General features: G+C 32.1%; 39 protein-coding genes and 1 pseudogene (1 of these 40 running past the window's edge). 21 read left to right on the top strand and 19 right to left on the bottom strand.

Features of this window, described 5'->3' with window-relative positions; translation table 11 throughout:
• The 5 genes and pseudogenes from HM985_RS17305 to HM985_RS12435 form a co-directional block, all read right to left on the bottom strand.
• Positions 1-106: pseudogene (locus tag HM985_RS17305) on the bottom strand (N-acetylmuramic acid 6-phosphate etherase); the annotation flags it as partial.
• A 97-nt stretch (positions 107-203) separates the two neighbouring features.
• The gene (locus tag HM985_RS12450; RefSeq protein WP_179376570.1) at positions 204-911 is read right to left on the bottom strand and encodes a DUF4369 domain-containing protein; all 708 of its coding nucleotides are present in this window, start codon (positions 909-911) and stop codon (positions 204-206) included.
• 55 nt (positions 912-966) lie between these two features.
• Positions 967-2,277, bottom strand: coding sequence for a DUF819 family protein (locus tag HM985_RS12445; RefSeq protein WP_179376569.1), 1,311 nt, complete (start codon positions 2,275-2,277; stop codon positions 967-969).
• A gap of 408 nt (positions 2,278-2,685) precedes the next feature.
• Complete coding sequence (locus tag HM985_RS12440; RefSeq protein ID WP_179376568.1) at positions 2,686-3,612, bottom strand: alpha/beta hydrolase family protein; 927 nt, start codon at positions 3,610-3,612, stop codon at positions 2,686-2,688.
• Between the two features lie 407 nt (positions 3,613-4,019).
• On the bottom strand, positions 4,020-4,622 hold the full coding sequence (locus HM985_RS12435) for an alpha-ketoglutarate-dependent dioxygenase AlkB family protein (RefSeq protein ID WP_179376567.1): 603 nt from the start codon (positions 4,620-4,622) through the stop codon (positions 4,020-4,022).
• Between the two features lie 32 nt (positions 4,623-4,654).
• Here HM985_RS12435 and HM985_RS12430 point away from each other — a divergent pair, with 32 nt between their 5' ends.
• The gene (locus HM985_RS12430; protein ID WP_179376566.1) at positions 4,655-5,335 is read left to right on the top strand and encodes a M15 family metallopeptidase; all 681 of its coding nucleotides are present in this window, start codon (positions 4,655-4,657) and stop codon (positions 5,333-5,335) included.
• Position 5,336: 1 nt separating this feature from the next.
• Here the strand turns inward: HM985_RS12430 and HM985_RS12425 are convergent, their stop codons facing one another.
• Genes HM985_RS12425 through HM985_RS12410 form a run of 4 tightly spaced genes read right to left on the bottom strand, consistent with a single transcriptional unit; the run spans position 5,337 to position 9,207 of the window.
• Positions 5,337-6,512 carry an MFS transporter gene (locus tag HM985_RS12425; protein ID WP_179376565.1) on the bottom strand — a complete coding sequence of 392 codons (1,176 nt, stop codon included), beginning with the start codon at positions 6,510-6,512 and terminating at the stop codon, positions 5,337-5,339.
• A gap of 7 nt (positions 6,513-6,519) precedes the next feature.
• Positions 6,520-6,876, bottom strand: coding sequence for a DoxX family protein (locus tag HM985_RS12420; RefSeq protein ID WP_179376564.1), 357 nt, complete (start codon positions 6,874-6,876; stop codon positions 6,520-6,522).
• Positions 6,869-7,846 (bottom strand): hypothetical protein, encoded by a 978-nt coding sequence (locus tag HM985_RS12415; RefSeq protein ID WP_179376563.1) that lies wholly within the window; start codon positions 7,844-7,846, stop codon positions 6,869-6,871. Before HM985_RS12415 ends, HM985_RS12420 begins: the two co-directional genes overlap by 8 nt.
• A gap of 44 nt (positions 7,847-7,890) precedes the next feature.
• Complete coding sequence (locus tag HM985_RS12410; RefSeq protein ID WP_179376562.1) at positions 7,891-9,207, bottom strand: hypothetical protein; 1,317 nt, start codon at positions 9,205-9,207, stop codon at positions 7,891-7,893.
• 129 nt (positions 9,208-9,336) lie between these two features.
• On the opposite strand from HM985_RS12410, the gene HM985_RS12405 reads away from it, so the two are divergent.
• From HM985_RS12405 to HM985_RS12390, 4 genes are read left to right on the top strand one after another with little or no spacing between them, the layout of a single operon-like run.
• Complete coding sequence (locus HM985_RS12405; RefSeq protein WP_179376561.1) at positions 9,337-9,882, top strand: RNA polymerase sigma factor; 546 nt, start codon at positions 9,337-9,339, stop codon at positions 9,880-9,882.
• Complete coding sequence (locus tag HM985_RS12400) at positions 9,866-10,387, top strand: hypothetical protein (protein WP_179376560.1); 522 nt, start codon at positions 9,866-9,868, stop codon at positions 10,385-10,387. The genes HM985_RS12405 and HM985_RS12400 overlap by 17 nt, the downstream gene beginning before the upstream one ends.
• Positions 10,371-11,546: a hypothetical protein gene (locus HM985_RS12395; RefSeq protein WP_179376559.1), complete on the top strand. Its 1,176-nt coding sequence runs from the start codon at positions 10,371-10,373 to the stop codon at positions 11,544-11,546. Before HM985_RS12400 ends, HM985_RS12395 begins: the two co-directional genes overlap by 17 nt.
• Before the next feature lie 3 nt (positions 11,547-11,549).
• A complete protein-coding gene (locus tag HM985_RS12390; RefSeq protein WP_179376558.1) occupies positions 11,550-12,188 on the top strand; it encodes a hypothetical protein in 639 nt (212 codons plus the stop codon).
• 268 nt (positions 12,189-12,456) lie between these two features.
• On the opposite strand, the gene HM985_RS12385 is transcribed toward HM985_RS12390, so the two are convergent.
• The 3 genes from HM985_RS12385 to HM985_RS12375 all read right to left on the bottom strand — a co-directional run bounded on the left by HM985_RS12385 (position 12,457) and on the right by HM985_RS12375 (position 18,480).
• Positions 12,457-13,692, bottom strand: a complete 1,236-nt coding sequence (locus HM985_RS12385) for a DEAD/DEAH box helicase (protein WP_179376557.1) — start codon at positions 13,690-13,692, stop codon at positions 12,457-12,459.
• 193 nt (positions 13,693-13,885) lie between these two features.
• On the bottom strand, positions 13,886-14,842 hold the full coding sequence (gene rlmF / locus HM985_RS12380) for a 23S rRNA (adenine(1618)-N(6))-methyltransferase RlmF (protein WP_179376556.1): 957 nt from the start codon (positions 14,840-14,842) through the stop codon (positions 13,886-13,888).
• A gap of 185 nt (positions 14,843-15,027) precedes the next feature.
• Complete coding sequence (locus HM985_RS12375) at positions 15,028-18,480, bottom strand: pyruvate carboxylase (protein ID WP_179376555.1); 3,453 nt, start codon at positions 18,478-18,480, stop codon at positions 15,028-15,030.
• Positions 18,481-18,761: 281 nt separating this feature from the next.
• Here HM985_RS12375 and HM985_RS12370 point away from each other — a divergent pair, with 281 nt between their 5' ends.
• Complete coding sequence (locus HM985_RS12370) at positions 18,762-21,680, top strand: beta strand repeat-containing protein (RefSeq protein ID WP_179376554.1); 2,919 nt, start codon at positions 18,762-18,764, stop codon at positions 21,678-21,680.
• A gap of 62 nt (positions 21,681-21,742) precedes the next feature.
• Here the strand turns inward: HM985_RS12370 and HM985_RS12365 are convergent, their stop codons facing one another.
• From HM985_RS12365 to htpG, 4 genes are all read right to left on the bottom strand, one after another.
• Positions 21,743-22,288 carry a hypothetical protein gene (locus HM985_RS12365; RefSeq protein ID WP_179376553.1) on the bottom strand — a complete coding sequence of 182 codons (546 nt, stop codon included), beginning with the start codon at positions 22,286-22,288 and terminating at the stop codon, positions 21,743-21,745.
• Between the two features lie 46 nt (positions 22,289-22,334).
• Positions 22,335-23,336, bottom strand: a complete 1,002-nt coding sequence (locus tag HM985_RS12360; protein ID WP_179376552.1) for a transglutaminase domain-containing protein — start codon at positions 23,334-23,336, stop codon at positions 22,335-22,337.
• Positions 23,337-23,347: 11 nt separating this feature from the next.
• Positions 23,348-24,025: a carboxypeptidase-like regulatory domain-containing protein gene (locus HM985_RS12355; RefSeq protein WP_246285006.1), complete on the bottom strand. Its 678-nt coding sequence runs from the start codon at positions 24,023-24,025 to the stop codon at positions 23,348-23,350.
• A gap of 210 nt (positions 24,026-24,235) precedes the next feature.
• Positions 24,236-26,149, bottom strand: a complete 1,914-nt coding sequence (htpG, locus tag HM985_RS12350; protein WP_179376551.1) for a molecular chaperone HtpG — start codon at positions 26,147-26,149, stop codon at positions 24,236-24,238.
• A 235-nt stretch (positions 26,150-26,384) separates the two neighbouring features.
• On the opposite strand from htpG, the gene HM985_RS12345 reads away from it, so the two are divergent.
• The 4 genes from HM985_RS12345 to HM985_RS12330 all read left to right on the top strand — a co-directional run bounded on the left by HM985_RS12345 (position 26,385) and on the right by HM985_RS12330 (position 30,870).
• Positions 26,385-27,395: a 3-oxoacyl-ACP synthase III family protein gene (locus tag HM985_RS12345; RefSeq protein WP_179376550.1), complete on the top strand. Its 1,011-nt coding sequence runs from the start codon at positions 26,385-26,387 to the stop codon at positions 27,393-27,395.
• Between the two features lie 242 nt (positions 27,396-27,637).
• Entirely contained in the window at positions 27,638-28,891 is a 1,254-nt protein-coding gene (locus HM985_RS12340) for an NRAMP family divalent metal transporter (protein ID WP_179376549.1), read from the top strand.
• A 25-nt stretch (positions 28,892-28,916) separates the two neighbouring features.
• Complete coding sequence (locus tag HM985_RS12335) at positions 28,917-30,011, top strand: type I phosphomannose isomerase catalytic subunit (RefSeq protein WP_179376548.1); 1,095 nt, start codon at positions 28,917-28,919, stop codon at positions 30,009-30,011.
• Positions 30,012-30,057: 46 nt separating this feature from the next.
• Complete coding sequence (locus HM985_RS12330; protein ID WP_179376547.1) at positions 30,058-30,870, top strand: SDR family oxidoreductase; 813 nt, start codon at positions 30,058-30,060, stop codon at positions 30,868-30,870.
• A 474-nt stretch (positions 30,871-31,344) separates the two neighbouring features.
• Here the strand turns inward: HM985_RS12330 and HM985_RS12325 are convergent, their stop codons facing one another.
• Positions 31,345-33,789 (bottom strand): TonB-dependent receptor domain-containing protein, encoded by a 2,445-nt coding sequence (locus HM985_RS12325; protein WP_179376546.1) that lies wholly within the window; start codon positions 33,787-33,789, stop codon positions 31,345-31,347.
• A 107-nt stretch (positions 33,790-33,896) separates the two neighbouring features.
• Between HM985_RS12325 and HM985_RS12320 the strand changes: the two genes are divergently transcribed.
• The gene (locus HM985_RS12320; protein WP_179376545.1) at positions 33,897-34,259 is read left to right on the top strand and encodes a CoA-binding protein; all 363 of its coding nucleotides are present in this window, start codon (positions 33,897-33,899) and stop codon (positions 34,257-34,259) included.
• Here the strand turns inward: HM985_RS12320 and HM985_RS12315 are convergent.
• Positions 34,256-35,701 carry a sodium:solute symporter gene (locus HM985_RS12315; protein WP_179376544.1) on the bottom strand — a complete coding sequence of 482 codons (1,446 nt, stop codon included), beginning with the start codon at positions 35,699-35,701 and terminating at the stop codon, positions 34,256-34,258. The two genes, HM985_RS12320 and HM985_RS12315, sit on opposite strands and share 4 nt — an antisense overlap.
• A gap of 171 nt (positions 35,702-35,872) precedes the next feature.
• Here HM985_RS12315 and recR point away from each other — a divergent pair, with 171 nt between their 5' ends.
• The 8 genes from recR to HM985_RS12275 all read left to right on the top strand — a co-directional run bounded on the left by recR (position 35,873) and on the right by HM985_RS12275 (position 43,560).
• Complete coding sequence (gene recR, locus HM985_RS12310) at positions 35,873-36,490, top strand: recombination mediator RecR (RefSeq protein WP_179376543.1); 618 nt, start codon at positions 35,873-35,875, stop codon at positions 36,488-36,490.
• Positions 36,491-36,497: 7 nt separating this feature from the next.
• Positions 36,498-37,598: a glycosyltransferase family 2 protein gene (locus tag HM985_RS12305; RefSeq protein WP_179376542.1), complete on the top strand. Its 1,101-nt coding sequence runs from the start codon at positions 36,498-36,500 to the stop codon at positions 37,596-37,598.
• Positions 37,599-37,688: 90 nt separating this feature from the next.
• On the top strand, positions 37,689-39,038 hold the full coding sequence (locus tag HM985_RS12300; protein WP_179376541.1) for a dihydrolipoamide acetyltransferase family protein: 1,350 nt from the start codon (positions 37,689-37,691) through the stop codon (positions 39,036-39,038).
• 133 nt (positions 39,039-39,171) lie between these two features.
• Positions 39,172-39,579 (top strand): DUF134 domain-containing protein, encoded by a 408-nt coding sequence (locus HM985_RS12295; RefSeq protein WP_179376540.1) that lies wholly within the window; start codon positions 39,172-39,174, stop codon positions 39,577-39,579.
• Positions 39,580-39,653: 74 nt separating this feature from the next.
• Positions 39,654-40,025, top strand: a complete 372-nt coding sequence (locus HM985_RS12290; RefSeq protein ID WP_179376539.1) for a NifB/NifX family molybdenum-iron cluster-binding protein — start codon at positions 39,654-39,656, stop codon at positions 40,023-40,025.
• A gap of 77 nt (positions 40,026-40,102) precedes the next feature.
• Positions 40,103-40,738: a GTP cyclohydrolase II gene (gene ribA / locus HM985_RS12285; protein WP_179376538.1), complete on the top strand. Its 636-nt coding sequence runs from the start codon at positions 40,103-40,105 to the stop codon at positions 40,736-40,738.
• A complete protein-coding gene (locus HM985_RS12280) occupies positions 40,728-41,171 on the top strand; it encodes an acyl-CoA thioesterase (RefSeq protein ID WP_179376537.1) in 444 nt (147 codons plus the stop codon). Before ribA ends, HM985_RS12280 begins: the two co-directional genes overlap by 11 nt.
• Positions 41,172-41,490: 319 nt before the next feature.
• On the top strand, positions 41,491-43,560 hold the full coding sequence (locus HM985_RS12275) for a hypothetical protein (RefSeq protein WP_179376536.1): 2,070 nt from the start codon (positions 41,491-41,493) through the stop codon (positions 43,558-43,560).
• Between the two features lie 89 nt (positions 43,561-43,649).
• Here the strand turns inward: HM985_RS12275 and HM985_RS12270 are convergent, their stop codons facing one another.
• Complete coding sequence (locus HM985_RS12270) at positions 43,650-45,878, bottom strand: tetratricopeptide repeat-containing hybrid sensor histidine kinase/response regulator (protein WP_179376535.1); 2,229 nt, start codon at positions 45,876-45,878, stop codon at positions 43,650-43,652.
• Between the two features lie 290 nt (positions 45,879-46,168).
• Between HM985_RS12270 and HM985_RS12265 the strand changes: the two genes are divergently transcribed.
• Positions 46,169-46,945: a 3'-5' exonuclease gene (locus HM985_RS12265; protein ID WP_179376534.1), complete on the top strand. Its 777-nt coding sequence runs from the start codon at positions 46,169-46,171 to the stop codon at positions 46,943-46,945.
• An 86-nt stretch (positions 46,946-47,031) separates the two neighbouring features.
• A protein-coding gene (locus HM985_RS12260) for a fumarylacetoacetate hydrolase family protein (protein ID WP_179376533.1) crosses the window boundary here: on the top strand, positions 47,032-47,183 show its beginning. The gene runs 460 nt beyond the window's last position; only the first 152 of its 612 coding nucleotides appear in the window; the start codon lies at positions 47,032-47,034; its stop codon lies off the right edge, out of view.

The following is a 47,183-nucleotide window of genomic DNA, read 5'->3' as shown; positions in this document are numbered from 1 at the left end:
CCTTTCCTAATTGAATCATTACTGTTGTAGTAATCATATTAAGAACTAATTTTTGAGCCGTACCAGCTTTCATTCTTAAGAATTCTGGGCCTATTATAACTTCGATAATTGTTTTTTCTATTGCATAAGATAGTTTAAAAAAAAACCAATCATTAATTTATGATTGGTTTTGTAAGGTGAATGTTAGGATAACAAGAATCTGATTAATCTGACGATTTTCTTTTCAGAATGGCATCATTTAGTTTTTTACCGTATAATGAATTTTTAATGTCAGGATCTAAATTGTTATAAATTGAATCAATATAGATGGGGTTAGCATTTCTAGTTTCGTATAATCCTAGATAAGGGGCTATTTCGTTATCCTTGTTATTCATTGCGAATTGTATCGTATAAGCATATTTTCGTTTTATGAGCTTATCAGAAATAAGATTTAAAGAATCTAACGCTATGCTATCATTTTCTTTTTGTGCTAGAAAACGAGCCTCAATAATATCTAAATTGCGGGAATTATACTTCGTCATAACATTCAAATATTCTTCTAAGAGATCTTGTTGTTTTGATCCTTTAATTTCTGAATCATAATTAAAAGTCTTTAATGATGTTGATATTTCTGTAATACCTTCATCTGCAAAGAATGGAATATAATGTTCTTCTTTATCATTTTTAAAAAGTTTTAAATATAATAAAGTAGGTTCTTCAAGATCTGTTTGTAACGTAAACTCTGATTGGCCGTTTATTACAAGAGAATCTAAATTGATAATAGTTGAATCTCCATCTTTTTGAAGATAAACAATTCCTTTTTTCAATCCTTTTATATTTGCTTTAAGGGTAAAGTTAGAATTGTTGTTCTGGTTACAAGATGTCGCTATTGCTAGCACAATAATTAAGGATAAAATATTTTTTAATTTCATGATTTGTTAACGTAAAAAATTGGTTGGTAAATATCTAATAATAGTTTTAAATTAGCTAACTAATAGCTGCTATTTCCATTAAAATGGTACATCCTATGGCAGCGATTGTTCCTACAGCATAACCAAATACAGCTAATAAAACACCTACTGTTGCTAATGACGGGTGAAAAGCAGATGCTACAATAGGGGCAGAAGCTGCACCACCAACGTTAGCTTGGCTACCTACTGCTAAAAAGAAGTAAGGAGCTTTTATTAACTTAGCAACAACTATTAATAATATGGCATGAATAGTCATCCAAATGACGCCTATAGCAATTAAACCTAGATTATCAAAAATCATCGTTAAATCCATTTTCATTCCAATACTAGCAACTAGTATATATATGAAAACACTACCAAATTTACTAGCGCCCGCTCCCTCATAGTTTTTGGCTTTTGTATTTGATAATATAATGGCTATAATTGTAGCTATACTAATCATCCAGAAGAATTTAGAACCTAAAAAGGTGAATATATTGCGTGTTGTAGGGGATTCTATACTTGCAACTATGCTTTCAAAGAATGGAGCTAAGTAGTTAGCACTAAAATGCGCTATACTTACTGTCCCGAATGCAATGGCACAAATCACCATTATATCGGTTAGTGAGGGGTTTCGTTTTACTTTTTCAGAAAAAGTAGACATTTTTTGCTTTAATGCTTCGATCGAAGAAGTATCAGCATTCAACCACTTATTAATTCTATTTCGCTTACCAATTCCAATTAATATGATAGCCATCCAAATATTGGCAACAACAATATCTACAAATACCATTCCTCCATATTTAGCTTGATTATAACCAAAGATTTCTAACATTGCGGTTTGATTAGCACCTCCACCTATCCAGCTTCCGGCTAAGGTTGAGAGTCCTCTCCAAACGGCATTTGGACCTACACCCCCTACAGTTTCAGGTGAAACGCTAGCAATTAATATAATAGCTATTGGTCCTCCAATTATAATACCGATAGTTCCTGTAAAGAACATAACTAATGCTTTCCAACCTAAGTTGAAAACAGCTTTTAAATCAATACTCAAAGTCATTAGCACCAGTGCTGCTGGCAATAAATAGCGACTTGAGACATAATATAAGCTTGAACTGTGTTCTGTTATTACACCTGTTTCAGAAAGTGTAGTCCATTCTGGTGATATTAAACCTGTAGTTGTTAATAAAGCAGGTAGCATGTAAGCCATGAATAAACCTGGAACTATTTTATAAAACTTGGGCCAAAATCCTGTTTTTATAGATTCTGTGATAAACACAAAACCTAAGGCCAGCATTAATAGTCCAAACACAATAGTATCATCAGTAAAAATAGGCGTGTTATCCATAAAAAAATAGTTTGATTAGAGGACGCAAAATACAAAAATTAAAACCTAAAAAAGTGACCGTTTATGATCACTTTATTATTAAAATGATAACGGTAGTATTGACAATTAAAAAGAAGGTGAATAAGAAAAACAAGAGTGATTATAAATAAATATTCTGCGTCTTTAATAAATTTTAAATTTAATTAATGTTTTGAAAATAGACTTTGGCACGTCGTTTGCTTAATATTATGTGTAATACATAATAGTATAGTTACCATAGTATAAGGATACTATAGTAATTTAAGTATTACATTGGTTGGTTAGTTAGAAAAAGCATCTCGTGGTTGGGATGCTTTTCATTTTAATTAATTTAGTATAAGTAAAACAGCATAATAATGATGCTTTTATATGTTTTGGATAATAGAACTATTAGTGTAACATAAAATTAGTAATACTTTTAATCAGTAGTGGAGAAATAGTTCTGAAGGATTCATTATATGATTTTGAATTTTCTAAATCATCACCTTCTATTTCAAATAAAACATGATTCATGTTTTCTATAATTATCAGTTCGGCATTAGCATTAGATTCTTTTAAAAGTTGAGCTTCAGCTTCAGATACCTGAAGATCTTTTGTTCCATTAATGATCAAAATTGGCATTTTTAAGTTTTTAATAATCTCAATAGGATAGTAAGACATCCAATTCATCATAAAAGGTTGTAGGTCAGCATTAAATATTGAAGCTAAAGCTATAGGGAAGTCCGTAGTTGTCTGGCCTGCTTTTAAACTGGTAACAACGCGCTTAGTGTCTTCACTAAACATTGGTGCTGTTTTATCAATCTGTTCAATTAAAACATCGCCAATATTATTTCCTGCGCCTGCTAATGAAATAAATCCATCAGCTTTGTCTTTAGCAGATACCATGCCGACTAGGCTTCCTTGACTATGACCAATGATATAAATGTTTTTATAATCATTACTTTTTTTAAAATAATCTAAAACATCTGAAGCATCGGCAATGAAGTCGTCAAACATCATATTCTTATCAACGTTCTTTTGACGAATTTGCTTTACAACACGCTTATCGTATCTAAAAGTGGCAATACCATTATCTGTAAGTCCTTCAGCTAGTTTTTTTATAGAGTTATTTTTTAAAAAGTTTTGATTACCATTTCTATTTGTCGGACCAGAACCTGCAATAATAATAGCTAATGATGGTTTTTTAGTCTCAATTGGCATCAACAATGTACCATCTATCCATTGAGATATTGATAATTCTTTTTCTGTATATGTTTTTTCTTGACTAAAGCTAGTGAAGGTCACTAAACTTAGAATAATAATAAAATAAGGTTTCATATAAGATGATTTTAATTGCCTATAAATTTACTCCATATAAGTTAAAATATAAGTTTTCATAGCTGTTTTATATGAATTATAATAGATTCAACAAAATATAAAGTGTAATTTAAGAGTGTTTTTGGTCGATTAAAAACACAGCTTTATCGATAAATGTTAAAATTAAGTGTATTTAATCGATTAAATATGGTTTTAAGCGTGGTATTTGAAAATGAATTTTATATTTGAACCGTACTAAAATCTAGTTTTAGTTCAATGGATTAATTAATTAATATTTGCCTTGTGTTGCGTCGAATTAGAGACCCTGAATCTACCAGCAGAAAATAAAGCAAATAAACGAAAACCGAGATTGAGGGATCTCGGTTTTTTGTTTTTAATAGGTTTTAACCTATTGTTCTAATTTAGATTTAGCTTATTAGCGTCCTAAAGGTAACATTAATTCTCTCGTCAATTTTCTTTTTAGTTTTGGCAATTTGATGTTTCCAATGTTCTTGCATTTCTCCCTTCATAATTAATACACTTCCATGTTTCAAAATAAGTTTATAACGTTGGTCTTTTAAATTGTTGTGTTTAAAATGAAATGTGCGTGGTTGTCCAAAACTTACTGATGCAATTATGGGGTGTAAACCTAATTCTTTTTCGTTATCAGAATGCCATCCATTACTGTCGTTACCATCTCTATACAAATTTATTAAAGCGGTATTAAAATTATTATCAGAAATGTATTCAATCTTATTTTTTATAGTTAGAAGTGTTTCTGTAAATTGGTTTGGATGCATTGTAATATTAGAGTAGCTATATGGAAGGTTAGTTTCACTAAAAAGAGCAGTTAATCTTGGTTGCTTATATGTTTTACCGAATATTGTAATATCATCATGTTGCCATTCCGTTTCTTGTCTAATATTTTTAAGAAACGTATTAGATTCTTTTTTAGAGAAATAGTTAGGAATATAGATTAATTCTGCATTTGGGAGTTTAAAATGTTGTTTCTCTTCGGGAAATAGATCCATAGTTTTATTTTTGACTAAATTAATACTTCATTATGAATTATAAAACGCTCTTATATATAGGAAGTTTATGCCTTCTTTCATTTGGTCTTCAAGAAAAGCAAACTTTACCAGAAGGATTTGTGTACGTAAAGTCGGTAATTACTGATTTGGATGTGGAATTACGTTATTTTACGACCAATAATTTTGTTGGAGATACAATTGAAGGGTATAAAACGAATCGGTTAATTTTAACTAAAGCAACGGCTGATAAATTAAAGTTAGTACAAGATGATTTACAAGAACAAAATCTTTGTCTTAAAGTTTATGATGGTTATCGCCCACAACGTGCTGTAAATAATTTTATCCGTTGGGCTCATGATTTAAATGATACCATTAAAAAATCTCAATTTTATCCTGAAGTTAAAAAACGAAATTTATTTAATGCTGGTTACATTGCTTCTAGATCTGGGCACAGTAGAGGCAGTACCATAGATTTAACTATTATTGATGGGCAAACAGGAGAACCTTTAGATATGGGAAGTCCATTTGATTATTTTGGAAAAGAATCTTGGATCGCTCACGAACCTTTAACGGATTTACAAAAACAAAACCGTCAATTATTACAAACTGTAATGTTGAAACATAATTTTAGAAACTACTCTAAAGAATGGTGGCATTTTACGTTACGTTGGGAACCTTTTCCTAAAACTTATTTTGATTTTGAGATTAAATAATTTAAGTTTTCTTTAAATGAAGTAGCCCTATAATGGGGCCTATTGCTAAAATAATAAAAGCATATGGCGCAATAGTGTCATCCGTTATTAAATAGTTTAACAATTGAATGCTTACAATGGTTAAACTATAGCCTATAGAATTTACAATAGTTAATGCTGTTCCTATAGATTGTACTTCACAATTTTGTGCAACCATAGTAGAAAATAAAGGTGAATCTGCAATTACCGCCATTCCCCAAATTATAAGAAAAATAATAAATAGCGGTGTAGCGCTAACTAAAAAGAAAATAGGCGACAAAAAGCAGCATACTCCAGAAATAGTTAAGGCCCAAATAGCTGTTTTTTTAACACCGAATCTGTTAGATATAAAACCACCTAAAACACAAGATATACTTCCTGAGGCTATGATGATAAATGAAAATAAAGGAATATTTAAGGTTACACTATGAAATTCTTGATGCATCATTAATAATATAGGTACAAACGTCCAGAAGGCATACAGTTCCCACATATGCCCAAAATAGCCGAATGCAGCTGAACGAAAATTCGATTTTTTAAAAACATCTAAAATTTTAGAAACATCAAACTTATCAGCCAGTTTTTGATAAGGTCCATTAGGAACGAAAATTAAAACAAGAAATCCTCCAATCAATGCTAAGATTGATGTGGTAAAAATTACAGCCTCCCATTTAATATTAAATCCGAAAGATTGAATCAAATAGGGGAAAGCAGTCCCTAATACTAAGGCCGCAATTAAAAAACTAAGAGATTTACCTAATCCTTTTTCAAAATGATCTGCTGCAATTTTCATTCCTACAGGATAAATTCCTGCTAAACTAAACCCAGTTAAAAATCTAAAAAAAAGTAATGTAGATATTGTATTGTTAGAATAGAGTATTCCTAAATTAAAAATAGCTCCAAAAACTGCACAAATGAAAAATACTTTTGATGGTGAAAAGCGATCGCTTAGTGTAAGAATCGCAAAAGTGAAAGTTCCTATTATAAAACCAAATTGGACAGATGAACTAATATACCCGAGTGATTCCGTACTTAAATTAAAAAATAAAACTAAATCATCAATAATAGAATTCCCGGCAAACCAAAGAGAAGTACAACAAAATTGAGAAAAAATAATTATGGGTAAAATCCATTTACTAGAATTTGTTTTAGTTTTCAAAATAAGATTAGTTTAAATAAATCCAAGCCCAATACATCAATCCAAATTGTAGTGGTATGCGTAAAATTAAAACCCATTTAGGGACCCCTGCAGCTGCTTTTTCACTAGAAAGCATATAGAAATGTACCAATAGAAATACGGCTAACATGGCTATAATACCATAAATTGAAAGATTTTTAAGCATTGGTATACACAAGCCAATTCCTAAAATAATTTCTGCCAAACCACTTAAGTAAACCAAAGCTTGGTGATTAGGTAAGTAATTTGGCATAATACGCATGTAGGTTTTTGGCTTTATAAAATGCATTATTCCTGCAATAAAATACAGAACAGCCATGATGTATAGTCCTATAGGTTCATTCATCTTTATACGTTTTATAGGTTAAACCAATGCCATAGTTAAATAGATTTTTATCTAATAAACTAGACGTAAATTGATTTCCTTTATCAAATTTCACCCAATTATTTCCGCTAATAAACACGCGTTTTACAAAAGTGTTCTTTGTTTCAATTTTATCTGTAAAGGGTAGCAATGGTCTAAAGTTGGTTGGTATTTTTATAACACCTTCAGATTTAGAAATGATTTCTTTATATTTTTTATTGGGAAGTAATTTGCCATCCTTATTTGTGTAGCCTAAAACTTGTAATGACACAAAAAAACCATTTTCAGGAATAAGTATATCATAATCATCAACATTTAATACATGAAAATCTCCATCTTTTTCCGTTGCTCTAAATACAGTCGTTTCGTAAGTTAAAACCTTACCAGGTTTTCCATTATCATTATCGTAAAATTTCACTTTAAATAAAGTAGAGAACTTTTTCTTTTCACTATTAGATTTATGTCGCTTATTCCAATCTTTAGATTCTAATGCTATAGGGAATAATACTTCTGAAAGTTTTTGATCTTTAGAAGTCGTTTTTGGAAAAAACACAGCAATCTCAGACTCTATCGTTGGTAACCAACATTTATAATAATCGTCGTCTAAATAAGGTTTTAATTTTTCTTCTTTAAATTTTCGATTTATTTTATTGTCAATCATAACGGCATCTAGTTGATGCGCTTGTGGCTGCATTAATAATAGAGAAGGTAAATCTTTGGTTGCTATATTTAAATCTTTAAACCCAAGTGCGGATATAAAAAGAGAGTCGATATCTGGATATAATTTTTGTGTAAAAATAAATTTCCCCTGATCATCGGCAAAAAGACCATTACCATTGCCAAAAGAAATGGTGGCGTAACTGACAGGGTAAGATGTGATATTGTCTTTAATAGTTGTTTGTGAAAATGTAATTTGACTAATAAACAAGAAAATAAATAAAATTTTATGCATGGTTAAGTGTATAGATTTTAAAGATACATTATTTAGACTGTATGCTAATTTGGATAATACCAAAATGGTATAGAAGCTTCAATTTTAGATATGGTATCCGATTCTTTTAGTTCTCTTCGTTTTACATAAAGCATGTGTTTACCTTCTTCTATGTTTTTAATACCTATATAAGTTTCAAACCCGTTTTGTTTTTTTATAGTTCTACCGAGTAAAAATTCGGTTTTATATAATGTGGAATCAATTTCAACAGAATAAAGTGAATTGAATGTAGCTAAATAGTCGTTTTTTAATGCATTAGTATTGGAGTCATAATTGATTGTGCTGATTTCTGATGTAATACCTCTAGCATCTTCATCAACTTTTAAACTTGGGTTGAAGAGGTAAATTTCATCCTCTATATATTTATCAAAAGCTATAAATACTTTGACGTACGGATCGCTTATAACTTTACTATTGATAGCAATGTTTTTTATAAAATCAGATTCCTCAACTAACATATCTTCGTAATTTAAAGAATTAGAAATATTATTACTCGAGTCCTCAATAAAATTAAAATAGTTAGATTGATTGTAATATAAAGAAGTCATCCATATCAATAAAATATAAATAGGAACTAAAAAGAGACTCAGGCGTTTTCCAAATTTATTGTCTAAAAAATTATAAATTAATGGTCGGTATAAAAAGGAAAGTGTGATAATGCTAAAAACCCAGTAAAAAGGAAAATAGACTTTGCTAAGCCATTTTTTCTTTTTTAAATAACCGAGAGTAATAAAGTCGATAAAAGTTAGTAGCATACCAATAACTACAAATGCTAAAAGGATAATGCCAACGTACGTAGAAAAATCACGAAAGGTATGACCATTTAAAAATACAGAAACTATTGTAGCAATTGACCCAATGATTAGAACAAGAGCGAGTAAATAAAAGATGAGTAAAAACGTGATTGCGAAAATGATGCTACAGTAGTCTTCTAATCTTGCAATATACCTATCAAAAGAGCCTACTTTTATTTTTAGATAGTTGCTAAATCGTTTGGTGTAATTTAAGGTGTCGTATTCAATGTCGCCAGAAACATACCGTAATCCTAAGGCACCAATCCATAAGCCTCGTAAAAGTACGTGGAGAAGTAAGTTGAAAATTAATATGGAACATGCAGAAAGTGCAAGAATTAAAATCAGCGTAAAAAACAGATTATTATCGTTTTGAGACTGGTGATAGGCCATTTTTAGTTCTAAAGCAGGATAGGCTGAGAATAATCCAAAAATAGCAAAACCAGAAATCAGCAATTCTAATTGCCAGCTTTCTTCTTGTAATCGATCTAATAATTTTTTAAACGCAGGTTTCTTGTAATCGTCGCTCATCTTTATATTGGGTAGATTGAAATTCAGGTTAAAATTAGGCATATTCAATTAAAATCAATCTTTTTTATCCTATTTTGAAACTCTTTCCAAATTCCATCGTTTTTAATTATAGAATAGCTAACCAACCCAATGCACAAAGACACTCAACTTATTAAGCTTTGTAAAAAAAGAAATGAAGTTGCACAAATGCAAGTTTATGATACCTATGCGCAAGCGATGTTTACCATTGCTTGTCGTTATCTCAATGATGAAGAAGATGCAAAGGATGCCATGCAAGAAGGGTTTTTAAAAGCCTTTACAAATATTGAAAAATATCAGGCAGAAGCTACGTTTGGTGTTTGGTTAAAACGAATTATCATCAATCAATGTTTAGATGTTTTAAAGAAAAATAAGTTAGAGTTTAGTGCTGTAGAGGTTACCGAATTACAGATTATAAACGAAGACGATTGGCATTTTGATAGCAGTATTACGAAGGAAGAAATTCTGTTAGCCGTTAACGAACTTAATGAAAAACATAAAATAGTCGTGAAGCTCTATTTGTTGGAAGGCTACGATCACGAAGAAATTTCAGACATATTAGAAATCCCTGTAAAAACATCTCGAACACATCTAAGACGTGGGAAATTAAAATTACAAGACCTTTTAAAACAAAAGTATAATGAAGCAAGATATTAGAAGCCTATTTAACGAGGAAGACGATTTAAAAACGCTTCCGGAAAACCATAGAACAGAATTTAGAGAAAGACTCAAAAAGCAATCCGAACCAAAACGAAGTCCTTATGCATGGTTAAGTGCAACAGCCATTTTAATTATTGCAGTAACGATTGGCTTTAATGTGATGCAAAAGGAAGCAAAACCAGAATTAAATAAAGAATCACCAATTATAGCGCAAGTAGAAGCTGTTGAAGCAGCTTATCTTAAAGATATTGAAACCGAATGGCAAAGTTTTATAGCTATCGCAGATGACGCCGTTTTGGTAGAACGCTTCAGAAAAAAACTGAAAGATTTAGATACCGATTACAAAGCTATTTCTGTTCAGTTTAAAGACGATGCTAATAACATTTTAGTTATTGAAGCACTCGTTGAAAATCTTCAAACGCGACTTCAAATTTTAAAAGACATACAAAATCACATTAAAATATTAAATCAAACAAACGAACATAATGAAAAAACCATTTAAAATTTTAATACTGTTGCTCATCACATCGGTATTAAGTCATGCTCAAAGTCATCGGATACTTAAAGAAAGTATTGCAGTAGATAAAAATACATCAATTGTGTTAAATTTTGAAAATATTTATGTCGCTCTAGAAGAATCTACAGATGGAAAAATTCACTTTGATTATGTCATGGAATTTGAAGGACATTCAAAAAAAGATATTCAGGAAAGACTTAAAGATGTTACGGCTGAGGTTTCAAATTTTGAGAATCACATCACACTTACAGCAAAAAGTAAAAGTCAAATGTCATTTGAATCGTATGAGTTTAAAAAAGAATATGGAATTACCTATAATGACGATTTTCTAAGTGAAAAGAAAGATTCTATAATCCGGAAATCAAAAGATTCTTTATTGAAAATTATTAGATATAACAACAGAGTAGCTAGGACCAATAATGGCTTGAAATATATCAATGAAAGATTTAAGAAAATTGATAAAGATGGAGGTTTAACTAATTTTAGAAAGGGAACGATGGACGTAATGCGCAGTGTTTTCGTAATCAAAATCCCGCCTTATGTGAAGTTAAATATCAACGGAAAAAATTCTGGCATACATTTTAGAAATAATACACAAAATGAAATTTCTTTAAAATTAAAATCAGGTACACTAAAGACAAAAGTCCTAATTAACACCTTTAATAATATAAGGATTGATGATGCCAATTTTGAAGCTGATGCCATTTCAGGTGGTGAGTACAAATTTAAAAATGTGAAAGACGGTAAAATAGGAAGTGTTCAAAATACTAAAATTACATCAGAATTCTCAAAGCTTGAAATAGGAGAAATTCAAAAGCATGTGACTATAACGGATTTTAATAGTGAGTATTATTTTTATAATTGGGCTAAAGATTTTAAGCGTTTTAATCTGTATTCAGAATATTCTAAGATACATTTCTTTTATCCCAAATTAGATTACAGTTTTAAAGTGATAGGGAATAACACTAAGAATTTTATTGACAAGTATACCATAGAGATGCAGCCTACCAAGAAAGGGGAGAAGTTTAATATGATGGAACGAAAATCACAAGGGAATGGTGAGTTTTCAGGTGAAATTTTCTTCGATATTATTCATGGTATTATCTATTCTTACGACGATTCATTCAAAAAAACAGACAATTAATTTATGAAGAGAATTCTAATTATGGCTGCTGCATTAAATTGTTTCAGCGGATTACTAGCACAACAAAAAGAAGCTGATTCTAAAACGGATTCAGATTTAAAAATGACAACTGAATATGCATCAGATATTGAAGAGGTAAGCGATCTTTTAAGTTTTGAAGGTATTGATTATATGAAATTGAAATTTTCAGGAGAAGACCTTATAGGAAAAAGTTACAAATTTACGGTAAAGGAAATTTGGGATGGTAAAATTGTATCTGACACCAATGTTATGGATAGCAGAAGTATTGGTGTTAAACAATTTGAAACGTTAAGTGATACGGTTTTAAAAATGAAAGTGATTTCTAAACATACAGATGACAATCAACTAAAAATGACCTTTAAATTCCCAAGATTTAGTGTCACTAAAAACTATGATGCTATGGATTATGAAAACTATAGTCTAAGAAATTTAGTAGATGAAAGCAATTTAGAAATAAGCTATAACAAGTCGTTTTATCTGTTAGCTTATATTTTACCTTACGAAAGAGAAGATGGTTTATTGTCTTGGTGTGATGTTGGAACTGCAGGCGCTGAAATTGAAAAATGGGGAAAGCAATTCGGGATTAAACATTATTTACTTTTCGAAATGAAGTTTGAGTAGTTCATTCTTTAAAGAAATAAAAAAGCACTTAAATTCACTAAGTGCTTTTGTCTATAATCTAATATCTAACGTCTAAAATCTCTCTTGCCAATGTTGGTGTTTTCACCAACGGTGATCTATTGCAAATTCAAATCCACAAGTTATTGGTGAAAAACACCAACAACGGCTCAGTTTGAGTAGTTCATTCTTTAAAGAAATAAAAAAGCACTTAAATTCACTAAGTGCTTTTGTCTATAATCTATTATCTAACGTCTAAAATCTCTAAAGATTAATACCAACGTTTCTTCTTCTTCTTAGAAGCTTCACTCTTACGACCTTTCTTATACTTACTGCCTTGTCTTTTATGCACAATAGGTTCCGCTTTCGGATCTAACGGATAAGGGTGTTCCGTTTCTACCGGAATCTGAACATTAATAGCTTGTTGTATCTTTTTTACATAATTTTTCTCATCGGCAGAACATAGGGAATAAGCGTTACCTGTGTGTCCGGCTCTACCAGTTCTACCAATTCTGTGAACATACGTTTCAGGAATACCTGGCATGTCAAAATTAAGAACGTTATCGAGTTCGTTAATATCAATACCACGTGCGGCAACATCTGTAGCAATTAGTATTTTAACGTAACCGTTTTTAAATTTATTTAAAGCGGTTTGTCTTTCGCTTTGAGGTTTATCACCATGAATACTATTTACAGAGAACCCATTTTTTAATAAGGTTTCTTCAAGCTTATCCACACCATTTCTAGTACGTCTAAAAATAAGAACGTTACCTTCAATAGTATTGCGCATTAAATGTAAACACAGTTCAATTTTATTTTGCTTAGGGACATAATACAACAGCTGACTTACATCTTTAGCGACAGATTTTGTTGGTGTCACATCGATACGTTCAGGATCTTTAAGCAACGTATTGGCTAAGTCTTCAATTTTATAAGGAATCGTTGCCGAGAATAATAAGGTTTGCTTTTCTTGAGGACAAAGACGTTCTATCTTTTTTACGTCATCAATAAAGCCCATGGCCAACATTAAATCGGCTTCATCCAAAACAAAGGTTTCAATGAAATCGAGATTAATATAATCTTGTTTGTGCAAATCGAGTAAACGACCAGGAGTGGCGACTAAAATATCAACACCTTTTTTTAATACATCTATTTGAGGTTCTATTGATGAACCACCAAAAACGACTAAAGACGTTAGATTAGTAAACTCAGCATAGGTTTTAAAATTCTTTTGAATTTGTATCGCTAATTCTCGTGTAGGACTTATTATCAACGCTCTTATTTTTTTACCTTTTTTAGGCGCATCTTGTTTATCGTACAATTTTTGCAAAATAGGTAAAGCAAAAGCAGCTGTTTTTCCTGTACCTGTTTGTGCAGATACAATAACATCTTTACCTTCCAAAATTGGTGGAATAGAACGTTGTTGTACCAAAGTAGGTTCTACATAACCAGAAGCTGCAACAGCTTTTTGAATGGGTTTTATAAGATGTAAGTCTTTAAATGACATAGGTATTGTGTTTGTTGTAAAGTTAGAATATTTGTTAATTCAAACTTTGATATAAAAATATTAAAATTACAAACCACGTCAGTTCGAGTGATTTGTGAAGTATGAGCAAATAGTATCGAGAACTATAAGGATTCAATTGCTTCTCGATACATTCCGATAAAAAAATCAGAACACTCGAAGTGACGAAATCGTTCTACCAACGTTCTTTTATCCAGTCGTTTTGTTCTTCTTCTGTTAAAAAAGTCCAAGCTATAAATCTACTGATTTTATGGCCTTGTCCCATTTCAATAGTTTTTACAACTGTCGCATTTACTTTTTCTAGAACTTTATAAGTTGGTTTTAGAGTGACTTCTTTCGAAATTAAACTAGTAAACCAAAAACATTGTTTGCCAAAATGCTTACTCTCATAAATCATGTCTTTTACAAAACGAGCTTCACCACCTTTGGTCCATAATTCGTTATGCTGTCCGCCAAAATTTAAAAGTGCTTTATTAGGGCGTTTCCCTTTGAGGTTCCTTTGTTTTTTTAAGCTTGCTTTTTGAGCATCTTCTGCTGAAGCATGAAATGGTGGATTACAAATAGAGAAATCTACTTTTTCTTCAGGTTTTAAAATGTCATAAAAAAAGTTGTTCGCTTTTTCTTGACGTCTAATTTCTAGAGTAGATCTTAAGTCATAATTTTTCTGCTCAATTTCTTTCGCAGATATAATAGCGGCTTCATCGGTATCACTTCCTATAAATGACCATCCATATTCATGATGACCAATAATAGGGTAAATACAATTGGCACCAACACCAATATCGATACCTTTAATATGATTTCCTTTAGGAATAACACTGCCTTCACCCTTTAAAAGGTCAGCAATATTATGAATGTAATCTGCTCTTCCTGGAATTGGTGGGCATAAATAGTGCTCAGGAATATCCCAGTAGTCTAATCCGTAATGGTGAATTAGTAAAGCCTTATTCAATGCTTTTACAGCAGCAGGATTAAAAAAATCGATAGAATCGTCACCGTATTTATTAGGTGCAACATAAGGACTTAATTTTGGTGAACTTTTTATAAGGGCATCAAAATTATAGCGTGATCTATGTTGATTTCTTGGGTGAAGTTCTGATTTTACTTCCGGATGCTGTTTTTTCTTTTCCAATTCTTAATAATTTAATAGGGACAAAGGTAATGGAAAACAAATTGGGTTATTAAGACCTAAGCCTAAATAACCCAATAAATTAAATAAATAATGATATTGTGATTAATCTACAGTTTTAAACCGTAGAACCTCATCACTATTTGTGCTTCACATTTTATGAGAAGCTAAGAGATTATAAGCTTTTATTATTCCATTGTTACGACCAAATCATCTTGTTTTACCATTTTTCCTTCAGATAAACTTACCGATTTAATTGTTCCAGATTTCTGGGCCGTTACTGTAGTTTCCATTTTCATGGCTTCAATAATAAACAAAGGATCATTTTCTTTTACAACAGAACCTTTCTTTACTAAAACCTTATATAACGAACCTTGCAGTGGTGCACCAATTTGATTGAAATCATTTGGGTCAATTTTAGTATTTTCTACTTTTGTAATGTTTAAAGTTGTATCAAATATTTCCACAAATCGATTTTCGCCATTCACTTTAAAGAAAACAGTTCGCATACCTTCACTATTAGGAATACTTACCGAAAGTAATTTTACAATAATGGTTTTTCCAGGTTCTAATGTAATGTTAGTTTCCTCTTGAAGTTTCATTCCAAAGAAGAAATCTTTAGTTGGTATGAGGGCTACATTGCCATAACGTTTGTAATTTTCGTGTGTTGTTTCAAAAACTTTTGGATACAGCATATATGATAAGAAATCTTCCATTTCAATAGGTCTTGTAAAACCTTGTTGGAATTTCTTTTTAAACGCAGCATATTCTTGAGTAAAATCTATAGGTTTTAAATGTGCATTTGGTCGTTCTGTATACGCGTCTCTATTTTTAAGGATAATTTTCTGAAGCTTTTTAGGAAAGCCTCCTGTTGGTTGACCTAAGTCTCCTTTAAAGAAATTAATAACAGACTCAGGAAATGAAATGCCTTCACCACGTTCCATAACATCTTCAGGTGTTAAATTATTGGTCACCATAAAAATCGCCATATCACCAACGACTTTAGAACTTGGGGTTACTTTGATGAGGTTACCAAACATCATATTAACTTGTGCGTACATTTTTTTTACCTCATCAAAGCGTTCTCCTAAACCTAAGGCAGTGGCTTGTGGGCGTAAGTTGGAATATTGACCTCCAGGAATTTCATGCTGATAAACCTCAGCGGTTCCTGCCTTTAATCCAGATTCAAAAGGATAATACATTTCACGTGTATCTTCCCAGTAGTTAGAAAACTGATTTAATGTTGGCATGTCAAAATCGTTGGCACGTTTTTGGCCTTTCATCATTTCTACAACCGCATTAAAATTAGGCTGAGACGTTAAACCAGATAATCCACCAAGTGCAACATCTACCACATCTACACCTGCTTCAATAGCTTTTAAATATGTGGCTGTTTGCAGAGAAGAAGTATCATGGGTATGCAATTGAATAGGAATGTTCACCGTATCCTTAAGCGCAGCAATCAATTCGGTAGCAGCGTAAGGTTTTAATAAGCCAGCCATATCTTTTATTGCTAACATATGAGCACCAGCATTTTCTAAATCTTTAGCCAGTTGTGTATAATATTTTAGATTGTATTTGGTTTGTTTTGGGTCTAAAATATCGCCAGTATAGCTAATGGCAGCTTGGGCAATTCCTCCAGTTTTTGTTCGGACATAATTAATGCTAGGCTCCATAGCTTCAACCCAATTGAGCGAGTCAAATATTCTAAAAACATCAACACCATTTTCCCAAGATTTTTCAACAAATTTTTCAATTAAATTGTCTGGATATGCTTTATAACCTACCGCATTAGACCCACGCAATAACATTTGAAACAAAATATTGGGTACTGCTTTACGCAATTCTCTTAAACGTGTCCATGGACTCTCGTGTAAAAAACGCATAGAAACATCAAAAGTAGCGCCTCCCCAAACTTCCATACTAAAGGTGTTTGGGTGGTTTTTAGCAAAACTTTCTGCTACTTTAAGCATATCGTAACTTCGCATACGTGTTGCTAAAAGTGATTGATGCGCATCACGCATGGTGGTATCCGTGTAGTGTATTTTAGAATCTTCTTTTAACCATTGGCAAAAGGCTTCTGGACCTAAATCTGTCAATAAATCTTTAGTCCCTTTAGGAAATGCATCCGCACGTTTAAATTTAGGAACTTTAGCAGTTCTGAAGACTTTAGTTTTGTCAATGTTTTTTACATCCGAATTACCATTAACAATGACTTCTGCAAGAAAGTTTACGGCTTTTGTAGTTCGATCTTGAGGTAGCTTAATTTCGAACAATTCAGGAGTATTCTGAATAAAGTTTACGGTCACTTTTCCTTCTTTAAAGGTGTCATGCTGAATAACATTTTGAAGGAAATGAATGTTGGTTTTTACACCTCTAATTCTAAATTCTTTTAAAGCACGAACCATTTTTCTAACCGCGCCATCAAGTGTTCTCCCTTGTGCAGAAACTTTTACTAACATAGAATCGAAAAAAGGACTCACTTTATAACCTTGATAAATACTACCCGCATCTAAACGGATTCCCATACCAGAAGCACTTCTGTAAGTGGTAATATTACCATAATCTGGTGTGAAATTATTTTCTGGATCTTCTGTTGTTAATCTACATTGTAGAGCAAAACCATTGGTTTTTATAGAGTCTTGCTCGTATATTTTTATTTGTTGATCTGATAGTTTATAACCCCCAGCAATAAATATTTGAGTTTTTACTAAGTCAATGCCTGTGACCATTTCGGTAACGGTATGCTCTACTTGAATTCGTGGATTGACTTCAATAAAATAAACATTTTCTTGTTCGTCTATTAAAAATTCTACAGTACCAATATTATTGTAATTAACTTCTGAAGTAATGGCAACGGCATACTTATACAAAGCGTCCTTTACGTTTTGAGAGATGTTAAATGAAGGCGCAATTTCTACCACTTTTTGATGGCGTCTTTGTACGGAACAATCACGTTCAAATAAATGACGAATATTGCCATGTCTATCTGCTACAATTTGTACTTCAATATGTTTAGGGTTTTCAACATATTTTTCTAAAAACATGGTGTCATCACCAAAAGCATTCAAAGCTTCATTTCTGGCAGAATCAAAGTTTTGCTCTAAATCTTTATCTGTTCTCACAACGCGCATCCCTCGACCTCCACCACCAGAAGCAGCTTTTAGCATTAAAGGATAACCTATGGAATTAGCTTCCGAAATTGCAATTTTTAAAGAGGTTAAGCTGTTTTTATTACTTTCTATAATAGGAACATTACATTTTACAGCAATTTTCTTAGCTGTGATTTTATCTCCCAAGGCATCCATAACTTCAGGGTCTGGACCTATAAAAATAATACCATTTTCCGCACAGCGTCTTGCAAATTCTGAATTTTCAGATAAGAAACCATAACCTGGGTGAATAGCATCAACCTTTTTTTCTTTAGCCAAAGCAACTAATTCTTCAATATCTAAATAAGGCTTTAAAGGATCATTATCTTCTCCAATTTGATACGATTCATCCGCTTTATTTCGGTGTTGCGAATAACGATCTTCATAAGTGTAAACTGCAACAGTAGCAATGTTTAATTCAGTACATGCTCTAAGCACACGTATTGCAATTTCACTTCGATTAGCAACTAATATTTTTTTTATTTTCATGATTAAATATCTGTTTGAATAGTGATTTTGTGATGCTTTAAAGTTAAGGAATTTATTAGGCAACTAATTATTAAATACAGATGATCTCAATTGAAAGTCATGGTTTTAACTTTTTATTAATACTTCACTTGTATGAATAGATTTTGAGTCTTTTTTTGAAATTACATATTGTTAACGAAATGTTAAATATCATGTTTTTTAAAACTCCCATTTGAGGTTTCTCGTAGGTGTTTGTATACCACCAAAAGGTGGTGCATTTAACTATTTAAAAACTAATCAACATGAAAAACAAAATTACTCTTGTTGTTGCTGTAGCAATGACATTCTTTACTTCAACAAATGCATTTGCGCAGTTAGTGACTAGCGGCGCAGATGACGGAACAGACGGAACATTGCGAAATGAAATCGCAGATACACCCAGCGGAGGTGTTATAACTTTTGATGCATCAGTGTTATCAGTGAGTTTAAATAGTGAACTATTAATTGATAAGGACTTAATAATTACTGGAACTCCTTCATCTATGGTAACTATAGATGCAAATAGCAACGGTAGAGTATTTAATATTACTGCAGGTGTGGTAGAATTAAATGATTTAATGTTAATTAATGGTATTGAAGTTGATGGTGGAGCTATTTATATAACAAACTCTAGTGTAACGATTAATAATTCAGCTATAATAGGAAATACAGCAAATGGAGCTTCAGGTTCTGGAGGAGGAATTTTTAATGCAATTGGTGGTGTTTTAGTCGTTAATAATTCTGAAATTTCAAATAATAGAGCAAATAGAGCAGGTGGTGGAATTGAAGATAATTCGGGTGAGGGATTAGCAATTACATTATTAAATGTTAACTTAAATAATAACAACGCAGGTGTGTCTCCTGCTATAGCAGCTCCAGGAAATGGTGGTGCATTACATATTACTGGTGCAGGAAGTACTTCTATAACTGGAGGAACCGTTACTGGAAATACAGCCGCAAAAGAAGGTGGTGGCTTATGGAATGGTAGTGGAGTTTTAGATGTGATTGATGTAACGATAATAGAAAACTCAGCTGTAGGTGATGCTACAGGTGGGGGAGGTATTTATAATAATGGTAACGGATCTATAAATATTTCAGCAGGAACAATATTATCAGGCAATATCGCTTCAGGAGCAACACCAGGTGGTCGTGGTGGTGCTATTTTTAATAATACAGATGGGGTTTTAAATCTAGCAAATGGATTGGCAATAACAGGAAACTACGCAAGTAGAGCAGGTGGTGCGATTGAAGATAGTTCTAATGGAACATTGATTTTATCGGGTGTAACACTTACAGGAAATGCTGCAGGTGTAGATATTGGTTTAGGGAATACAATTACGCCAAACCCAGGGAATGGTGGTGCTGTTCATTTATCAGGAACAACAAATGCAACGGTTTCTAGTTTTACAACAGTATCAAATAATTATGCGGCTAAAGAAGGTGGTGGCTTATGGAATAACCTAGGGACTATGGATGTAAGCTTTACCTTTTTAGATGCTAATATCGCTTCAGGTAATGATGCAGATGATGGTGGTGGAGCTATTTTTAATAACGGAGGAACTTTAGTTGTTGGTAATGCAGCAGCGATAACAAATAACATTGCAAATGGAACTTCTGGTTCTGGTGGTGGGATTTTAAGTACGGATGGTGCTGTTACAATTACAGATGCTGTTTTAGCTTTTAATCAATCTAACCGTGCAGGTGGAGCTATTGAAATTATTAACGGGGCTATAGATTTTTCAGGAAATTATAATGTTAGTGGTAATAATACAGGTGTTGCACCAGCAGTGGCTAGTCCAGGTAATGGTGGAGGACTTCACATTAGTGGTGCAGGAACTGCAACAATTATAGGTGGAACAATGAATGATAATATGGCTGCTAGAGAAGGTGGTGCATTATGGAATAGTACAGCTACAATGATTGTAGATGGTGTAACTATTACTGGAAATAGGGCTTTAGGTGATGGAGCAGATGATGGTGGTGCTGGAATCTTCAATAATGGCGGAACTTTAAATGTGATTAACGGAACTTTAATTTCAAATAATATAGCTTCAGGTGCTTCTGCATCTGGTGGTGGATTATTAAGTACAGCTGGGAATATAACAATTATGGATTCAACATTTGATAGTAATGCAGCAAATAGAGCAGGTGGTGCTATTGAACTGATTGATGGGAACTTGATGTTTTTAAATTCAACAATGTCTAATAATAATGTCGATGGATTAGCAGGAACTGCAGCGCCAGGAAATGGTGGTGGATTTCATGTTACAGGAATGTCTGGAACGGTTGTTATTTCTACAAGTACAATTACAGGAAATGCTGCTGCTAATGAAGGAGGTGGGCTATGGAATCAAGGAGGAACTACAATGTCAGTTTCTATGTCTACAATAGATAATAATACAGCTGCTGAAGGTGGTGGAATTTATAACAACACAGGATCAATGACGTCTGTAATGACGAGTACAATTTCAGGAAATACAGCTTCAGTTTCTGGTGGTGGATTAACAAATAATGGTGCAAGTTTAGATCTCAATGCGGTTACGGTTGCCATGAATTCAACTGATGGAATTGGTGGTGGTATCGATGCGGTTAACACGGTTTCTTTAAAGAATACAATTGTGGCTTTAAATACGGCAGTAACAGGAATGGATGTTTCTGGAATGTTTACCTCAAATGATTATAACTTAATAGGCTCTGATGATTTAGCTGTTTTTACAACGCAAATGAATGATTTAGAGGAAGTAGATCCATTATTGGGAGCTTTACAAGATAATGGTGGTGTGACATTAACACATCAATTATTAAGTAATTCTCCTGCTTTTGATGCGGGAGATGCAACAGATGTATTTGTAGATCAAATTGGTCAAGTTGTATTTGGCGGTTCTAGAGATATGGGATCTTTAGAAGCGCAATTGTCCTTATCAATTGATGATTTCAATGCAGCATCAGTTTTAAATATTTACCCAAATCCTTCAAAAGGTCAGTTTAATATTGTGATAGATAATGCAGTTTCTGGTGCTATAAATGCTCAAATTGTATCCTTATCTGGACGTTTAGTAAAAGACGTTCAATTAGGAAATGGAATCAATTCTATGGACATTAGAGGGATGTCTACTGGAGTTTATATCGTTAATGTATTTACAGAACAAGGAAGAGTATCACATAAGTTGATTTTGGATTAATAGTAATTACTTAATAATTAAAAAGACCATCGGAAGATGGTCTTTTTTTGTTTTTACTATTTTTATTTGAGAGCGAACCAAAACGGTAATACTTTTGTTTTAAGTTTTTGGAACGCTTCAGGTAAATCAGTTAAAGGTTCCGCGGTAAACGTGAAGGGTTGATCAGCTTCAAAATTCCAGTACGGTTCTTCTAATATACCATCCGTAGATTTTGTATGTGATTTTGGGAAGTTCGTCATAGAGAACTTTCCGTCATTATTCATATCGATACCAAAGACTTTTAAATCTTTTAAGGTTGAATACGTTAGACTCAGTTTTAAATGAAGCGATTTATGATCATCAGACTTATAGAATTCCTTCTCTTTTACGGAGAAGTTTTTAAGTTCAGAGCTCCATGACTGATTAGGGTGTACAAACTTTGACAGTTCATTTTGAATATTTAAACTATCACTTTCTGTTTTAATAAAAGTAACTAAGTTTTCTTGGCGGATTACAATCGTTTTTTCTTGAGGGTTTACGGTAACTGTTGTCTTTTCTGAAAGGATGTTACTTTGATGAACACCGAAAAAAGTACCTACTACAAAGAATAGTATTTTAATTTCTTCCATGGGCTAATTTAAATAAAACAATAAGATTACTGTTTGTTTCCAAAATTTAAATCACTTCGATAGTGTAGGTGGCAACAATATCATTCTTTATTTTTAGGTGAACGTCGTAGGAACCTTTATGTTTAAAATTGTATTTAAATGTTACAATTCCATTTTTGCTTATAACATCATAAATTTTATAAGGTATCTTTTTTGTTTTTATTATGCGAACTAATGAAATAGTATTCGTAGAAATGTCTTTTAATGATTTAAACTGAAAGGTGATGTCTTTATTCTTTGTAATTGTTGTATTCAATTTCTTAGGACCAATAGGAATTATTTTGTGCTCAAATGTTTCTCCATAAACTATGGGTTCAGCTACAAACTTCGTAGTTTTTAAAGTGTCATTAAGAAACCATTTTTTTTGAAGTGGAAAATGGTTTTTTGCAAATAAAACTGGATCAGTTAGAAAATAACCATCATTATAATCCGAAATAAAATAGCTTTTGTTAATCATATAACCACTAGACCAAGTGGCATCACATACATACCACTTGTTGTTTAATTTTACGGCATTCCAAGAATGGTTTAAGTTTTCCAGTTTTTCGACGTTAGTTTCAAAAGATCTGCCGTAGCCATCTACAATTATACATTCTATATCTGCAATAAAACATAATTCCTTAATAAGATACGCATAACCCGTACACATCGTTTTTTTCTGATTTAGTAGTTTTTTGAAGGCTATTTTCTTGTAGTAATTATTCCATTCTACATAACCTAAACTATCACTTTTAAATTTTTTCCGCGCTCTACTGACTTTATTATGCTGATTAGAATCTCCTTTAATATTGGTGCAAACCCAATTATAAATAGCTCTAAATTTTTCAACATCTGTGGTGAGATTGGTTGTTAATTTATGCGCTAAAAGAGATAGGTTTTCTATGCTATGACCTTCATATAATTTGGCTGTATTATCTGCTTTTGTAAAATCTATGTTTTTAAAATCTGATACTTGAGCGTTAGAACTATTAATGAGCACAGCTAAAAAGATGACGAACCAATTTTTCATAATATAAAATATTAGTCTCTTTTAGATTTGTAAATATCTTTGACAGCTATTTTACCCAAAATCATACAAGAATCAACTTTCATATCAATATTGAGTTCAATTTTTGAAGCTGAATTTTTATTTTCTATGACCACTTTTTGTGATTCAAAGCCAAGATAGCTAATGACTAAAACATCTCCTATTTTTAGTTTTTCAAGAAAGGTGAAATTTCCGTCAAAATCAGTAGCAATGCCAACTGTCGAACCTTGTAAAACCACATTTGCACCAGGAAGTGGTAAATCTCCCTCTGTTACATTACCTTTTATAATGATATTTTTTTCGAATTTATTGGCTTTAAGTTCAGATGTGTTTTGTTTTGGTTCAATCGTGTTCGTTGTGTCTTGTGCATGTGCGGTAAAGCTAGCGAGGAATGTTACACAAGCTAATCCTATGCCTCTTAAGAAACTTAATCGCTTATTATTTTTCGGTTTTTTATTGTATACGGTTAACTGATTTTTATTAAAATGACCACACGTATTTTGAGAGGACTTGTTTTTAAAGAAAACGATAATTTCTTCTGCATTCATTTGCGTAAAGTCTATGACTTCTTTTTCGCATGAGTTGCAAAAACCACCTTTCTCAGTTGGTGAAAATTGGTTAAAGTTTTCTGAACATGGTGTTTTAATGTCTAAGTTAAATTGATTCTTCATAATATAAAGTTTTAATGTTAGTGTACATCAAACTTAGGTATCAATTAAAAAACAGAAAACGAAGGTTTAGCTAACGCTTCTTTTCGATGAGTAAAATAGAGTTTTCAGTTAGTTTGTGGAAAATAAAAAACCACTTTGAATTAACAAAGTGGTTTCAAATAGAGGAGATTGCCACGTCCTGCGTCTTCGCAATGACGTTTCAAATATTACTTACTTCAATAATTCGTAGCTACGCTTAATAAAGTTCGTTAACTCTTCACCTTTTAAAAGGCCTTGAGATAAACGTGCTAAATCTAAACTTTGTGTAATTAAACGTTCTTTATTCTCTTTAGTTTCAGTTTCTAAAATTTCACTAACTAATGGAGAATTTGTATTAACGATAAGGTTATACATTTCTGGCATATTACCAAACATCTGCATTCCACCACCGCCACCAGTCTGCTGCATTTCTTTCATACGACGCATAAATTCTGGTTGTGTAATAATAAATGGAGAAGCATCACTATCCATAGCTTCTAATTGTACAGCAAACTTTTCAGAAGGTACAACTTCTTTTAAAAGTGTATCTAATTCTGTTTGTTGCTCTTCAGATAATTTAGAAATAGTAGTTTCATCTTTCTTGATTAAATTATCAATATGATCACCATCTACACGTGCAAAAGAAATATTTTCTTTAGTAGATTCTAATTTCTGAATTAAGTGAGGTACAATAGGTGAATCTAACATTAACACTTCATAACCTTTAGCTTTTGCAGCTTCAATATAACTGTGCTGTTGGTCTTTGTTAGAAGCATAAAGCAATACTAGCTTACCGTCTTTATCTGTTTGAGTTGCTTTTGTTTTGTTAAAAAGCTCTTCATAGGTATAATATTTACCATCAACGGTTGGGTACAATGCAAAGGCATCTGCTTTTTCGAAGAATTTATCTTCAGAAAGCATTCCGTATTCAATAACAAGTTTAATATCATCCCATTTAGCTTCAAAATCCTCACGGTTAGAGTTAAATAATGATTTCAACTTATCAGCGACTTTACGAGTGATGTAAGATGAAATTTTCTTCACAGCACCATCAGCTTGTAAATAAGAACGCGATACGTTTAATGGAATATCTGGAGAATCAATAACACCACGTAACATGGTTAAGAATTCAGGTACAATCCCTTCAACATTATCCGTTACATAAACTTGGTTTTGGTATAATTGAATCTTATCCTTCTGCATGTTCATGTCATTACCCATCTTAGGGAAATACAAGATACCTGTTAAGTTAAAAGGATAATCTACATTTAAATGGATATGAAATAGAGGCTCTTCAAATTGCATTGGGTACAATTCTCTGTAGAATCCTTTGTAATCTTCAGCTTCTAATTCAGTTGGTTGTTTTGTCCAAGCCGGATTAGGGTTGTTAATAATATTATCTACAGTAATCTGTTTGTGTGGTTCTGTAGTTTCTTTACCTTCTGCATCTGTAGTTGTTGCTGGTGTAAATTCTGGATCGTTTACTTCCTTTGTTCCAAATTTAATTGGAATAGGCATAAACTTATTATACTTATTCAATAACTCACTAATTCTATTGTCTTCTAAAAATTCAGTAGAGTCTTCAGCAATGTGAAGAATAATTTCTGTTCCTCTATCTGCTTTATCAGAAGGCTCTAGCGTAAATTCTGGAGACCCATCACATGTCCAATGTGCTGCATCTGCACCAGTATGTGATTTTGTGATGATTTCAACTTTTTCTGCTACCATAAAAGCAGAGTAAAAACCAAGACCAAAGTGTCCAATAATTCCTGAATCTTTAGCAGAATCTTTGTACTTATCTAAGAACTCTTCAGCACCAGAAAAAGCGACCTGGTTAATGTATTTTTCAACTTCTTCAGCAGACATCCCTAAACCTTGATCAATGATGTGAAGTTTTTTACCTTCCTTATCAATCTTTACTTCAATGATTGGATTTCCGTAATCAGATTTAGATTCACCTATGCTTGTAAGGTGTTTTAATTTTAGTGTGGCATCTGTACCATTACTAATAAGCTCACGTAAAAAGATTTCGTGATCACTGTATAAGAACTTTTTAATTAACGGAAAGATATTCTCTACCGATACATTAATACTTCCTTTTGTCATGATATATAGTTTTTTGTATTATTAATTTGAATAATAACTTACAGTCAAATAAAATACCAAGAAAATATTTGTGACAAGATGACATACAGAATAATATTGAAACAGCATGAAGTTCCTTTTAGTTAAAAAAACAGATTAAGCTATGCGTGCATAGCTAATGTAAGCACAACTAAATCTTTTCTAGCTTTGAAAATGTTAGCTTTGTTTTTATAAAAAATATCAAATTTAAAATTCCATGTATAATTCAAAAATAATAGGCTTAGGTAAATATGTCCCAGATAACGTTGTAACTAATGATGACTTATCTAAGATGATGGATACTAACGACGAGTGGATACAAGAACGAACAGGTATAAAAGAACGTCGTTGGGTAGAAAAGGGCAGTGGTGATACTACGGCAACTATGGGGGTAAAAGCAGCCAAGGTTGCTATTGAACGTGCAGGTATAGATAAAGATGATATTGATTTTATCATTTTCGCAACGTTAAGTCCAGATATGTATTTTCCTGGTCCAGGTGTGCAAGTGCAACATGCTTTAGGTATTAAAACAGTTGGTGCTCTCGATGTTCGTAATCAATGTTCTGGTTTTGTTTATGCCATGTCTGTAGCCGATAACTTTATTAAGACAGGAATGTATAAAAACATTTTAGTGATTGGTAGCGAGTTACATTCATTTGGTTTAGATAAAACAACACGTGGAAGAGGTGTTTCAGTAATTTTTGGAGATGGAGCAGGTGCTGCTATATTAACAAGAGAAGAAGATAACTCTAAAGGAATTTTATCAACACATTTACACTCAGAAGGAGAGCATGCCGAAGAGTTAGTTTTAGTAGCGCCAGGAATGGGGAAACGTTGGGTAAGCGATATCATTGCAGATAATGATCCTAATGACGAAAGTTATTTCCCACACATGAATGGGCAATTTGTATTTAAAAATGCAGTAATTCGTTTTAGTGAAGTGATTATGGAAGGTTTAATGAAAAATAATTTAGAAGTCGATGATATTGATATGCTAATTCCGCACCAAGCTAATTTGCGTATCGCACAATTTATACAACGTAAGTTTAAATTAAGTGATGATAAAATATTTAATAATATTCAGAAATACGGAAATACAACTGCAGCTTCAATTCCGATTGCTTTAACAGAAGCATGGGAAGAAGATAAAATAAAAGCAGGTGACACCGTTGTGTTGGCAGCCTTTGGTAGTGGATTTACTTGGGGAAGTGTGATTATCAAGTGGTAACAGACAACTTTCGCTATACCTATATTTCATAAATATAATTTTTTGATGAACCTGATTTGTGCCAACAGATCAGGTTCTTTAATTTTAATAGTACATATTAAATTGCTTTTATATTCTTATTTCATATATTAACACCTTAAACCTAACAAAGACAAGGGAGAATAACTCTACTTTTTCAATTATATATTGAAACTTCTCCCATGACTTTTAACTTATAAACTAATATAACAAACAACAAAATTATGAGTACAAGTAGTCCTACTTATGCCGTTAAATTCAAAAAGAAAATTCAAGATTTTGGCCCCGCCTTTTTTATTATTGGCTATGTCGTCGGAACCGGAAGTGTGACCTCAATGGTGGTTTCTGGTGCTAAATTTGGATTAAGCTTGTCTTGGGCTCTTCTGTTATCCTGTTTTTTTACTTATTTTTTATTGATTTCAATTAGCAAACTGACCATCGTTACAGGTAATACGCTTATGTTATTGTTCAAAAAAACATTTGGTAAGCCTATTACACTATTTATTATAACCGCTTTAGCAGTATCCATTATTTCTTCGGTTATTGGAGTTATGGGAGTTGTTGCTGAGGTTTGTATGGAATGGATTTCGGTAAAAACATCAATCTCCTTTTTAAACAAGCCTGTAATTGCAACTTTTTTTATTGCTTTATTAATTGCTCTTTTCTGGACAGGAAAGCATGAGAATTTTATAAAAGCCATGAGTCTTATGGTTGGCTTTATGGCGCTCGCTTTTATTTTTACCAGTTTTATGGTTTTAAAGGAGTCAGGAAAATCAATCATTGAGTTTTTTCCAGATTTACCAACAGGTGATAATACAGGTTTAATCATAGCAGGAATTGTTGGGACTACAATGGCAGGGGTTTGTTTGGCATCTCGTAGTATTTTAGTACATGAAGAAAAATGGGGCTTAAACGATTTAAAAAAAGAAAATAAAGATGCAATGTCTGCAATGGTCATGACTTTTTTAATAAGTCTAGCCATTATGATTAGTGCAACAGGAACACTCTATTTTAAAGGAACACCCGTAAATGATGCTACAGATTTAATGTCCGCTTTGGGGCCATGGGCGGGCGATTTTGCTTTAACATTATTTACATTAGGTATTGTTGGTGCGGGCTTATCATCAATTTTCCCGAACCTACTTTTATTTCCTTGGTTAATTGCAGATTATACAGATACACCACGAAATATGAAAAGATCACTATTTAAAGTTATAGTGGTTTTAGTAGCATTATCTGGATTAATAGTACCTTTTTTAGGGGGGAAACCTGTATGGATCTTAATCGCTTCCCAAGCATTTAGTCCTTTTGTAATGCCATTAATAACACTGTTTTTAATAATTTTACTGAATAAATCAGACTTAATGAAATCACATAAACCTTCACTTTGGATGAATATAGCTTTAGTAGCAACATTCATTTTTAATTGTTTCATGTTATATGTTGCGATTTTAGGATTTATAGATTTTGTACAATAATACTTTAAGCGATAATACAATAACCATGAGTGAGGACTTACAGAAATATGCACACATACCTTTAAAACAAAAATCTAATAGAGTTTGGAGAACTTATGAGGGAGGAGCTTTAATTGATCGATGGAAAAAAATGACACCAGAAGTAGATGGACAAATGCCTGAACAATGGATAATGTCTACAATAACAGCGCGCGGAAATGGCAGACCTGAAGACGAAGGGCTTTCTCTGATAGAAACTGAAGATGGTGTTTTTCCTTTAAAGGATTTAATTAATTCTGATTTAGATTTATATTTAGGTAAAGATCTTGCTGAAAAATTCGGAACTACAGGTGTGCTCATTAAAATGTTAGACTCTATGGAGCGTTTAACAGTTCAAGTACACCCAGATAAAAACTATGCAAAAACTGTTTTTAATTCAGAATTTGGTAAAACAGAATCTTGGTATGTTTTAAACACAAGAGAAATTGATGGTGAAAAACCTGTGGTTTATATGGGGTTTAAAAAACACGTCACTAAAGAGATCTGGAAAACGCATTTTGAGAATCAAAACATTGAAGGAATGTTAGATTGTTTACATAAAATCGAGGTAAAACCAGGTGATGCTTTTATGATTTACGGTGGTGTACCACATGCTATTGGTGCAGGCTGTTTTTTAATGGAAGTACAAGAACCTACGGATTATACGATGCGTGTTGAAAAAACAACGCCTGCAGGTTTAAAAATAGGTCCAGAATTAATTCATCAAGGTGTAGGCGAAGAAAAAATGTTAGAATGTTTCCATTATGATACTTTTACTATTGACGAAGCTTTAAATGAATGGAAAATAACTCCTGAAGTTTTAGAGGAGTCAGCTGAACATACATTCAAAACACTATTCAATAAAAAGCATACTAATTGTTTTGGGTTAAGCGAACTGCTTTTAGATGGAGAACATACCATTAAAGGAAATGGATGTTTCTACGTTGCGGTAATTTATTCAGGCGATGGCGTCATAGATTGCAACGGAAAACAATACGATTATAAACAAGGGGATGAAATCTTTATATCAGCAGCGATTTTAGAAATTACTTTTAGATCTCATGAGGCATCTAAAATTTTACTTTGCTATCCTCCGAGTTAGAAAAGATTAATGATTAAGAAAAAGAAAAACGAATTAAAAATTAGAAATGAATTTATTTAATTTAGAAGATAAAACAATTCTTATAACAGGAGCTTGCGGAGTTCTTGGAGGTGGAATTGCTAAATATTTATTAGAAAACAATGCAACGGTTATTTTACTGCATTATAAAACGGAGGCACTTAATAATACAGTCGCTGATTTTAAAAAAATTAGTGACAAAGTAGAAGGCTATGTTTGTAATGTTGTTGAAGAAAAATCACTTCAAGATGCTGCTAGTAAAATCATGGCAAAATACGGTAAGATAGATGCTTTAATAAATGCTGCGGGTGGAAATAAGCCTGGTGCTACTGTGGCCCCCGGACAATCTGTGTTTGATGTAGATATCGAACAATTTAAACAAGTTATAGATCTAAACTTATTTGGTAGTATCATTCCTTCATTGGTGTTTGGTAAAGAAATGGCTAAAAATAAGAAAGGAACAATTATTAACTTGTCTTCTATGGCTGCAGATAGAGTAATCACACGTGTTATGGGGTATTCTGCCTCAAAAGCAGCGATTGATAATTTTACCAAATGGATGTCTGTTGAGTTGGCTCAAAAATATGGAGAAGGCATGCGTGTTAATGCTGTAGCACCTGGTTTTTTTATAGGAAATCAGAACAGAGCATTATTAACAAACGAAGACGGAAGTTATACGGATAGAGGAAATACAATTATTAGAAATACACCAATGGGACGTTTTGGAGATGCAGATGAACTTAATGGAGCGATCCATTATTTATGTTCGGAAGCTTCAAAATTTGTAACAGGAATTGTGGTTCCTATTGATGGTGGATTTAGTGCCTATAGCGGAGTTTAATTTTTTGATGCTTTAAGATTGCTTTTTTAAGATGTTACAGGTGTAAGGTCATATAACAATAATAGTAGAGCAAGAAAATAAGAATTAAAAAAAAAGCGTTTGATGTATATTTTAAAGAAGAGAAGCTAAAGCCTATATTATTGCGGTAAAAGGAGATATCACTTCAGATGTTTTAAATACCATGGATTACGTTGTTTTTGCAATGAATTAGATGAAAGTCAATTAGATTAAATTGATTTTAAAACATAAAAAAAGCCCAAACAAATTTTGTTTGGGCTTTTTCGCTATTAACCAACCTTAACTAAAACTATTATAAAAATTAATTTATAATATATTACTTAAAAACTATACTACTATAGACGTCAGGACTCCTATATTATTACATGACTTTGGGTATTTAACTCGCATTTAACAAATAACCAAAGCTGTAGATTTGGGGTATTTATGCGTTATATTAATTTTAAGTTTTACTGTTTAAAACATACCTCCACCTTCTTGAACATCACTATCGCGTTGTTTACGAGATTTTGCACTGTAATTTCCTCCTCCAAAACGGTAAGATAAGCGCGCTGATATTTGTTGACTTTCCCAATTAAATTGTCCGTGTTGTGTATATGGACGCTCGCTATCAAACTCTGCAAACATGGTATCAAAAATGTCATTATAGCTCAAGCTAAAATTAGCTCTGTCTTCCATAAATGTATAGCGCATTCCTAGGTTGACCATAAGCATGTCGTTCATTTCAAATTGAATATTCTGATTTTTTCCTCTATACATTCCAAAGGCTGAAAAACTTAAACTTTTACTGACTTTAAAGTTGTTAAATACTCTTGCACTCCAAGCTAAATTGTCAACTTCAACGGTATTTAAAAGTATATTCTGATTGTCATCAAAAGATTCTGCTAAACTTTTTTGAGATTGAGAATACAAATCAAAACTCGCATTAATACTCCACCATTTTGTTGGACGGTAGCTTGAAGACAATTCGACACCATAAGCTGTTGTGTTGTCAAAATTTAAGTTAGTCATAATTAAACGGTTAACGTCGGTACGATCAATTAAAATAGCTTGTTGAATTTCGTCTTCTATAATTCTGTAAAAAATGCCACCAGTAATACTTCCTTTTTCAAGCTGTCTTGTATAATTTACTTCCATCGAGTTTGTAAATTGAGGACGTAATTCTTGATTTCCAAATTGAGAAATTAAAGGTGTGTTCCATTCAGGTAAAGGATTTACTTGTCCAATTCCAGGTCTGTCAATTCGTCGACTATAACTTAGTTGGTATGAATTTTTTTCTGAAGGTGTATAAGTAAAAAATGCTGAAGGATATAATTCAAAATAATTATTTTCAAAAGGAATCGTTAATGCTTCGTTAGACGCTAAGTCTTTTTTAAACGCATCAGAATCGACATTGACGGTTTCTGCTCTTAAGCCCAATTGGTAACTCCACTTTTCTTTTTTTGTGCCATAAGTAGCATAAGCTGAATAAATATCTCTCACGTAATCAAAACGAGTCGTTGTTGGTATGTAGTCTCCGTTCTGGTTCGTTTCTCTTGCATCTGATTGGTAGAACAAACTTGTATCAAACAAACGTGCTTGTAAGCCAAATTCTAATTTTGTGGATTCAGATAGAGGATTCGTGTAATCTAAATTAAGTGTTGTATTTGTTCTGTCGGTATCTGTTTGTTCAAGAAAGTTAGGACGTTGAGAACTGTAAAAGGTATTTCCTGTATCTGTTAGACCACTGTAAGTATTGTAATCTGCTTCAAACTCTATGCTATGTCCTTCTTCATTAAAATCATGTTTATAATTGACATTATATTGCTGCGAATCATTCTCGTTATCACCACGTGTATATTGAGATTCGTCTAAACTAGGATTTGTTAAATAGGCAATACTAGAATAAACATTGCTCCACCCGTTAAAAAGGTTTTGATTGGTAAACACCGAAATTGTATTCTTATCATTGAGGTAGTAATCAACACCAACTTTAAATAAATGCGATTTATTATTGTTTAAAATATCAAAGTTTTGCTCAATCGCTTGGTCAATACGATCAATCTGTCCATAATTAACATTCTTTGTCACGCTATTGCTGTAAGAACCATAAAAATTCAGCTTACCATTTCTGTAATTTGCATCAATAGAACTATTAAATTTAGGTTCAATATCATAAGCTAAACCAAAGTTAATATTACCATTAAAACCAATTTTAGTGTTTTTATGAAGTATAATATTGATAATACCACTCATGCCTTCAGGGTTATATTTGGCTGAAGGGTTTGTAATTAATTCAATACTTTTTATTGAAGAAGAAGGAATTTGTTTTAATAATTGATCGGCAGGAATATTAGATAGTTTCCCATCGACCATAACCCTGACATTTTCGTTACCACGTAAGCTTAAAGTGCCTGTTTGTTGATCTACGCTTACTGAAGGTAGATTGTTCATGATTTCGCTTGCCGTTGCGCCAGCGGTTTGTAAATCTTTGCCAATGGTGATCACTTTTCTATCTACTTTTTGTTGAATAGTAGAAACATCAGCAACAATAGTAACTTCGTCTAAACCCATAGATTCTTCTTCAAGTTTAATATCACCTAACTCGAGTTTGTAATTTCCTTTTCCGATTGTAACCGTGCGGTCTATGGTTTTAAAACCAACAAATTGGATGGATACAATAATTTTTCCTTCTGGAATGTTTTCTATTTTAAAAGTACCATCGTCACTGGTAATACCGCCTGTAATTATTTTTTTCGCCATATCTTTAATAACGATATTGACATAAGGTAAAGGTTGATTGAGGTCTGCATCAATAACACGTCCTGAAACAGAACCGTTTTTAATATCAGAATTAGAGTTGGGTTGTGCACTTATAATAGTTGATGATGCTATTACAAGCATTAATAAGAAATGCTTCATTTTGATTGATTTATTTTTTTTGATTGAATAGGTTGTTTGTGAAATAGAAGACGACTATATTTATGTTATGTTACCCTAAATTTTTCTCTTAACATTTTTTTAACACTATGAATAAAACAACATTAGTTATCGGAGCGTCATTAAAACAAGAGCGCTATTCTAACATTGCAATCAAGAGGTTGCGAAGTTATAATCATGAAGTCAAGGCTTTTGGCTTAAGAAAAGGAAATATTGAAGACGTATCAATAGATACAGAATTAATGCCTTATAAAGGTATTGATACTGTTACCTTATATTTAAATCCGCAACGTCAAAAACCATATTACGATTACATAATAGGACTTAACCCTAAACGTGTCATATTTAATCCTGGAACAGAAAACTCAGAGTTTTACAATGTTTTAGAACAGAATAATATTGAGTTTGAAGAAGCTTGCACCTTAGTTTTATTGGGTACAGGGCAATATTAGGCTTTCTTCTTTATAAGAAGTAAACCTAAAAACATAAATAGTCCGTTGTAAATTAGTATTTCAAATCCGATTTCGTGACCGTTAAATAATGCTTTAGAATAAAGGTTTAATAGGTAAGAAATTAGAGGTGCTATAATAGCAACAATCCAGACCAACTTATCTTTAATTTCAATTTTGGTGATTAAACCAAAAGCAAATAAGCCTAATAACGGTCCGTAAGTGTAGCCTGCCGCTTTAAAGAGTTCCCAGATAACTGAGACATCTTTAAAGATAAAATCGAATAACAAAATAACCAAAACAAGCACAGCACTAAAACCGATATGGACACGTTTTCTAAGGCCTTTTCTTTTGGTTTCTGGTTTGTTTTCAATGTCTAAAATATCAAAACAAAAAGAGGTAGTTAAGGAGGTTAAAGCAGAATCTGCACTAGAATAAGCTGCAGCAATCAAACCAAGTAAAAAGAACGCTGAGGTTACAATACCTATTTCTGGAAGCATAGCAATAGTAGGAAATAAATCATCCTTAGATGCCGTGATACCATGGATTGCTGCATATTGTGTTAGCATTAAACCAAGAACTAAGAAAAGGATATTTACAAAAATGAGGACAACACTAAAAGTGACCATGTTTTTTTGAGCATCTTTTAAATTACGACAAGTTAAGTTCTTCTGCATCATATCTTGGTCTAAACCAGTCATGGTAATAGTAATGAAAATTCCAGATAAAAAGCTCTTCCAAAAGTATTGAGGACCATTGCCGTCTTCAAAAAAGAAAACCTTACTCAGGTTACTTTCTTTGGTGTAAGTAATCACATCTCCAATACTATTTAAATCTAAAGCAGATGCTAAAAATACAATGGTAACTACAACAGAAACCAACATAAAGAAAGTTTGAAGTGTATCTGTGAAAATGATTGTTTTTATGCCTCCTTTAAAGGTGTAAAGCCAAATTAAAGCAATAGTAATTATTACGGTGAAAGCAAAAGGAATATCGAATAAATCAAAAACTAAAAGTTGTAAAACTTTAGCGACTAGAAATAAGCGAAAAGCAGCACCAACGGTCCTAGAAATAAGGAATGCAACAGAGCCTGTTTTGTAACTCACAACACCAAAACGATCTCTTAAATACGTGTAGATAGAGGTAAGGTTAAGTTTGTAATAGAGTGGTAATAACACAAAAGCGATGATTAAGTACCCAAAAAAATACCCGAAAACAACTTGTAAATAACCAAATTGTTTTGCTTCAATAGCACCAGGAACAGAGATAAATGTAACACCAGACAAAGAAGCACCGATCATACCAAAAGCTACTAAATACCATGGTGCGGACTTATTTGCTTTAAAAAAAGCAGCGTTAGAATCTTCTTTCCCTGTGAAATAAGAGATTAAAATAAGCAAACCAAAGTAACATACAATTAAGATGAGTATTGCTGTTGGAGACATAATGGTAACGTTTTTTTAGTATAATTTATGAAAGTAATCTATTTGTAAAAAAGGACTGCTTTAAATTAAATATAATTACGAAAAAAATAGTGGTTTTTAGATAATTTGCTCTAAAATAGAGATTTATGTTCTCCTTTATTTTTATCTCCAAAATTAAGTACCTTCGCGGTTATGGAATTTTCATCAAAACTCTTAGAAAACGCAGTTAATGAAATGTCGCAATTGCCTGGTATTGGTAAGCGTACAGCCTTGCGTTTAGTGTTGCATATGTTGCGACAACCCGAAAATCAAACCTTTCAATTAGCTAATGCGCTAACGAAGGTGAGAGGAGAAATTAATTTCTGTAAATCGTGTCATAATATAAGCGATACAATATTGTGCGAAATTTGTGCAAATCCTAATAGAAATAGCGAGTTAATCTGTGTTGTAGAAGATATTAGAGATGTTATGGCAGTAGAGAATACCAGTTCTTTTAAAGGTTTGTATCATGTTTTAGGAGGTAAAATATCACCAATGGATGGTATTGGTCCTCAAGATTTGAATATTTCATCTTTGGTAGAAAAAGTGAAATTAGGAAAAGTAAAAGAATTAATTTTTGCAATGAGTCCAACAATGGAAGGTGATACCACAAACTTTTACATATTTAGACAATTGCAAGATTATAAGGTAACAACGTCTACAATTGCAAGAGGTGTTGCTGCTGGAAATGAATTAGAATATACCGATGAAATTACACTAGGCCGAAGCATTATAGATCGTGTTCCATTTGAAGCTTCATTAAAATCATAATCTTATCTTGAAACTTTCTGTCATCATTTTAAATTATAATGTACGCTACTTTTTAGAGGTTTGTCTAAGAAGTGTTGAAGCGGCCATTACGTCAATTGATGCTGAAATTATTGTGATAGATAATAATTCTCCAGACCATAGTTGTACGATGGTAAAGGAATTGTTTCCATCTGTAAAACTTATTGAGAATAAAGAGAATTCAGGGTTTTCAAAAGGAAACAATATAGGAGTAGCACAAGCTAAAGGCGAATATCTTTGTATTCTTAACCCAGATACAATTGTTGCAGAAGACACGTTTACTAAACTTTTTAAGTTTGCAGAAACTCAGACCAATCTTGGTATTGTAGGTTGTCAACTTATTGATGGTCAAGGAAATTTTCTACCAGAAAGTAAACGTCATATTCCAACACCAAAAGTAGCTCTAAAAAAAATATTAGGACTTACTAACGATTACTACGTAAATCACATAGATGTAAATAATACAGGAAAGGTTGATATTTTAGTGGGGGCTTTTATGTGGCTTAAAAAAGAGGTTTATGATGCTGTTGGCGGTTTTGACGAGGCCTATTTTATGTATGGGGAAGATATTGATCTCTCTTATAAAGTGATTAAAGCAGGTTATGATAATTTCTATTATGGTAATACAACGGTGATTCATTTTAAAGGAGAGAGTACGTTAAAAGATTCCAAATACGCAAAACGCTTTTACGGGGCGATGCAGATTTTTTATAAAAAACATTTTAAACAGAATTTGTTATTCAATGCAGTGGTTTGGTTAGGAATTAAAATGGCATTTTTAATGCGAAAAAATCCAAAAGATGTTAAAGTCGTGCCAAATCATTCTTATCTATATAGCATGGATTCAGATCTTATTTTGAGTCAAAAATTACCGAAACCAATTGAATTGAAAGATAATATTCAGTTGAATGTTAAAAATGACAGCTTAATTGTTTACGATTTTAAATTATTGAATGCGAGTGATGTAATTGCGGATATGAAGCAAAAATCGAAACAAGAAGCTATTGTTTTTAGATTTCTTACAAAAAACTGTAAATTTATCCTCGGAAGTGATAGCGCTAGCAACAAAGGGGAAGTATTACACTTTTAAAATAGATTTGTTGAGTAAAATTCAGTGAAACACTTATTTTTTTAGTAATTTTGCACGCGATTAGCAAATAACGACCTACAAATTAAAGATATGGCAAATTTTGAACTTAAGTTACCTAAAATGGGAGAAAGTGTTGCAGAAGCAACGATAACCTCATGGCTTAAAGATGTTGGAGATACAATTGAAGCAGATGAAGCTGTTTTAGAAATTGCTACTGATAAGGTAGATAGTGAAGTTCCGAGTGAAGTAGATGGCGTTTTAGTTGAAAAACTATTTAACGTTGATGATGTTGTACAAGTCGGACAGGTGATTGCGGTGATTAAAATTGAAGGAGGAGATACAGTAGAGGTTAAAGCTACTGAAGCAAAACCAGAAGTTAAGGAAGATACTGCTGCGCCTAAACAAGTAGCAGAAGTAGAACAAACTGTAGTTGCAGCAAGAGAATCTGTTGCACCAGTGGCATCGACAGAAGATCGTTTTTATTCTCCATTAGTAAAAAATATAGCAAAGAAGGAAGGTATTTCTCAAGTAGAATTAGATACAATTCAAGGGACAGGTAAAGATGCTCGGGTAACTAAAAATGATATTAAATCTTATTTAGAATCACGTAGTGCTTCACCAGTTGTAACTTCAACGTCTAATACCGTTGTAGAGAAAGCGCCAGAGCCAACTCAGACACAAGGAAAACCGAAACAGGCAGTGCCAGAACCTAAGTCAATTATAACAGACGGAGGTGATGAGATTATTGAAATGTCTAGAATGGGGAAACTCATTTCTAAATATATGGTAGATTCGGTACAGACGTCTGCACACGTGCAATCGTTTATTGAAGCCGATGTAACTAATATCTGGAATTGGAGAAAGAAAGTTAAAGCGGGTTTTACAAAGCGAGAAGGTGAGAACCTGACTTTTACGCCAATCTTTATGGAAGCTATTACAAAGGCTTTAAAAGAATTCCCAATGATGAATATTTCTCTTGAAGGAGATAAGATCATTAAAAAGAAAGCTATAAATGTTGGGATGGCGGCAGCTTTACCAGATGGTAATTTAATAGTTCCTGTAATTAAAAACGCTGATCAATTAAGTTTATTAGGAATGGTAAAACGTGTCAATGACCTAGCAAATAGAGCACGTTTAGGGAAGTTGAATCCAGATGATATACAAGGCGGAACTTACACCGTAACTAATGTTGGTACGTTTGGTAGCATCATGGGAACACCAATTATTAATCAGCCACAAGTAGGGATTTTAGCCTTAGGTGCTATTAGAAAAGTGCCTGCTGTTATAGAAACTTCAGAAGGCGATTATATTGGTATCCGTTATAGAATGTTCTTATCGCACTCTTATGATCATAGAGTTGTTAATGGCGCTCTAGGTGGACAATTTGTAAAAGCAGTAAAAGATTATTTAGAAGCTTGGGATTCTGATCGCGAGATTTAAAAACCTTTTTATTTTAAAATATATAAAAGCATAGTTTAAGGACTGTGCTTTTTTTTTGTTTATATCGAAAATATTAGCACTATTAAATTTTATTTTGAACGCAAGTTCATTACCTTTATGTGAAATTTATAAGATGCCTCGCCCTAAAAAAAAGAGAAAAGTTAATAATCCTCCAAAAATGCTCGGTTTTAAACCTTTTGGTATTCGGTTCTGTGAAACAGAACATGTTGTTATGCAATATGAAGAATATGAAACTGTAAAACTTGTTATTTACGATGATCTTTCACAAGATGAAGCAGCAGATCAGATGGAAGTTTCAAGACCGACGCTTACTCGAATTTATAATAGTGCCTTAAAGAAAATTGGACAAGCTTTTGTAGAGGGTAAATCGATTCTTATTAAAGGGGGGGATTTCGAATTTGAAGAAAATTGGTATAAATGCAAAAGATGCTTCAAGTTAATTGTAGAAGTAGATAATGATTTAAAGTCTGATAATTGCTCTTCAGGTGACGTGCATGACTTAGTGAATTTAAATGAATAGCTGATGTTAAGCCTAAAATATAAAGTGTCAAATAATTTAGATTCAAAAATAGAAATGAAGCAAAAAAAAAGGTCATGAAAAAAATAGCCATACCAATAACTAAAAATAATAAAGTTCAAAATTATTTTAGGGATTCTAAAGTTTACGAAATTTATATTTTCTCTAAGGCAAATGACATTTTAGATGTGCAGTTATTCGATTTAAATAAAAATACTGATTGTTCTAACATTGTAAACGCTTTAGTAAAAGAACAAGTTACTTTTATGCTTTCAGATCATATAGGAAATAAAGCTTTAAATAAATTAAATAAAGCGGGTATCACTGTCATAAGAGGGTGTGCTGGTGATTCAGCAGATGTTGTTTTGCAATTTGTCGCAAACGAGATTACAGATAATGGTATAAGTTGTTATGGATATAGAAGAAAGCAACATCATTTGCAAAATTAGAAATCGCATTGTTAATTTTTAAAATAGAGACTGTTAAACGAACTGGTCTTCTATAAGTATATATAAAAATAAAATTCATGTCTATTAAAGAAGCAATTATTATAGAAGGGGAAAGGGTTAAGCTTCCTACAAAATACGGTCATTTTGAATTGGTTCCTTTCAAAGAAAAAATAAATGGATTTGAGCATATGGCTCTTATTAAAGGAGATTTAACTTCGGAAGATACCGTTTTAACTCGTATTCATTCTGCTTGTGCTACAGGTGATTTGTTTGGTTCTTTAAGATGTGATTGTGGCGATCAATTAATTGGAGCGATGAAGATGATTGAGGCCAATAAAACAGGTGTTATTGTTTACTTGCAGCAAGAAGGAAGAGGAATAGGTTTAATGAATAAAATGAAGGCTTATAAATTGCAAGAGCAAGGGTTAGATACAATTGAAGCTAATTTGAAGTTGGGTTTTGCTGCAGATGAAAGAGACTATAATATTGCTGTTGAAATTCTCGCAGCAATTGGTGTAAAACAAGTAGATCTGTTAACTAATAATCCCGATAAAATTATAGGATTAGAGCAGAGTGGAGTTAAGGTTGTAAAACGAGTGTCATTAATAATACCCTCAAATCCATTTAATAAGTATTATTTAGAGACCAAAGAAAATTTTATGGGCCATCAACTCACTGAAAATAAAATAGAAAATAAATCTTGTGATCATTGATACATTTCAAATAAGACCGCATTACGGAGAGGTGGATCAAATGGGATATGTTTATCACGCAAACTATCTTGCATACTGCCATCAAGCTCGAAATGAATTATTAAGAAAACTGAATTTAGACGAAGTGACGCTTGAAGGTCATCATATAATATTACCTGTTATTTCATTTTATATTGATTATAAGAAACCAGCACATTTTGATGAGTTACTAACCATTACAACAGTTATTAAAGAGTTACCAAAAGTGCGTTTCAATTTTGAATTTGAAATTAGGAATAAACTAAGCGTGCTCTTAGTTAAAGCGACATCTACGGTTGTTTCAGTAGATATTCAGACGCGTTCACCAAAAAAAATTCCAGAATTTATGACCAATATATTTAAAGTTGAGTTTAACGATAGCACGCTTTTAAAGTCGAATAATCTGAGCATTTAAAAGAAGAAATAAGAAGTTCTTGTCAATTGCTTATGAATTTAAAACAGAATAAAAAGAGTAAAAGTTTTTCAAATAAAAATATAAACAACATCCATCTAGTATATTATATCTAGTTTTTTACTTTTGTTCTTTTTTGTGCAGTTTTAGAAATTTAATAAATAAGAAAAATATTAGTTTTAAGTTTTTAAAATAAACCTATTTTTATCAAAATTTTAGAATACGTTCATCAAATAAACATTGCATTTACCTACTGAAATTAATATTTAAAAGACGCCCTTTAAAACGTTTCATTTACGCGTACGTTATAAAATAAATACATATGACAAATAATATTATTATTGAAAATCAATATAAAAGAACGAGTTTGTTTGAAAAAGATAATGTGAATTATCTAGTTCATGTTTTAAAAAGATTTAACACAGTTCCGAAACTTAACAATATAAATATTATTACCTCTGCAAAAGAGCCGCTTGTATTCAAAATTTTACCTAATGAAGCTATTATAATTGGTGCGACGTATTTAAAAAATCCTGTTTTAGCTTTAGTTTATTTAAGATATGGAATAGAGTGGCAACTTTGGTACAAAGCACTAAGCAATAAAGAAGACGATTCTGCTTTGTGTGATATAGCAGCATTTGAAGTAGCTCGAATATTTTACAAGCTGTTGCCTAAAGAGGATAAAGAAAAATTAGAACCTCTTGATTATTTTTTAATCAATTTATTTAAAAAAGATGAAGATTTAACCGCTGAAGCATTATTAAAACATAAAGAATTACAAGCATTTCATGAAATTGATAATTCAGAAAAAGAATTTGAAGATTCTTGGAGACCCATTGTAGCGAATTTAGCTAAACCAACAGAATATTTACTAATGGCTGGTGGTGATTTAAGGTTAAATATAGACGAAGTTGCCTTGTTAAACAAATACGGTTGTAGACCTTTCCCTAGACCAGAGGCATTTACTTTTGCTTCATCTACAGCAACAAGTGTTTCTAATTTTGCTTTCGATAAAACAGATAAAGTAAGAAGTATATTAATTAAGAATAGCTTAAAAAACGGCTTTAAAAAGACCACGAATGAGTTTTCAGAATTATTAAAAAACAATCTTAAAACGCTATTTAAGTTAAACGATGCTTGTGAGATTATTTTTTCACCTTCAGGTACAGATGCCTCTTTGCAAGTTGCTGCAATCACTCAAATTATAACAGATAAGGAGATTACTCATGTTTTAGTCGCGTCAGATGAAACAGGTAGTGGAGTGCCTGCAGCCTTAAAAGGTTGTCATTTCGAAAATACAACGGCACTTAATTATCCAATTAAAAAAGGGGATAAAATAGAAGGGTTTAGAGACGTTGAATTAATTAAAATTCCTTTTAGAGATGAAAAAGGGAAGTTAAAATCTGAAAAAGAATTAGATACTGAGGTTTTTACTGCGATTTCAGAGACAAATAAGTTAGGAAGACATATTGTATTGCATGTTATGGATCATTCTAAATTAGGTTATCAATCACCTAGTGAGGAAATGATGAAAAAATTAGATGCTTTAGAGGATATTTCCATGCAAATAATTGTAGATGCGGCACAGCTGAGATTAGATCCTTCAGATATACACGCTTATTTAGAAAAAGGATATATTGTTTCTACAACAGGCAGTAAGTACTTTACGGGACCTCCGTATGCAGGTGCTTTAATTCTACCTGAAAGTATGAGTAATTTAATTCAGTCGTCAAAAAATAAATTACCAATAGGATTAACGCAATATTATAATCATTCCGATTGGCCAATAACGTGGTTTTGTTCTAAGGAATTATCTGAAGGATTTAATTATGGATCATACATGCGTTGGAATGCTGCCATTGTTGAAATGGATAGATATTATAAAACACCAATTCTTTATAGAAATATGGGGATTGAAATGTTTTGTGATTTTATAGAAGATTCAATAAACGACGCCACATTTTTAGAGCCACTGTATGGTGATGAAGTAAAAACAAACTACGATAGTAAAGAATTTGGAATAAGAAATATTCGTACCATCTTTCCGTTTTTTATTCTTCAAAATAATAAAGCTTTACCGGTAGATGAGGTAAAAAAACTCTATGCTTTATTAAATTCAGATATATCAGATAAATTTGAAGGTTCACCTTTAGAGATCAATAGACTTGCTGCGCAAAAGTGTCATATAGGTCAAGCGGTAAATGTAAAGTATGGCAATGATTTACAAAGCGCTGTTCTAAGAATTAGTTTGGGCGCTAGAGTTATTTCAGAAAGCTGGGTAAATAGAGATATTAGCTTGTTTTTTAGAAATATTGAAGGTCAAATGAATCAAATTACCGTAATTATTAGAAAAATAGAATTAATTCTAAGCAATCCTGAATTACTGAAATAATCTTAAATTCCTCAAGAGTGATTTTAAACACCTAGAGAAAGTATTTAAATAATAAGAAAAGCACTGTGACGTCACAGTGCTTTTCTGTTTTAAGCCTTATTAGCTTTCATGAGGTTAGTAGCGAGTGTCTTTAGAAATTCGTTAATCTTATAAGGCTTTACAATAGAATCATTAAACTGTGCAGCTTTAAAGCGATCATCTTGTTCATTTTGTGTTACTGCAGTTAGAGCAATAATAATTATGTTTTTTTTAAGCTCACGGATGCGTTTTGTAGCCTCAATACCATCCATAACGGGCATATTTACATCCATTAAAATTAAATCATAGTCAGATGCTATAGAGTTATCAAGACCTTCTTGCCCATTAGTAGCAACTTCAACTATAATGTCGTGACTCTCTAATGTCTTTTTAGTCACTAATAGGTTAATAGTATTGTCATCTACAACGAGGACTTTTTTACCACGGAGTATATCTTTAGTAGTTGTGTCTTGTGCATCATCGTTAATATGCGCTTCAGTTGCAGTACCTAAGGTTATTTCAAAAAAGAAATTAGAACCTTGGCCAAGAATACTCACTAATTGTATGTCAGAGTTCATGTCAATAAGCAATTTTTGAACGATAGTAAGTCCTAATCCAGAGCCTTGAAAATGACTTTGATGTTCAAGTTGTCCGAATTCTTCAAAGATTTTTTTCTGATTATCTTTAGAAATTCCCTGTCCGTTATCCTTAACTTCAAATTTTAGTTTTAAACGGTTGTCCTTAATTTCAATAAAACTTACTATTAATTGAACCTCTCCGTGATCGGTGAATTTTAAGGCATTTCCTAATAGATTAATAAGAACTTGAGACAGCTTAGTTTGATCTCCTTTAATCCAAATTGGAACCTTAGGGTCTAAAGTAATTATTAAATTATTGTTGGTTTGCCCTGTAATATATTCTAAAGATTCTTTTATGTTATTTAAAAAATCTTTAAGATGAAAGGACTTAAATTCAATTTGTTTTTTTTCATGAGAATCCATTTTGTTTAAGGTCAGTACATCATTAACGAGATTTAATAAGTAATCTGCAGAAAATTTTAAGGATTGTAATTCTGTTTTATGAGACTCTAAAGATTTATCGTTGTTAAGTATAGTGCTAAGACCAATAATACCATAAAGCGGTGTGCGTAACTCGTGACTCATAGTTGAAAGAAAACGAGATTTGGATTTCGCTAATCTTTCAGACTCTAGCTTTGCTTCTAGATACTCTAGGTTCTTTACTTCTAATTGAGTGTTTAGTTTACGTCTATTTTTGGCGACTCTTAAAAGGTTTATAATAAAGAATAAAAGTAATGTTGAGATAACAATACTAATTACCAGAAACTTCTGTTGATATTTAGCTTTTTCAACAATTAACTCATCAGTTAAAATTTTATTTTTTAAAACCTCTTTTAGTTTAGCGTTATTTAGGTTTGCGGTTAATGTTTTAGCCGATTTTTCTATGTCTTTTTGTTGTTCGGTATGTGATATGCTATCTGTTATTTTGCAAATTTCATAGGCTTTTTTATAATCTCCTTTTTTAACTAAACACTTTATGTAGCCTTCGTAGGCACTTTTTAGAGTTTCATTAAAATTTGTTTCCTTAGCTAAATCAATAGTTTCTATGTATAATTTTAAGGCAAGGTTGTAATCTTTATCCATAAAAGCATAATTCGCTTTAAATAGATTTAGTCCTGCAAATCCTATTTTAAAACTTTTCGGAATATTTTTTTCTGCAGCTTCTATATAAGGTTTTGCTCTTTTATGATCCTTTAATTGAATTAAGATGGTTTCAGCGATATTATAGTTAAGTATAAAAAGCGTGCGTTTATTATCTTGTTGTTCAGCTAATGGAATAGCTTTGTTAAAAGCATTGAAAGCTTTATCATATGCTTTAAAGGCAAAATAGATATTTCCTAAGTCTATCTGAGCACCTATGATAGATTTAGGAGTTCTTAGTTTCTCTGCTAATTTTATATTTTCTCTTGCATATTCAAAGGATTTTACTGAATCATTTAGATAATGATAAGAATTGGCGAGGTAACTATTAATCTCAAAAACCTCATTAGGAAAATTATTATTCTTTGCTGGTTTTAAAATTTCATTAGCCTTTAATATAACCGTGCTGTAATCTTCTTTGTAGTAATCAGTAATCATTGATTCGGTTACCGAGTCAATATAAGCTTTAATATATGAAGTAGAAGAGCCTCCTGTTTTATGTAAATGAGTTGTTCTGTCTTGGGCGGAGAGATGAATTGCATTAAGGAAAATCAAGATAAAATAAATAAAAAATAATCTCATGCGATATCGGTGAATTGTCAAAATATCGGTCAAAATACTAAATATTATAGTAATAAATAGAGATTAATCTTTCCTTTTTGTATAAATACTGCTTCTTTTGTTTTTATAAGCTTGATTTTCTTCATAATAAAACTTTTTAATGATTTTAGTATCGAAATTATTGATACGAGAAATTTAAAGGTTTTTAGAATTTAGAAAAGAGTACAGCACATTGTGATTTAATGAGGTTTTTAAAACCGACGAAGTCTTTTTCAAAGAATCTAATTATCTTTGCGTAAATTAAATAGCAAATGCAACTCAATCTATCAAAAGCAATCTGTTTTTTCGATTTAGAAACCACAGGTATTAACATTTCAAAAGACAGAATTGTCGAAATTTCAATCCTTAAAGTTTATCCAGATGGCAAGGAAGAAGCTAAAACTTGGGTGGTAAATCCAGAAATGCCAATTCCTGCTGAGGTTACGGAAATTCATGGTATTTCTGATGCAGATGTTGTGGGCAAGCCAACCTTTAAAGAGTTATCTAAAGAAATCTATAATATGATTAAAGATTCGGATTTAGGAGGTTTTAATTCTAACCGCTTCGATATTCCATTACTAGCGGAAGAAATGTTAAGAGCAGACGTAGATTTTGATATGAAAAATACGCAGTCGGTAGATGTGCAAACCATATTTCATAAAATGGAACAACGTACATTAGTAGCAGCGTATAAATTTTATTGCAATAAAAGCTTAGAAGATGCACATAGTGCAGAGGCAGATACAAAAGCAACTTACGAAGTCTTAAAAGCGCAATTAGATCGTTACGAAGATTTAGAGAATGACACTAAATTTTTAGCAGAGTTTAGTTCTCGTAAGAAATTTGCGGATTTTGCAGGATTTTTAATCTTTAATAAAGAAGGCGAGGAATGCTTCTCTTTTGGGAAACATAAAGGAAAACGTGTCTTAGATGTTTTAGATAAAGAGCCTGGTTATTTTGGCTGGTTACTCAATGCCGATTTTCCACTTTACACTAAAAAGGTATTGACGGCTATTAAATTAAGACAATTTAATAATAAGTTGAGTTAATTGTCATTTCTGCGAATGAAGAAATTTACGATATAAAATAAATGTCAAATTAATAAGGTCACTGCTGTTGCAGGAATGAGAGAAATATGAAACTAATTTGTATAGGTCGTAACTACACAGACCACATCAAGGAACTAGAAAACGAAAAACCAACAGATCCTGTTATTTTTTTAAAACCAGATACAGCGATTTTATTAAAGAAGCAACCTTTTTTTATACCAGATTTTTCTGATGAAGT

It is taken from the genome of Winogradskyella wichelsiae (assembly GCF_013403925.1).
In the GTDB taxonomy this organism is placed as follows: Bacteria; Bacteroidota; Bacteroidia; order Flavobacteriales; family Flavobacteriaceae; genus Winogradskyella; species Winogradskyella wichelsiae.
The sequence above is the reverse complement of the archived record's forward strand: the minus strand, read 5'-3'. Positions and strand labels throughout refer to the sequence as shown.

Coding starts and splice junctions, on each gene's coding strand:
- HM985_RS12450 (WP_179376570.1), bottom strand. CDS start 911: ATGAAATTAAAAAATATTTTATCCTTAATTATTGTGCTAGCAATAGCG.
- HM985_RS12445 (WP_179376569.1), bottom strand. CDS start 2,277: ATGGATAACACGCCTATTTTTACTGATGATACTATTGTGTTTGGACTA.
- HM985_RS12440 (WP_179376568.1), bottom strand. CDS start 3,612: ATGAAACCTTATTTTATTATTATTCTAAGTTTAGTGACCTTCACTAGC.
- HM985_RS12435 (WP_179376567.1), bottom strand. CDS start 4,622: ATGGATCTATTTCCCGAAGAGAAACAACATTTTAAACTCCCAAATGCA.
- HM985_RS12430 (WP_179376566.1), top strand. CDS start 4,655: ATGAATTATAAAACGCTCTTATATATAGGAAGTTTATGCCTTCTTTCA.
- HM985_RS12420 (WP_179376564.1), bottom strand. CDS start 6,876: ATGAATGAACCTATAGGACTATACATCATGGCTGTTCTGTATTTTATT.
- HM985_RS12415 (WP_179376563.1), bottom strand. CDS start 7,846: ATGCATAAAATTTTATTTATTTTCTTGTTTATTAGTCAAATTACATTT.
- HM985_RS12410 (WP_179376562.1), bottom strand. CDS start 9,207: ATGAGCGACGATTACAAGAAACCTGCGTTTAAAAAATTATTAGATCGA.
- HM985_RS12405 (WP_179376561.1), top strand. CDS start 9,337: ATGCACAAAGACACTCAACTTATTAAGCTTTGTAAAAAAAGAAATGAA.
- HM985_RS12400 (WP_179376560.1), top strand. CDS start 9,866: ATGAAGCAAGATATTAGAAGCCTATTTAACGAGGAAGACGATTTAAAA.
- HM985_RS12395 (WP_179376559.1), top strand. CDS start 10,371: ATGAAAAAACCATTTAAAATTTTAATACTGTTGCTCATCACATCGGTA.
- HM985_RS12390 (WP_179376558.1), top strand. CDS start 11,550: ATGAAGAGAATTCTAATTATGGCTGCTGCATTAAATTGTTTCAGCGGA.
- HM985_RS12385 (WP_179376557.1), bottom strand. CDS start 13,692: ATGTCATTTAAAGACTTACATCTTATAAAACCCATTCAAAAAGCTGTT.
- HM985_RS12375 (WP_179376555.1), bottom strand. CDS start 18,480: ATGAAAATAAAAAAAATATTAGTTGCTAATCGAAGTGAAATTGCAATA.
- HM985_RS12370 (WP_179376554.1), top strand. CDS start 18,762: ATGAAAAACAAAATTACTCTTGTTGTTGCTGTAGCAATGACATTCTTT.
- HM985_RS12365 (WP_179376553.1), bottom strand. CDS start 22,288: ATGGAAGAAATTAAAATACTATTCTTTGTAGTAGGTACTTTTTTCGGT.
- HM985_RS12360 (WP_179376552.1), bottom strand. CDS start 23,336: ATGAAAAATTGGTTCGTCATCTTTTTAGCTGTGCTCATTAATAGTTCT.
- HM985_RS12355 (WP_246285006.1), bottom strand. CDS start 24,025: ATGAAGAATCAATTTAACTTAGACATTAAAACACCATGTTCAGAAAAC.
- htpG (WP_179376551.1), bottom strand. CDS start 26,149: ATGACAAAAGGAAGTATTAATGTATCGGTAGAGAATATCTTTCCGTTA.
- HM985_RS12345 (WP_179376550.1), top strand. CDS start 26,385: ATGTATAATTCAAAAATAATAGGCTTAGGTAAATATGTCCCAGATAAC.
- HM985_RS12340 (WP_179376549.1), top strand. CDS start 27,638: ATGAGTACAAGTAGTCCTACTTATGCCGTTAAATTCAAAAAGAAAATT.
- HM985_RS12335 (WP_179376548.1), top strand. CDS start 28,917: ATGAGTGAGGACTTACAGAAATATGCACACATACCTTTAAAACAAAAA.
- HM985_RS12330 (WP_179376547.1), top strand. CDS start 30,058: ATGAATTTATTTAATTTAGAAGATAAAACAATTCTTATAACAGGAGCT.
- HM985_RS12325 (WP_179376546.1), bottom strand. CDS start 33,789: ATGAAGCATTTCTTATTAATGCTTGTAATAGCATCATCAACTATTATA.
- HM985_RS12320 (WP_179376545.1), top strand. CDS start 33,897: ATGAATAAAACAACATTAGTTATCGGAGCGTCATTAAAACAAGAGCGC.
- HM985_RS12315 (WP_179376544.1), bottom strand. CDS start 35,701: ATGTCTCCAACAGCAATACTCATCTTAATTGTATGTTACTTTGGTTTG.
- recR (WP_179376543.1), top strand. CDS start 35,873: ATGGAATTTTCATCAAAACTCTTAGAAAACGCAGTTAATGAAATGTCG.
- HM985_RS12300 (WP_179376541.1), top strand. CDS start 37,689: ATGGCAAATTTTGAACTTAAGTTACCTAAAATGGGAGAAAGTGTTGCA.
- HM985_RS12295 (WP_179376540.1), top strand. CDS start 39,172: ATGCCTCGCCCTAAAAAAAAGAGAAAAGTTAATAATCCTCCAAAAATG.
- HM985_RS12290 (WP_179376539.1), top strand. CDS start 39,654: ATGAAAAAAATAGCCATACCAATAACTAAAAATAATAAAGTTCAAAAT.
- ribA (WP_179376538.1), top strand. CDS start 40,103: ATGTCTATTAAAGAAGCAATTATTATAGAAGGGGAAAGGGTTAAGCTT.
- HM985_RS12275 (WP_179376536.1), top strand. CDS start 41,491: ATGACAAATAATATTATTATTGAAAATCAATATAAAAGAACGAGTTTG.
- HM985_RS12270 (WP_179376535.1), bottom strand. CDS start 45,878: ATGAGATTATTTTTTATTTATTTTATCTTGATTTTCCTTAATGCAATT.
- HM985_RS12265 (WP_179376534.1), top strand. CDS start 46,169: ATGCAACTCAATCTATCAAAAGCAATCTGTTTTTTCGATTTAGAAACC.